This window comes from Microbacterium sp. AG238 (assembly GCF_003610405.1).
Taxonomy (GTDB): Bacteria; Actinomycetota; Actinomycetes; order Actinomycetales; family Microbacteriaceae; genus Microbacterium.
In genome coordinates, this window is sequence record NZ_RAQC01000002.1 from 56,649 (window position 1) to 114,319 (window position 57,671).

At 70.9% G+C, this 57,671-nt stretch carries 49 protein-coding genes and 1 tRNA gene (2 of these 50 cut by a window edge); 35 read left to right on the forward strand and 15 right to left on the reverse strand.

Annotation, left to right across the window (positions count from 1 at the left end):
* From DEU36_RS11890 to DEU36_RS16025, 4 genes are all read right to left on the reverse strand, one after another.
* Positions 1-486: the 5' end (the start) of a P-loop NTPase fold protein gene (locus DEU36_RS11890; protein ID WP_120264568.1), read on the reverse strand. The gene continues 1,638 nt to the left of window position 1, outside the view; 486 of the gene's 2,124 nt are visible here — the first part of the coding sequence; it begins with the start codon at positions 484-486; its stop codon lies off the left edge, out of view.
* Positions 487-763: 277 nt separating this feature from the next.
* Positions 764-836 (reverse strand) — tRNA-Met (locus tag DEU36_RS16155).
* 63 nt (positions 837-899) lie between these two features.
* Positions 900-1,328 carry a hypothetical protein gene (locus DEU36_RS11895; RefSeq protein WP_120264569.1) on the reverse strand — a complete coding sequence of 143 codons (429 nt, stop codon included), beginning with the start codon at positions 1,326-1,328 and terminating at the stop codon, positions 900-902.
* Positions 1,321-2,817, reverse strand: coding sequence for a PspC domain-containing protein (locus DEU36_RS16025; protein ID WP_183045388.1), 1,497 nt, complete (start codon positions 2,815-2,817; stop codon positions 1,321-1,323). Before DEU36_RS16025 ends, DEU36_RS11895 begins: the two co-directional genes overlap by 8 nt.
* Positions 2,818-2,931: 114 nt before the next feature.
* Here DEU36_RS16025 and DEU36_RS16030 point away from each other — a divergent pair, with 114 nt between their 5' ends.
* From DEU36_RS16030 to ligD, 5 genes are all read left to right on the forward strand, one after another.
* The gene (locus DEU36_RS16030; protein ID WP_147374406.1) at positions 2,932-4,173 is read left to right on the forward strand and encodes an ATP-binding protein; all 1,242 of its coding nucleotides are present in this window, start codon (positions 2,932-2,934) and stop codon (positions 4,171-4,173) included.
* The gene (locus DEU36_RS11905) at positions 4,166-4,825 is read left to right on the forward strand and encodes a response regulator transcription factor (RefSeq protein WP_120264571.1); all 660 of its coding nucleotides are present in this window, start codon (positions 4,166-4,168) and stop codon (positions 4,823-4,825) included. Before DEU36_RS16030 ends, DEU36_RS11905 begins: the two co-directional genes overlap by 8 nt.
* Positions 4,826-4,893: 68 nt before the next feature.
* Positions 4,894-7,362 carry an ATP-dependent helicase gene (locus DEU36_RS11910; protein WP_120264572.1) on the forward strand — a complete coding sequence of 823 codons (2,469 nt, stop codon included), beginning with the start codon at positions 4,894-4,896 and terminating at the stop codon, positions 7,360-7,362.
* Between the two features lie 46 nt (positions 7,363-7,408).
* On the forward strand, positions 7,409-8,509 hold the full coding sequence (locus tag DEU36_RS11915) for an SseB family protein (protein WP_120264573.1): 1,101 nt from the start codon (positions 7,409-7,411) through the stop codon (positions 8,507-8,509).
* A gap of 103 nt (positions 8,510-8,612) precedes the next feature.
* The gene (gene ligD / locus DEU36_RS11920; protein WP_120264574.1) at positions 8,613-9,644 is read left to right on the forward strand and encodes a non-homologous end-joining DNA ligase; all 1,032 of its coding nucleotides are present in this window, start codon (positions 8,613-8,615) and stop codon (positions 9,642-9,644) included.
* Between the two features lie 40 nt (positions 9,645-9,684).
* On the opposite strand, the gene DEU36_RS11925 is transcribed toward ligD, so the two are convergent.
* From DEU36_RS11925 to DEU36_RS11940, 4 genes are all read right to left on the reverse strand, one after another.
* Complete coding sequence (locus tag DEU36_RS11925) at positions 9,685-10,983, reverse strand: threonine/serine exporter ThrE family protein (protein WP_120264575.1); 1,299 nt, start codon at positions 10,981-10,983, stop codon at positions 9,685-9,687.
* A gap of 71 nt (positions 10,984-11,054) precedes the next feature.
* Entirely contained in the window at positions 11,055-13,079 is a 2,025-nt protein-coding gene (locus DEU36_RS11930) for a phosphatase PAP2 family protein (RefSeq protein ID WP_120264576.1), read from the reverse strand.
* A gap of 201 nt (positions 13,080-13,280) precedes the next feature.
* Positions 13,281-14,324, reverse strand: coding sequence for an ATP-dependent DNA ligase (locus DEU36_RS11935; RefSeq protein ID WP_120264577.1), 1,044 nt, complete (start codon positions 14,322-14,324; stop codon positions 13,281-13,283).
* A 9-nt stretch (positions 14,325-14,333) separates the two neighbouring features.
* Positions 14,334-15,491 (reverse strand): AI-2E family transporter, encoded by a 1,158-nt coding sequence (locus DEU36_RS11940; RefSeq protein WP_120265146.1) that lies wholly within the window; start codon positions 15,489-15,491, stop codon positions 14,334-14,336.
* Positions 15,492-15,708: 217 nt separating this feature from the next.
* Here DEU36_RS11940 and DEU36_RS11945 point away from each other — a divergent pair, with 217 nt between their 5' ends.
* Together DEU36_RS11945 and DEU36_RS11950 are read left to right on the forward strand one after the other, a co-directional pair.
* Positions 15,709-17,580 carry an alkaline phosphatase gene (locus DEU36_RS11945; protein WP_120264578.1) on the forward strand — a complete coding sequence of 624 codons (1,872 nt, stop codon included), beginning with the start codon at positions 15,709-15,711 and terminating at the stop codon, positions 17,578-17,580.
* 77 nt (positions 17,581-17,657) lie between these two features.
* Complete coding sequence (locus tag DEU36_RS11950; RefSeq protein WP_120264579.1) at positions 17,658-18,647, forward strand: hypothetical protein; 990 nt, start codon at positions 17,658-17,660, stop codon at positions 18,645-18,647.
* On the opposite strand, the gene DEU36_RS11955 is transcribed toward DEU36_RS11950, so the two are convergent.
* Together DEU36_RS11955 and DEU36_RS11960 are read right to left on the reverse strand one after the other, a co-directional pair.
* Positions 18,640-19,887: an acyl-CoA dehydrogenase family protein gene (locus DEU36_RS11955; protein ID WP_120264580.1), complete on the reverse strand. Its 1,248-nt coding sequence runs from the start codon at positions 19,885-19,887 to the stop codon at positions 18,640-18,642. The two genes, DEU36_RS11950 and DEU36_RS11955, sit on opposite strands and share 8 nt — an antisense overlap.
* A 55-nt stretch (positions 19,888-19,942) precedes the next feature.
* Positions 19,943-20,608, reverse strand: coding sequence for a TetR/AcrR family transcriptional regulator (locus DEU36_RS11960; RefSeq protein ID WP_120265147.1), 666 nt, complete (start codon positions 20,606-20,608; stop codon positions 19,943-19,945).
* A gap of 61 nt (positions 20,609-20,669) precedes the next feature.
* Here DEU36_RS11960 and DEU36_RS11965 point away from each other — a divergent pair, with 61 nt between their 5' ends.
* Positions 20,670-22,196 (forward strand): FAD-dependent oxidoreductase, encoded by a 1,527-nt coding sequence (locus DEU36_RS11965; RefSeq protein WP_120264581.1) that lies wholly within the window; start codon positions 20,670-20,672, stop codon positions 22,194-22,196.
* Positions 22,197-22,201: 5 nt separating this feature from the next.
* Here the strand turns inward: DEU36_RS11965 and DEU36_RS11970 are convergent, their stop codons facing one another.
* Together DEU36_RS11970 and DEU36_RS11975 are read right to left on the reverse strand one after the other, a co-directional pair.
* Positions 22,202-23,896: a long-chain-fatty-acid--CoA ligase gene (locus DEU36_RS11970; protein WP_120264582.1), complete on the reverse strand. Its 1,695-nt coding sequence runs from the start codon at positions 23,894-23,896 to the stop codon at positions 22,202-22,204.
* 62 nt (positions 23,897-23,958) lie between these two features.
* Complete coding sequence (locus tag DEU36_RS11975; protein ID WP_120264583.1) at positions 23,959-24,459, reverse strand: small multidrug efflux protein; 501 nt, start codon at positions 24,457-24,459, stop codon at positions 23,959-23,961.
* Positions 24,460-24,570: 111 nt separating this feature from the next.
* On the opposite strand from DEU36_RS11975, the gene DEU36_RS11980 reads away from it, so the two are divergent.
* The 4 genes from DEU36_RS11980 to sucD all read left to right on the forward strand — a co-directional run bounded on the left by DEU36_RS11980 (position 24,571) and on the right by sucD (position 28,655).
* Positions 24,571-25,827, forward strand: a complete 1,257-nt coding sequence (locus DEU36_RS11980) for a sensor histidine kinase (protein WP_259455364.1) — start codon at positions 24,571-24,573, stop codon at positions 25,825-25,827.
* A complete protein-coding gene (locus DEU36_RS11985) occupies positions 25,824-26,426 on the forward strand; it encodes a DNA-binding response regulator (RefSeq protein WP_120264584.1) in 603 nt (200 codons plus the stop codon). The genes DEU36_RS11980 and DEU36_RS11985 overlap by 4 nt, the downstream gene beginning before the upstream one ends.
* Before the next feature lie 132 nt (positions 26,427-26,558).
* Positions 26,559-27,725, forward strand: a complete 1,167-nt coding sequence (sucC, locus tag DEU36_RS11990) for an ADP-forming succinate--CoA ligase subunit beta (protein ID WP_120264585.1) — start codon at positions 26,559-26,561, stop codon at positions 27,723-27,725.
* A gap of 27 nt (positions 27,726-27,752) precedes the next feature.
* The gene (gene sucD / locus DEU36_RS11995; RefSeq protein WP_120264586.1) at positions 27,753-28,655 is read left to right on the forward strand and encodes a succinate--CoA ligase subunit alpha; all 903 of its coding nucleotides are present in this window, start codon (positions 27,753-27,755) and stop codon (positions 28,653-28,655) included.
* Between the two features lie 78 nt (positions 28,656-28,733).
* On the opposite strand, the gene DEU36_RS12000 is transcribed toward sucD, so the two are convergent.
* Positions 28,734-30,170: an NCS2 family permease gene (locus DEU36_RS12000; RefSeq protein ID WP_120264587.1), complete on the reverse strand. Its 1,437-nt coding sequence runs from the start codon at positions 30,168-30,170 to the stop codon at positions 28,734-28,736.
* Positions 30,171-30,250: 80 nt separating this feature from the next.
* On the opposite strand from DEU36_RS12000, the gene DEU36_RS12005 reads away from it, so the two are divergent.
* The 7 genes from DEU36_RS12005 (at position 30,251) to DEU36_RS12035 (ending at position 40,954) form a co-directional block, all read left to right on the forward strand.
* Positions 30,251-31,537, forward strand: coding sequence for a DUF6350 family protein (locus DEU36_RS12005; RefSeq protein ID WP_183045389.1), 1,287 nt, complete (start codon positions 30,251-30,253; stop codon positions 31,535-31,537).
* Positions 31,538-31,541: 4 nt separating this feature from the next.
* Complete coding sequence (gene purN / locus DEU36_RS12010; RefSeq protein ID WP_120264588.1) at positions 31,542-32,156, forward strand: phosphoribosylglycinamide formyltransferase; 615 nt, start codon at positions 31,542-31,544, stop codon at positions 32,154-32,156.
* Positions 32,157-32,195: 39 nt separating this feature from the next.
* Positions 32,196-33,800, forward strand: a complete 1,605-nt coding sequence (gene purH / locus DEU36_RS12015) for a bifunctional phosphoribosylaminoimidazolecarboxamide formyltransferase/IMP cyclohydrolase (RefSeq protein ID WP_120264589.1) — start codon at positions 32,196-32,198, stop codon at positions 33,798-33,800.
* A 113-nt stretch (positions 33,801-33,913) separates the two neighbouring features.
* Entirely contained in the window at positions 33,914-35,419 is a 1,506-nt protein-coding gene (locus DEU36_RS12020; RefSeq protein ID WP_147374407.1) for an RDD family protein, read from the forward strand.
* A 42-nt stretch (positions 35,420-35,461) separates the two neighbouring features.
* Positions 35,462-40,039 carry an FtsK/SpoIIIE domain-containing protein gene (locus DEU36_RS12025; RefSeq protein WP_120264591.1) on the forward strand — a complete coding sequence of 1,526 codons (4,578 nt, stop codon included), beginning with the start codon at positions 35,462-35,464 and terminating at the stop codon, positions 40,037-40,039.
* 80 nt (positions 40,040-40,119) lie between these two features.
* Positions 40,120-40,485, forward strand: coding sequence for a hypothetical protein (locus DEU36_RS12030; protein ID WP_120264592.1), 366 nt, complete (start codon positions 40,120-40,122; stop codon positions 40,483-40,485).
* 256 nt (positions 40,486-40,741) lie between these two features.
* A complete protein-coding gene (locus tag DEU36_RS12035; protein WP_147374408.1) occupies positions 40,742-40,954 on the forward strand; it encodes a hypothetical protein in 213 nt (70 codons plus the stop codon).
* A 738-nt stretch (positions 40,955-41,692) separates the two neighbouring features.
* Here the strand turns inward: DEU36_RS12035 and DEU36_RS12045 are convergent.
* The gene (locus tag DEU36_RS12045; protein WP_120264595.1) at positions 41,693-43,087 is read right to left on the reverse strand and encodes an HNH endonuclease signature motif containing protein; all 1,395 of its coding nucleotides are present in this window, start codon (positions 43,085-43,087) and stop codon (positions 41,693-41,695) included.
* Positions 43,088-43,197: 110 nt separating this feature from the next.
* On the opposite strand from DEU36_RS12045, the gene DEU36_RS12050 reads away from it, so the two are divergent.
* The 9 genes from DEU36_RS12050 (at position 43,198) to DEU36_RS12090 (ending at position 48,894) form a co-directional block, all read left to right on the forward strand.
* Entirely contained in the window at positions 43,198-43,491 is a 294-nt protein-coding gene (locus tag DEU36_RS12050) for a hypothetical protein (RefSeq protein ID WP_120264596.1), read from the forward strand.
* Positions 43,492-43,707: 216 nt separating this feature from the next.
* Entirely contained in the window at positions 43,708-43,995 is a 288-nt protein-coding gene (locus tag DEU36_RS12055; RefSeq protein WP_112617469.1) for a WXG100 family type VII secretion target, read from the forward strand.
* A gap of 64 nt (positions 43,996-44,059) precedes the next feature.
* Positions 44,060-44,362: a hypothetical protein gene (locus DEU36_RS12060; RefSeq protein ID WP_023955668.1), complete on the forward strand. Its 303-nt coding sequence runs from the start codon at positions 44,060-44,062 to the stop codon at positions 44,360-44,362.
* Positions 44,359-45,486, forward strand: a complete 1,128-nt coding sequence (locus DEU36_RS12065) for a hypothetical protein (protein ID WP_120264597.1) — start codon at positions 44,359-44,361, stop codon at positions 45,484-45,486. The genes DEU36_RS12060 and DEU36_RS12065 overlap by 4 nt, the downstream gene beginning before the upstream one ends.
* Positions 45,486-46,127 (forward strand): hypothetical protein, encoded by a 642-nt coding sequence (locus DEU36_RS12070; RefSeq protein ID WP_120264598.1) that lies wholly within the window; start codon positions 45,486-45,488, stop codon positions 46,125-46,127. Before DEU36_RS12065 ends, DEU36_RS12070 begins: the two co-directional genes overlap by 1 nt.
* A gap of 10 nt (positions 46,128-46,137) precedes the next feature.
* The gene (locus tag DEU36_RS12075) at positions 46,138-46,812 is read left to right on the forward strand and encodes a hypothetical protein (protein ID WP_120264599.1); all 675 of its coding nucleotides are present in this window, start codon (positions 46,138-46,140) and stop codon (positions 46,810-46,812) included.
* A 32-nt stretch (positions 46,813-46,844) separates the two neighbouring features.
* Positions 46,845-47,330 (forward strand): hypothetical protein, encoded by a 486-nt coding sequence (locus tag DEU36_RS12080; protein ID WP_147374409.1) that lies wholly within the window; start codon positions 46,845-46,847, stop codon positions 47,328-47,330.
* 107 nt (positions 47,331-47,437) lie between these two features.
* Positions 47,438-48,088, forward strand: a complete 651-nt coding sequence (locus tag DEU36_RS12085) for a hypothetical protein (RefSeq protein ID WP_147374410.1) — start codon at positions 47,438-47,440, stop codon at positions 48,086-48,088.
* Positions 48,085-48,894, forward strand: a complete 810-nt coding sequence (locus DEU36_RS12090) for a hypothetical protein (protein ID WP_120264602.1) — start codon at positions 48,085-48,087, stop codon at positions 48,892-48,894. The genes DEU36_RS12085 and DEU36_RS12090 overlap by 4 nt, the downstream gene beginning before the upstream one ends.
* A gap of 27 nt (positions 48,895-48,921) precedes the next feature.
* On the opposite strand, the gene DEU36_RS12095 is transcribed toward DEU36_RS12090, so the two are convergent.
* Positions 48,922-50,349 carry an NAD(P)/FAD-dependent oxidoreductase gene (locus DEU36_RS12095; RefSeq protein WP_120264603.1) on the reverse strand — a complete coding sequence of 476 codons (1,428 nt, stop codon included), beginning with the start codon at positions 50,347-50,349 and terminating at the stop codon, positions 48,922-48,924.
* A gap of 513 nt (positions 50,350-50,862) precedes the next feature.
* Between DEU36_RS12095 and DEU36_RS12100 the strand changes: the two genes are divergently transcribed.
* From DEU36_RS12100 to DEU36_RS12135, 7 genes are all read left to right on the forward strand, one after another.
* The gene (locus tag DEU36_RS12100) at positions 50,863-51,156 is read left to right on the forward strand and encodes a hypothetical protein (protein ID WP_120264604.1); all 294 of its coding nucleotides are present in this window, start codon (positions 50,863-50,865) and stop codon (positions 51,154-51,156) included.
* On the forward strand, positions 51,153-52,844 hold the full coding sequence (locus tag DEU36_RS12105; RefSeq protein ID WP_120264605.1) for an alpha/beta hydrolase: 1,692 nt from the start codon (positions 51,153-51,155) through the stop codon (positions 52,842-52,844). Before DEU36_RS12100 ends, DEU36_RS12105 begins: the two co-directional genes overlap by 4 nt.
* 27 nt (positions 52,845-52,871) lie before the next feature.
* On the forward strand, positions 52,872-53,546 hold the full coding sequence (locus tag DEU36_RS12115) for a hypothetical protein (protein ID WP_147374411.1): 675 nt from the start codon (positions 52,872-52,874) through the stop codon (positions 53,544-53,546).
* A 28-nt stretch (positions 53,547-53,574) separates the two neighbouring features.
* Positions 53,575-54,192 carry a hypothetical protein gene (locus tag DEU36_RS12120; RefSeq protein WP_147374412.1) on the forward strand — a complete coding sequence of 206 codons (618 nt, stop codon included), beginning with the start codon at positions 53,575-53,577 and terminating at the stop codon, positions 54,190-54,192.
* 141 nt (positions 54,193-54,333) lie between these two features.
* On the forward strand, positions 54,334-55,848 hold the full coding sequence (locus tag DEU36_RS12125) for a DNA-3-methyladenine glycosylase 2 family protein (protein WP_120264609.1): 1,515 nt from the start codon (positions 54,334-54,336) through the stop codon (positions 55,846-55,848).
* Complete coding sequence (locus DEU36_RS12130) at positions 55,845-56,390, forward strand: methylated-DNA--[protein]-cysteine S-methyltransferase (RefSeq protein WP_120264610.1); 546 nt, start codon at positions 55,845-55,847, stop codon at positions 56,388-56,390. Before DEU36_RS12125 ends, DEU36_RS12130 begins: the two co-directional genes overlap by 4 nt.
* Positions 56,391-56,699: 309 nt before the next feature.
* On the forward strand, positions 56,700-57,671 hold the 5' portion of the coding sequence (locus DEU36_RS12135) for an ABC transporter ATP-binding protein (RefSeq protein ID WP_120264611.1). 849 nt of this gene lie beyond the right edge of the window; 972 of the gene's 1,821 nt are visible here — the first part of the coding sequence; it begins with the start codon at positions 56,700-56,702; its stop codon lies off the right edge, out of view.

The following is a 57,671-nucleotide window of genomic DNA, read 5'->3' on the forward strand; positions in this document are numbered from 1 at the left end:
CAACTTGGCGCGAGCGGCCCCAGTGCTTTCATCGCCGGCAACCAGTCCGGAGGCAGCCTCGACGGCCTTGCTTAGATCGACTCCGACGAGCGATGCGATAGATGCGAAAGGAGCCACAGTTCGGCCGAACGCCGCGAATCGTGCTCGGGCCGTGTCCAACGTGGAATGTGCGCCGAAAGCTGCTGCCAATTCTGCGAAGAATCCGGATTGAAGAGACGCGGCATCCTGGTAGTCCCACGGGTTGAACGCCACCGTCAGCCAGGTGGGCCCGCGGCCGTCGCTAACGGCTTTGGCGCTCAGCCATTCGAGTATCGAGCTCTTTCCAGAACCCCAAGGGCCCACGAGGCCGAAAACAGTTGAGGAGCCCGTCGCGTGAGTTTGACGAATGACTTCCCACACGCGATCGACAAAGCTCGCACGCCCGAGTGTCGGCGCGAGTTCGGCTTGTGCATCATCGGAGAACCACGAGTCGCTCGTTTCAACCATCGCTACTCCCAACGCAACGCGCCGCCGATTGGCCGGCAGCAAGGTCGAGTATCTCGCCAACCCTGCCGTGGCCCTAGGTGGCGCACCGCTCCACAAACGGCGGCAACTCGAAGCATCGATCCACAGGGAGCTTCAGCACGGATCTCGACGTGTCTGTCGATGGGAACTTGCTCCGACATTCAAAAGTGTGGGCAAAATGTGGGCAAAACGCGTTTCGCCGAGAATGAGAGGTCCCAAGATCCGCGTAAATACAAGGATCTACGACCCTTCACAGTAGACGCGACGGCGGGAGTCGAACCCGCAACGCGATCGGTTATGAGCCGATGCCCGGGACCACCCGGATCGCCGCGATGCCATCACGCTACGTCGGACCGTCGGCGACGGCCAGCGCTGTGAAGGCGGGAGTCGTCGTGCTACGTCGTGTGACGCTCGGGGCGCTCCAGGGGTGACGGCGTCGCTGCGGACGCCGCGCGTCTGGCGGGCAGGCGCCGCTGACCTCGGCTCAGCATCCCGGCGACCCCCGCGATGAGGATCAGTACTCCCACCGTCAGCAGGGCCGCGGCGACCAAGGCGGGAACCGAAGGGGCAGCCACCCACTCGACCAGCGTGGCGTAGGCGTTCGGCGACTGCGTGAGGACGACGCCGGCGGTCGCTGCCGCAGCGATCGCGACGCCCCACACGATCCCCGCCCAGCGGACCCGGGGCCGATCCGCAGGAGCGGTGAAGGGGGCCCGTTCGATCTCCGTCTTGTGCATCACGGTGTCGTTCATCACGGTGTCGTCCATCGGGGTGGTCTCGCTCTCGTCGTTGCCGTCGGCTCGGGCCGCGCTCGGATCACTCATGGGTCCGCTTCGTTCCCAGGAGGCGGATCTCGATGTAGCCGCTCTCCTGGTCGACCGTCAGCACCTGCTGCGTGGTGGTCGGGCCCACGGAGGCGATCGTCGTCTCGATGGCGGTCCGGTCCTGCCCGTCGGATCTCGCGTCGGGCCCGTCGGTGAGGAGGGCCCAGTCATCGTCCTGCGAGAGCACGAACGACGCGTCGTCGCCGACAGAGGCACGCAGCACGACCTCGACACCCGGGTCGACGGTCACCAGGGTCGTCCCCGCTCCCTTCTCGATGCTCACCGGCTGCGCATCCGGGGCGTCGACGAGGGTGACGTGGAGGTCGCCGAAGGTTTGCCGGAACGGGGCCGTCCCCACATCGGACGAGACGTTCGAGATCGCATACGTGCCGATGTGCAGCTCGGTGGCGACCGTCAGGGCGACCGCGCCGCCGCCGCCCGTCAGCAGGCACACGGATAGGAAGGCGAGGAAGCCGCTCCGTCGGCGGCTGGCGCCCGCGACGATCATCGCGAGGGCCGTGACCAGGGCGGCGACGAAGATCCCGAGCGCGACGGACAGGCTGCCGGGAGCGGCCAGCCCGACGATCGTGCCGGCGATGACGGCGACCCCGGCGCTCACGGCGACGAAGGCGATGCTCGTGCGGGGGCGCTCAGCGCGTCGTGCGCGGCGGCGCTCCGCCGCCTCCCGCGCGAACGCGGCCGCCGTGGCGCGACGCTCTTCCCGTGCGGCGGCGCGAGCCGCGCGATCAGCGTCATCCTGCTCCCGCCGCCAGGCGCGATCGCGCTCCTTCCAGGCCGCGTGCTGCGCGCGCCACGCAGCCAGGTCGGCGGGGCCGGCGTCGTTGCTCAGGGGCGCGGGCGGCACGGGGGCGACGGCGTCACCTTCCGTTCCGCCCGCGCCGGCATCCGCGACAGAGCCGTCGGCGGATGCGGCCGGGACCGTTTCGGACGCTGCGGAAGCCCGACGCAACTCGTCCTCGTCGGTGCCCGGGGTTCGACGCGCTGCTCGGACCAGCAGCGCGATCACGGCGGCTGCGAGAACGGCCCCGCCCATGAGGGCGAGTGCCACGAGGACGGCCGTGACCGCCCCCGCGCTCGAACTCGTCGCGAGGCCGGCGAGCGTGATCAGCAGACCGAGGATCTGAACGGCGCCGACGATCGCGACGGCGAGGATCGCGCCTTGCGTGTAGGTGAACCGGCCGCGTTCCAGATCGGCGGCGTGCGTCCGTCCCGAAGCGTCGGGCAGGACGGCCCACGCCAGGGCGTAGGCGACGACCGCGGGGAGGCCGATGATGGTGGCGACGACGGCGATGCCGCGCACGATGACGGGGTCGATGCCCCACCGTGCAGCCACTCCCGCGCACACGCCACCGACCCACCCGTCCCGGCGGGCCAGGCCGAGGCCCTCGACCCAACGGAAGAACCCGCCGTCCGTCGTAGACGTGGGGTCGGATCCTGGCGGGGCGGCGAGAGGCGGCGCGGAATTCATGATCCGATCCTCCGCGGTCGGCGGCAGCGGCCGATATGGGGGATCGCCCTGACGCTTCCCTGATCCTGCGCCGGCGCCGGTGTGCGGCCGAGGCCGGAATGATTGGATGTGGCCATGTCCTCCGCTCTCGCGACCCCCGCCGTCCATCCGGGACCGCCGCCGCCGCGACCTGTCGCCGGGCCTCGCACGCGGCCACCGCTGCAGCGCGCTCGCGACAGCGTGGTCTCGGGCGTCAGCGCGGGGCTCGCGCGGCACATCGGCGTCGGCGTGGGCAGCATCCGGGCGCTGTTCATCGTCCTGACGCTCGTCGCAGGAGCCGGTCCGCTCCTGTATCTCTGGCTCTGGGCCATGGTGCCCCGCCGAGCCGGGACGACGTCGCCGACCCGACAGGCGCCGGTCGCCTGGATCCTGGCCGCGGGGGCGATCGCCGCGCTGCCGATTCTGTTCGCGGTTCTCGCCGTCGAGGCCCGCGACGCCTGGATGTCGCGTTCGTTCTCGCCGGTGCTTATCGCGGTCGTCGGGTTCGCGAGCGTTCTCGCCGCGACTGCAGGGTGCTGGGCCGAGCTCGTCGATCGTCGCGACATCGACCGCGGCGGCCGGCATACCGTCATCGTGCGGGCGGTCGCCGCCGGCATCCTGCTCGTGGCGGTCTTCGCGATGCTGCCGCGTGTCGACTCCGATGGCCTCGTGGCGCTTCCGGCACTCGCCTTCCCCGTCGCAGGGCTGCTCGCCCTCGTCGGGGCCGTACTCGCCAGCCGATGGCGCGACCTGTCGGGTGAGCGCGTGCGCCGCATCCGCGAGGAGCAGCGGAGCGCCATGGCGGCGCATCTGCACGACTCGGTCCTGCAGACCCTCGCCCTCATCCAGAACACGGCGGGACCCTCGAGCGAGGCCGCCCGCATCGCCCGGGCCCAGGAGCGCGAGCTGCGCGCCTGGCTCTTCGACGGCGAGCCGCACGCCGACAGCGACCTCGCGACCGACCTGCGCGACTACGCCGCCGCCCTCGAACTCGACTACGCGGTGCGGATCGATGTGGTCTCGGCGGGGCTGTCGGCCGAGCGGGCGAGCGGTGAGCTCGCCGCTGCGGCTCGAGAGGCGATGCTCAACGCCGCGCGGCACGCCGGCGGCGACGTCTCGGTCTACATCGAGGGCGGATCCCGCGGAGTCGACGTCTACGTGCGCGACCGCGGGCCCGGATTCGAGGTGGCGGCGATCCCGGATGACCGGCTCGGCGTCCGCGAGTCGGTCATCGGCCGCATGCGGCGCGCCGGCGGATCCGCGTCCGTCCGGGCGGCGGCGTCGGGCGGCACCGAGGTCCACCTCCACGTCGGTGGCCAGGGGGACGCACGTGGCTGACGCGCTGCGCGTCGTCATCGTCGACGACCACTCCATCTTCCGGTCGGGGCTCCGGGCCGATCTGTCTTCGGGCATCGCCGTCGTCGGGGAGGCTGCGGACGTCGAGTCCGCCGTCGAGATCGTCATGCGAACGGAACCCGACGTCGTGCTGCTCGACGTGCATCTGCCCGGCGGATCGGGCGAGGAGCGCGCCGGCGGAGCCGAGGTGATCGCCCGGGCCGTCCCGACATCGGCTCGTTTCCTGGCGCTGAGCGTGTCGGATGCCGCAGACGACGTCGTCCGCGTCATCCGCGCCGGCGCTCGCGGCTACATCACGAAGGGTTCCTCGGGTGAGGAGGTGAGCCGCGCGGTCGTGGCGGTCGCGGGCGGCGACGCCGTCTTCTCGCCCCGGCTCGCGGGCTTCGTCCTCGATGCATTCGGCGCGGTGGCCGGCGAGACGGCGACCGCGGTCGACGAGCTCGACCGCCTGTCGTCGCGCGAGCAGGAGGTCATGCGTCTCATCGCGCGGGGATACGCCTATAAGGAGGTCGCCGCCGAGCTGTTCATCTCGGTCAAGACCGTCGAGACCCACGTGTCGGCCGTGCTGCGCAAACTCCAGCTCTCGTCGCGGCACGAGCTGACCGCCTGGGCGACCGCGCGGCGCCTGCTCTGAGCCTCGCGTCGGCCGGCGATCGCGCGGACCCGACCGGTGTCGGTGGCCGAACGTAGAATCGAGGGGTCATGCCAGAGCCCATCAAGCCCGTCATCGTCGGCTCCGCCGCATCCGCGCGCCCCGGCGCCTCCTCCGGCGAGCGTCCCGACGCCGACCTCCTCGAGGGGCTGAACCCACCCCAGCGCGAAGCGGTGACCTACCGCGGCCCCGCGTTGCTGATCGTCGCGGGCGCCGGGTCGGGCAAGACCCGCGTGCTCACGCACCGCATCGCGTCGCTCCTGCGTGGCCGCGAGGCGTGGCCGAGCCAGATCCTCGCGATCACCTTCACCAACAAGGCCGCCGGCGAGATGCGCGAGCGTGTGCAGCAGCTGATCGGTGACAGCGCGCAGGGCATGTGGATCTCGACCTTCCACTCGGCGTGCGTGCGGATCCTGCGCCGCGAGGCGCAGCAGTTCGGGTTCACCAAGAACTTCACGATCTACGACTCGGGAGACTCGCGCGCGCTCATCAAGCGTCTCGTGAAAGAGCACGAGGCCGATGCCTTCGGGCTCACCCCGGCGGGTGTGCAGAGTCGCATCTCCAAGCTCAAGAACGAGCTCGCCGACGCCGACTCCTATGCGCGCCAGGCAAACATGTCCGACCCCGCAGAGCGCGTGTTCGTCGAGCTCTTCGGCGCCTACCAGTCCGCGCTCCAGCGGGCCAACGCCTTCGACTTCGACGACCTCATCGCCCAGACGGTCTACCTTTTCCGAGCGTTCCCGCACGTCGCCGACGTCTACCGCAAGCGGTTCCGGCACATCCTCGTCGACGAGTACCAAGACACCAACCACGCCCAGTACGCGCTGATCCACGAGCTGACCCGTCCCGTCCAGGGGCAGGGCGGAGACGCGTTCTCGTCGGGCGGCATGATGATCTTCGAACCCGAGTCGGCGCCCGAAGTCGAGGCAGCGTCGCTGACCGTCGTCGGCGACTCCGACCAGTCGATCTACGCCTTCCGCGGCGCCGACATCCGCAACATCACCGAGTTCGAGCGCGACTATCCCGGTGCGAAGGTCGTGCTGCTCGAGCAGAACTACCGCTCGACGCAGAACATCCTCTCGGCCGCGAACGCCGTCATCTCGAACAACTTCGACCGCAAAGACAAGAAGCTCTGGACGGATGTCGGAGCGGGCGACGCGATCGTCGGCTTCACCGGCTACTCGCAGCACGATGAGGCCCAGTTCGTGGCCGACGAGATCGAGGCGCTGCACCGTTCAGCCGTGCCCTACTCGCAGATGGCGGTGTTCTACCGGACGAACTCGCAGTCGCGTGCGCTCGAAGAGATCTTCATCCGCGCGGCGATCCCGTACAAGATCATGGGCGGCACCAAGTTCTACGACCGTGCCGAGATCAAGGATGCCCTGGCATACGTCGTCGCCGTGGCGAACCCCGCCGACGAGCTCGCGGTGCGCCGCATCCTGAACCGGCCGCGGCGCGGCATCGGCGACGTCACCGAGACGTCCATCGCCCGGTACGCCGCCGAGCAGCAGATCACCTTCCGCGACGCGCTCGCCAACGCTTCGGCGCTGGGCGTGGGCCCGAAGATCCAGGCCGCGATCGCGCAGCTCGACGCCGTGCTCGCCGAGGCGTCCGAGATCATGCTGCCGAGCTCGGGCGAGATCGCCCCGCCGACGGCCGTGACCGAGGGCCTGACCGTGCTGCTGAACAAGTCCGGCTACATGGATGCGCTGCGCGCGAGCCGTGACCCGCAGGACGAAGCGCGCCTCGAGAACCTCGACGAGCTGATCGCCGTGACGCGCGAGTTCGCGCGGAACAACCCCGAGGGCACCATCCTCGACTTCCTCACCGAGGTCGCTCTCGTCGCCGACGCGGACGACCTCGACGACGCGTCCGGAACCGTCTCGCTGATGACGATGCACACGGCGAAGGGGCTCGAGTACGACGCCGTGTTCGTCACCGGTGTGGAGGAAGACCTGATCCCGCACCGCATCTCGGCGAACGAGCCCGGTGGGCCGCAGGAGGAGAGGCGATTGTTCTACGTCGCCCTCACCCGTGCCCGCAAACGCCTGCACCTCTCGCTCGCCATGACCCGCGCACAGTTCGGCGAGGTCTCGGCCGCGATGCCGAGTCGGTTCCTGCAGGAGATCCCGCATGACCTGATCGACTGGCGCCAGTCGCCGGGTGACGTGAACTCGCGTGGGGGCATGCAGTCGCGTGCGCTCAACGGGCGGCGGTCGGGCACTTCCGGCGGTGGGTTCGGCGGCTCGGGCAAGCGCTACGGCGACGACCTCGTGCCGCTGCCCCGGCGCGAGAAGAGCAGCGACATCGCGAAGTTCGCCAACCGCATCCCGGCGAAGGTGCGCGACAACGGCGACCTCGAACTCGGGCCCGGCGACCGCATCAAACACGACGACTTCGGCGAAGGGCGGGTCGACGCCGTCACGGGCGAGGGAGCCAAACGCGTCGCACATGTGCGTTTCGATTCGGCCGGCCCGAAGAAGCTGCTCATCAAGATCGCGCCGATCGTCAAGCTGTAACGCAAGCCCCCCGCGCCTCGAGAAGGCGCGGGTTAGGCTCGGAGGCATGGCGATCTTCAAGCGCTCCGCGCGAGACACCACGAGCCAGCCCGCGAACGACGATGAGGTCGGCGCCGCGACCGACGGCGACGTCGCCGCGCAGCCCGTCGACGAGGCCCCGGCTGAGGCCGTGCCCCACGTGGGCATCTCGATGTCGACGTTCGGCGCGCCCGCACCATCCGCCGCTCCGGCTCAGCCCCAGCGGACCGTCACCCGCCCGCCTGCGGAGGCTCCTCTCCGCACCGAGACGGTGACGGGAATGCCCGACAACACCCTGGTGCAGGCGGCGCTCGCGTCGTTGCCGGAGAAGCCGGGCAACGTCGACGTCATGAACGTCATGCGTCAGAGCATGCAGGGCACGATGTACGTCCGCGTGCGCGGCGACGCTCGGGCGCTCACCGCCGAGGGCAAGCCGATCACACTCGCCGTCTCGCAGATCGACGGAGCACGGTTCCTCCTCGCCTTCACGGGCGGCGCGTCGCTGCGCGCGAGCGTCGAGGCCGACGGCGACCGCGACACTTCGGCGTTGGGGCTTCCCGTGGCGAACGTCTTCCGTAACGCGATCGAGGGCCCGTACGAGGGGCTCATCATCGATCACGCCGTGGCCGGCTCGCGCATCGTGCTGCCCGTGCAGCTCATCACCAAGGCGTTCGAAGAGGGTGACCCCGCCTTCACGATCAAGAATCTGCTCGCCGGACCGCGAGGCCCCGAGACCGCCGCCGCCGTCGGCGAAGCTCTCGCGCAGGCGCCGCTGTGGGTGGCCGCCGGGCCTGCGGGCGACGGCGGTCAGCTCGGCCTTGCCGAGTCGCGCACCGCCTCGGGTGAGCGGCGCCTCGAGGTGTACTCGCACCCGCTCGAGGTCCTCGTGCTGCAGCGCGGCGACCGTCCCGTGCCGGTCACCGCGCCGCAGCTCGCTCGCGCGCTCCAGTCCAACCCCGCGCTCAGCGGCGTCATCGTCGACCCGGGCGGCCCTTGGATCCACGTCGACCGGGCCGACCTCGGCCCCGTGCTCGCCCGCGCCGACGAGCCCGACCCCGAGCCTGCCGGCGCCCCGGCAGCACCCGCGGCCTCGGAGCCCTCGGAGCCGTCGGAGCCTTCGGAATCCTGACGCCGTGGCTCTGCTGCAGCCGTCGGCGCTGCGCGCGCCGAGCCGCGCCGGTGGACTTGTCCAGGGGGTAGGTCATCGCGCGCCGACGCCCTAGGGTCGGGCCATGGCGAGCGAGCGCATCACCCTGACCGTGCCCGGCCCCGAGGGCGATCGCGAGGTGGGGCTGTCGAGTCCCAACCGCGTGCTGTGGCCCGAGCTCGGCATCACGAAGCACGAGTACGCCGAGTACGCGATCGCGGTCGCCGAGCCGTTCCTGCGCGCGAACGGTCATCGGCCCGTCTCGCTCGAACGCTTCCCCGACACGGTCGACGGGGAGCGGTTCTTCTCGAAGAACCCGCCGAAGGGGGCGCCCGACTACGTCGACCAGGTCGTCTGCACATACAACAGCGGGCGACGGCATCCGCAGGTCGTGCTCAACGAAGCCGCCGCGGTCGTCTGGGCCGTGCAGATGAACACCGTCGTGTTCCACCCGTGGGCGTCGCTCGCCGCCGACACGGACGACCCTGTCGAGCTGCGGATCGACCTCGACCCGCAGCCGGGCACGGACTTCGGGGATGCCGCGGCTGTCGCCCCCGCGCTGCGCGAGGTTCTCGCCGAGGCCGGGCTGACGGCGTTCCTCAAGACCAGCGGCAACCGCGGGCTGCATGTGTTCTGCCCCATCGAGCCGGAGCACGAGTTCCTCGACGTCCGGCATGCGGTCATCGCCGCCGCCCGTGAGCTGGAGCGTCGGATGCCCGACCGTGTGACGACGAACTGGTGGAAGGAGGAACGGGGCGAGCGGGTCTTCGTCGACTTCAACCAGGCCAATCGCGATCGCACGATGGCCGGCGCCTACAGTGCGCGCGCTCTGCCGACGGCGACGGTCGCCACCCCGATCACCTGGGACGAGCTGGAGGCCGGCGTCGAGCCGGCGGCCTTCACGGTGCGTACGGTGCCGCAGCGGCTCGCTGACATCGGCGACCCCTGGGCCGAGCTGCAGGCCGCGCCCGGCCGTATCGACACGCTGCTGGAATGGTGGCGGCGCGACCTCGACGCCGGGCTGGGCGAGCTGCCATTCCCGCCGGAGTTCCCCAAGATGCCCGGGGAACCGCCGCGCGTGCAGCCGAGCCGTGCTCGAGTTCCCGAGGCCGACTAGCCGATCAGCCGACCAGCCGACCCGCCGGCCCCATCGCCGGTCACGGGGCGGAGGGGCGCTGCCATTCGCGCTCGGTGACCACACGGGCGACGGTCAGGCCGACGGCCAGCGCGACGACGACGAACACCGCGGTGACTCCGTACTGCACCGCGCTGAGGGTGTCTGACTCGATCGTGCCGACGATGGCGCGGTAGGCGGATGCTCCCGGCACCATGATCAGCACGGCGGGAACGGTCAGCGTGATGCGCGGCGCCCGCACGAAGCGTGAGACGGCGAAGGCCCCGAAGCCGACGGCGACGCCGGCGGCCGCGGCCGCGACCGGCTGCATGGTGCCGTGATCGATCATGAGCAGACGGCCCACATTGGCGACCGTGCCGATCGCCGCCGCCGCCAGCGCGATGCGCCACGGAGTCGAGAACAGCAGGGCGAAGCCCATCACACCGATGAACCCCGCGACGAGGCGTCCGAGCGAAAGCAGCGGCTCGGTCAGTTCCGGCGCGGCGACGGCGACGGCGCTCGTCTGGAACACCGCGGCCACGGCCCACACGGCGCATCCCGTCGACAGCAGGACCAGGCATGCGTACACGACGCGGTTCACTCCGGCGTTGAGGTCGAGTCGGGCCAGGTCGAGCGCACCCGTGACGAGGGGGAAACCGGGGACGAGGTACAGCACGGCGCTGGTCAGAGCCGCGCCGTACTGGGGCGATGGCGCGCCGAGCAGCTCGATCAGGTGCGAGACGCCGAGGAAGGCGAGGAGCGCGGCCGAAGCCGACAGGAATACGAGGAGGAACTCGTTGACCTGCAGTCGCGCGCCGCGGATGCGGACGTACTGGCCGAGCGCGACGGCCAGTGCCACGCTCAGGCACTCCGCCCAGCCGCCGTTGTTCAGGAAGGCGAATGCCGTGCAGGCGGCCGCGGCGGCGAGCACCCGCACCGCGGTCGGGTAGCGCGGCGGCATCCGTTCGATCCGGTCGAGCTCACGCTGCAGCTCGTCGGCAGTCACGCCCGCGGCGACGCGATGAGACAGGTGCATGACCTCGGCGATCCGTTCGGAGTTGACCACCGGATGCCGCACCTCGGCCACGCGCGTGCGGAAGAGCTGTCCACGCTGGGCGGTGATGACGATGTCGGTCATGCCGACGCGGGACTCCAGACGCTCGAGGCCGAGACCGCGGGCGGTGCGGTCCATCGTGTCGCGCACCCGCGCCGACGACGCCCCCGCCCCGAGCATGAGCGTGCCGAGGCGCAGCACCGCGTCGGTCCGGGCGATGAACCTCAGGGGCTCGAGGTGCAGTTCGGCGGTGCCGTCGGGGACGTCGTCGCGCTGGTCATCCCGCATGGTTCGATCCTCCCACCCGGGACGTGCGCCCGGGTGGGAGGATCTGCCGGACCAATCCGCTCGGGCTGCCGTCAGCGCCGCGCCGGGCGCCGGTGGCGCGAGAGCAGCACGGTGCCGCCGGCCGCGGCCAGCACGACGCCGCCGATCATCATGCCGACCGGTGCTCCCTCACCGCCGGTCCGCGCGATCCGCTCGGCGACGGGGCGCGCCGCGACGCCGGTGCCGGCAGGGGAGCCGTCGGTCCCGCTCCCGGTTCCGCTCCCTGCTCCGGGATCGGCGGGCACGGCAGTACCGGGCGTCTCACCGCCGCCTGCGGCAGCCTCGACGAGATAGACGCCGTCGGCTCGGTACTCCAGCGCAGCGTCGAAGCCTGCATCGGCGGCGAAGACCTCGACCGCGTCGAAGCGGGTGTCGGCGGCATGATCGCCGTACGAGATCACGCGTACCGGAGCGGCCGGGACGCCCCCGGGCAGGTCGACGCGCAGGGTTCCCCCGAGCGTGGCGGTGCCGGCGATCGTGAGCGCCGGTGCATCGTCGTCGACCGACAGCTCGAGCGTGGCGGCATCAGCCTGGGTGTAGTCGCCGCCGACCGCGAGCCCCGAGGTCGCCTCGATCAGCGAACCGCCGGCGATCGTCAGATCTCCCGCGCCGAGGGCGGCGGGCGCGGCGGCCCGAATGATGCCGTCGTCGACGACGGTGCCGCCGGTGTAGGTGTTCTCTCCCGACAGGACGAGCGTGCCCGAGCCGTCCTTGGTCAGCGAGCCCGCACCGTCGATGTCGTTGCGCCACTCGTCCGTCGCCGCGAAGCCGCCGGCAGCGGCATCCATCGTCACCGTCACATCGGTGTCGAAGGCTCCGTATCCGTTCGACGCCTCGAAGAGGTTCAGCCGGCCCCAGCCCTCCGGGTCGTCGAGCACCGCATGGCCCGAGTCGATCGCGGTCGAGTGGAGCACCCAGCGGCGCTGTTCGGCGTCGAGGTAGGGCAGCCGGTGCTCGAGCAGCACCTCGGCGCCTGCCGGCACCCGTGCGGCCTGGCCGGTGGCGCCCGTCGCCGGGAGCCCGTACGTCATGCGCTCGCGATACTCCTGCGCGCGGAGGTCGTAATCGTCGTCGGCGGGTGCGCTGCCGGATGCGGTGGTGGGGAGCGTCGCAAGCAGCTCCTGTGCCTGGCCCGACGCAGCGGCGCGCAGCTCGGCATGGGCGGGATCGTTCAGGCTCGCGGCGGCGAGGGCGGTCGCGAGCACACGACCGCCGATCACGTCGAGCGACGAATGCATCCCGGCGACGATCCGGCTGTCGCCGATCTCCGCGGCGTTCGCGATGAGGAGGCCCTGGTACTGCGGTGCCGCGTCGGCGAGGGCGAACGAGGCGAGGTAGGCGGCGTTGGTGTGACCGCTCGGGAAGCCGCCGTCGCTCACCGCCTCGCTGTCGGGCTTTCGTACCGGCATCAGCGCCGGGACGATGATCGAGTCATCCACCCAGCGGAAGGGGCGCTTGTAGCTGAAGAAGTTCTTCGACGGGTTCGACGAGGCGGAGGGGCCGCGCACCGTGTCGACGAGAGCGACGACCGAACCGAGGTCGGAGTCCGGGTCCGCCCAGCGGCCCGAGGCATTGCCGGCGTCGTCGTAGCGCACCGTCGTGGCATCGGCGGGAATCGTGTCGGGGATCGTGGTGCCGGCGTTCATCGCTGCGCGGAAGGCCGACGCGGCCGGGCCGAGGCCGTCGATGGCGCTGTAGCTCTGGTGGCGGCGATCGAAGACCCACGCGGCGGTCTCATCCGACGCGGTGCGCGACCGCGCGACCTCAACGTTGCGCGCGATGTTGGCGTCGAGCACGGGGGCCCCGGCATCCGTCGCCTGTCCCGTATCCCACGTCGCGCCCGGCTGCCAGAGGTCGAGCATGCCCGCGAGCACGCCGATCGCCGGGTTCGTCTCGGGCGTGGTGTTCGCGGAGCTGTTCGCGGTGTAGACGTCGACGAACGTGCCGTACGGTGCGGCGTGCGGCGCGATCGTGCTCTCGTCGAGCAAGCCGCGATCAGCCGCGTTGGCGGGCGCCGCTGAGCCGAGAGCGAGGGCCGTGATGGCGAACGCCGCCACGGACGCGGAGATGGCCGTCCGGTGCCGGCACGGACCGGGAGCAGGGGAAGTGAGGTGCGTGCAGCGTCCTTCGAATGCGGGGGGAGAATCGCGCCCCAGCCCGGGTGGGCGGGGTTGCGGGCGACTCTCGCACGCTAGGAAGCGGTGCGCAACGATCGGTGGCCGAGGCGTGAACGGCGGGTGTCGCACCCGCGTCCGCCGTCAGTCCAGGACGTCGGCCAGATCGTAGGCTGCGACCGTCTCGAGCTGGTCGAAGGTGCACGAACGGGCGTCCCGATCGTTGCGCCACCGCTCGAACTGGACGGTGTGTCGAAACCGCTGCCCCTCGAGCTGGTCGTAGCGCACCTCGAGCACCAGCTCGGGTCGCAGCCGTACGAACGACACGTCCTTCGACGCCGTGAACCGCGACCGGTCGGACTCGCCGGTGACAGCGGCCCCCGCGGCATCCCGCTCCACGAGCGGCGCGAGCTCGTCGATCAGTTCGCGCCGTCGCTTGTCGCTCCAGGCCGAGACGCCGCCGACCCCGTGCAGCTCGCCGTCGTCGCCGTAGAGGCCGACGAGCAGCGACCCGACACCGGTGCCGGACTTGTGGATGCGGTATCCGATCGCGACGACGTCTGCCGTGCGGGCGTGCTTGATCTTGAGCATCGTCCGCTTGCCGGGCGCGTAGGGCTGATCGTTGGGCTTGGCGACGACTCCGTCGAGGCCCGCACCCTCGAACTCCGCCAGCCAGCGTCGGGCGGTGTCGACGTCGTCGGTCGTCCGCGTGACGTGGATCGGATCGGACACGGCTCGCAGCAGTTCGACGAGCTCGCTGCGGCGCTGCGAGAACGGCTCGGCCTGCAGGCCGCGGTCGCCGCGGGCGAGAAGGTCGAACGCGATGAACATCGCCGGCGTCTGCTCGCTGAGCAGGGCGACGCGGGACGCTGCCGGGTGGATGCGCTGAGACAGCGCCTCCCACTGCAGCCGGCGGCCGCTCGCCGTGTCGGTGGCCACGACGATCTCGCCGTCGAGCAGACACGGCTCGGGAAGCAGGCGCGAGAAGGCGTCGACGAGCTCGGGGAAGTAGCGGGTGAGGGGTTTGGACCCGCGACTGCCGATCTCGACGTTCTCGCCGTCCCACGAGACGATCGCGCGGAACCCGTCCCACTTCGGCTCGAACGACAGCCCCGCGGCGTATCGGCTCGGATCCGGGATCGCGGCCACGGCCTTCGCCAGCATCGGTGCGGGGATGTCGTACGTCATCGGGTCGCCTCAGGCCTGCAGCTGCTCGCGGGGCTTCGGCCGGGCCCAGCGGGCCGGCAGGTCCGGTCCGTCCCACACCTGCACGATGCCCCACACGACGGCGGTGATCGGCACGGCGAGCAGCGTTCCCAGGATGCCTCCGATCGCGGTGCCGGCGGTCAGGGCGACGAGCACGACGAACGAGTGCAGCTTCATCGTGCGGCCCATGAGCACGGGCTGCAGGAAGTTGCCCTCGAGCTGGTTGACGAGCACCACCGCCCCGACGACGAGCACCGCGTTGAGCGGACCGTTCGCGACGAGCGCGACGAGGGCGGCCAGGATGCCGGCGAGCGTCGCACCCACGATCGGGATGAAGGCCAGGAGGAAGACGAGGACCGCGAGGGGGAGGGCCAGCGGCACCTGGAGCACGAGCAGGGCGATGAAGATGCCGGCTGCATCGACGAAAGCGACGGCGGCGGTGCCGCGGATGTACGAGCCGAGCACGACGACCGTCTTGTCGCCGATGCGACGAGCGCGCTGCTCGTTCGAGCCGCGGAACGGGCGCAGGAGGAACGCCCACATGCGGGGTCCGTCCTTGAGGAAGAAGAAGAGGATGACCACGAGCAGCACCGCACCCGTGATGAAGGTCGCCACGGCACTCACGCCCGCGATGGCGCCGGAGCCGAACTGGGCGCTCGTGACGAAGTCGCCGAGGGCACCCAGCCATTCGTCGATCTGCTTCTGGTCGATCGAGAAGGGGAGCGTCTGCGCCCACGCGATGAGCTGCTGGAAGCCCTCCTCGGCCTGCGAATACAGGTCGTCCCACTGGTCGCGGACGGCCCAGACGATCAGCCACGACAGACCGGTCAGCAGGACCACGATCGTGAGCAGGGTGATGATCGTCGCGAGCAGCGACGGCACGCCGTGGCGCCGCATCCAGCTCATGGCGGGAGCGAACGCGCACGCGAAGATGAGCGCGAGGATCAGCGGGATCGCGACGACGGACACCTGCCGCAGGACGTAGACGATGCCGATGGCGAGGATCACCAGGACGATGATCTGCACCCCGCGGATAGCGAGCCGGCCGAATCCGTCGGCCCACAGCCCCGTGGGCGGCCGTTCGGCATCGCGATCGATGGCATCCGCCAGCACGGTCTCGGGCCGTGGGCTCCGTCGGAACAGACTCATGACGACGACGGTAGCGGACGGCGACGACGATGACCCGGGGTTGCGTTCGTGGGGCACGTGCGACAGTGCCGGGCTGCGGCGGTCACCTCCGCGGCTGCTCCCGTTCACCGTCGCGTCGCCGGGAGGTCGCCGCGCGGCCACCCCCGCCGACGACCGTGGAGGTGCCGCCCGCAACGCGGCGGCTTTCGCACCCCCCCAGATACGAAAGAGGATCTCCATGCACCGGAGAGCGCACACGCGCGCCTGCACCCTGACCGCGGCGAGCGTCGTCGCCGGTCTCGTTCTCGCGTCGGCCCCGGCCGTCGTCGCGAGCGCAGCCGATGCCGACGCGGCATCCGTTCCGAAGAACGTCATCCTGATGATCTCGGATGGCGCGGGCTACAACCAGTTCGACGCCGCGAGTCTGTACGAGCATGGCACGAGCGCGCATCAGGTCACCGTCGATCCCGGGACCGGCGCGATCGCGCACGGGGCGGCAACGCCGGGTCAGGTCTACGAGACCTGGCCCGTCCAGGTCGCCCAGTCGCACTACTCGGCATCGGGCCGGGCGGAGTACGTCACCGAGAAGGCATGGGGAGACTTCGGCTGGGTCGCTTCTGGCGCCACCGACTCCGCCGCAGCGGGCACGGCGCTCGGAACCGGTGTGAAGACGAACAACGGGACCCTCGGCTTCGAGCCCGGCGGCGATCGCCTGCTCACCGTGGGCGAGCAGGCGCAGGAGGTGGGCAAGAAGGTCGGGCTCGTCACCTCCGTGCCCTTCAACCACGCCACTCCCGCGGGCTTCATCGCCCACAACGCCGACCGCAACGACTACCAGGGCCTCGCGACCGAGATGATCGACAGCGGCGTGGACGTCCTCATGGGTGGCGGTCACCCGATGTACACCGACGCCCACGAGCCTCGTCCGGCCGATTGGACATGGATCGCGCAGACCGACTACGAGCGCCTCTCGACCGGAGCGACGCCCTTCAGCTTCATCGACGACAAGGCCGACTTCGAAGCTCTCGCCGCCGGAACCGCCACTCCCGACAAGGTGTTCGGTCTCGCGCAGGTCGCCGAGACCCTGCAGTACAACCGCCCCGGACTGGCGAACGACGCCGCGCCGCCGTACACCGATCCGGCTAACGACGTGCCCGACCTCGACACCCTCGCCCGCGGGGCGCTGAACGTTCTCGACACGGGTGACGAGGGCTTCTTCCTCATGGTCGAGGGCGGCGCGGTCGACTGGGCCGGCCATGCGAACCAGACCACCCGCCTCATCGAGGAGCAGATCGCCTTCAACGACGCCGTCGAGGCCGTCGAGTCGTGGGTCGAGGAGAACAGCAGCTGGGACGAGACGCTCGTCGTCGTCACCGCCGACCATGAGACCGGCTATCTCGCCGGTGCAGGGTCCGGGCCGGAGACCGGGTGGACGCCGATGACGGGAACGGCGGGGCAGCTCCCCGACCTGACGTGGCACTCGGGCGGACACACGAACGCGCTCGTCCCGCTCTTCGCCAAGGGTGCCGGGGCTGAAGCGCTCGAAGCGCGGGCCGACCAGTGGGATGCCGTCCGCGGCGCCTATCTCGACAACACCGCGATCGGCGAGACCATCTTCGACTTCCTCGGGCACGGGGAACGGAGCTCGGCCGATGCCGTCGCACTCGAGGCCGCCATCTCGGGCCAGCCGGCGGACGGTGCGCTCAGCCTCAGCGTCGCCGGACACGGCGAGCGCGTCGCGTTCGGCGGCTCCGGGGCGAAGCTGGATGCGACGATGCCGCTCGTGACGGTCGCCGACACGCGCAACGAGGTCCGCGCCCAGGGACGCGGCTGGACACTCGCGGGATCGGCGACGGACTTCGTGGCCGGCAATCGCACGCTGGCGGCGGAGAACCTCGCGTGGGCGCCGCGCATCGTCCGATCCGAGTCGGGCGCCGCCGCGGGCGGCCGGGCGACGCTCGACTCGCCTGCGACGCTCGCCACCGCCGACCGGACGTCGCGTATGGGAACGACGGTGGTCGGCGCCGATCTGGATCTGACGGTGCCCGCGGACGCTGCCGGCGGCCGTTACGGCAGCGAGATCACGCTCACCCTGTTCGCGCAGGACTGACCGGTCCACGCGACATCGATGCATCGGCGGGGGGCGGGCTTCGGCCCGTCCCCCGCCCCCAGCTCACCGGAGACCTCATGCCCCGCGTCCTCCTCATCCGTGCCGTGCTACTGGCAGCAGGCGTGCTCGCCGCGCTCACGGCATCCGCATCGCTCACCGTCGTCCCGGCATCGGCCGCGGCGCCGGAGCCGCCCACGATCGAGTGGGGGGTCGTCCCCGCCGACGCCGCCGGCCCCGACGGCAGGGTGTCACTGCGCCACACGATCGACCCGGGCGGCGCGATCACCGATGCCATCGCGGTCACCAATCACTCGATAGAGCCCGCGGTGTTCACCGTCGCCGCCGGCGACGGTGTCGTGGGCGCCGACGGCGCGTACGACGTCCGTGCCGACGATCCGGCAGCCGGCGGAGCCTGGATCGACGTCGGTGGGGTCGACGGCGACGGCCTCGCGCTCGCCGCGGGCGAGACCCGGGTGCTCCCCGTCACGATCACGGTGCCGGCGGATGCGACGCCGGGGGATCACCCGGCCGGGATCGTCGTGGGCCTCAGCGCCGCGGAGTCGGGGGTCACGGTGACGCACCGTGTCGGCGTGCGCGTGCATCTGCAGGTCGCCGGCGAGATCGCTCCGATGCTCAGCGTCGACGCTGCCGCGGCGAGCTTCACGCCCTCGTGGATCCCCTTCGCTCCCGGCACCCTGACGGTCGAGTACCGCGTGACCAACACCGGCAACGTCCGGTTCGGGGCGAGCGTCGCCGCCGACGCTGCGGGCCCGCTGGGGCTCATGCCCGGGGGCGGGACCGCCGCGGCGTTCGAGGTGCTGCCCGGCGGCACGGCGACGCAGCGCATCGAGCTGCCGCTCGCGCCGCTGTTCTTCGCCGCCGGCGAGATCACCGTCACCCCGGTGTCGCTCGGCGACGATCGCGTGCCGCTGCCCGAAGCGGCATCCGCGGGGTTCTCGACGCCGGCCGTGGCGTGGTCGTCGATCGCCGTCGTCGCGCTGGGGGCGGGGATCATCGCGCTCGTGGTGAGTATCTTCGTGCGCCGACGCGCGCGGCGGGTCAGGTGAACGCGCCGACTCCGGTGATGTCGCGGCCCAGCAGGAGCGCCTGGACGCTCTCCGTGCCCTCGTAGGTGTGGATCGCCTCGATGTCGGCCATGTGCTGCATGACCCCGTTCTCGAGCAGGATGCCGTTGCCTCCGAGGAGGTCGCGCGCGGTCTGCGCGATCCGTCGCGCGGCCCGGGTGTTGTGGTACTTCGCCAGCGACGCCTGCGTCGGCCGCAGGCCGCCGGTCGTTTCGAGGTCGGCGAGCCGGCGGCAGTAGAGCTGCATCGCGGTGAGCTCGTCGAGCATCTGCGTGAGGCGTTCCTGCACCATCTGCGAGCGGGCGAGCGGCCGACCGAACTGGATGCGCTCGCCGGCATAGGTGACCGCCGCCTCGTAGCAGGCGGTCGCGTGTCCCAGCGCAGACCACGCGACGCCCGAACGGGTGGCGTAGAGGACGGTCGAGGCATCCCGGAACGATCGCGTGCCCGCGAGGACGGCGTCGGCCGGAAGCCGCACGTCGCGCAGCGCGACATGCGCCTGGTGGATGCCGCGCAGCGACGCCTTGCCCGCGATGACGGTGCCGGTGTAACCGGGGCGGTCCTGCTCGACGAGGAAGCAGCGCACGGAACCGTGCAGCTCATCGCCCTCGTCGTCGACGCGTGCCCAGACGAACGTGATGCCGCCCGACGCCCCATTGCCGATCCACTTCTTGGCTCCGCGGAGCACCCACTCGTCGCCCTCGCGGCGGGCGACGGTCTCGAGCGAGACCGAATCCGAGCCGTGGTCCGGCTCGGTGAGCGCGAAACTACCCAGAACCTCGCCCCTGGCGAGCGGCCGCAGCCAGCGCTCCTGCTGGTCAGGAGACCCGAACAGGGCCAGGGTGCGCAGCGCGAGCCCGCCTTGGACGGCCTGCGCCGTGCCGAGCGAGCCGTCGCCGCGCGAGATCTCCATATTCACCAGGCCGGCGCCCAGCGGGGTGATGCGCGTGAGACCCGGGTGGTCGATCCCGTCGACGAAGAGGTCGAGCTCGCCCATGCGGCGGACGAGGTCGAGCGGGTAGGTCGCGGTGTCCCAGGCGCGCTGCATCCGGTCGCCGACCTCGTCGACGAACGTGCGGGCGCGGTCCCACGCGGCGCGGTCGGCGTCGTCGACGTCGGCGAAGACGCCGTAGTAGTCGGTGTCGCGGCGGCCCGTCAGGGCGTACGAGGCGACGCGCTCGCCGGGGAGTGCGTCGAGGTCACGGTCGGCTTCATCGCTCATGGCATCCAGTATCACCCCGAACGACACTGAGTGTCACGCCGGCGCCCAGGGTCGGTCAGGAGAGCTCGGACCGGATGCGGCGGGTGACCTCCGCGAGCGGCATCCGGCGAGGGAAGACGGCGACGACGACGTCCTCGTCGGCCGGAGGCTCGCCGTCCGGATGCACCCCGAACCGACGCAGCAGATCATCGAGCGCGGCGTGGACCGTGAGCCGGGTGACCGTGTCATCGCCGCGGAGCAAGCGGCGCAGGACGTGATTGTGGACGGCGGTCACGGCCGCGCTGAAGCCGACGAGCTCGGCGGCATCGAGCTCGGGCAGACGCGCACGCAGATGATCGCCGAACAGCCGTTCGTAGCGGAAGACCATGACGATCTCGCGGTCGCGCAGCGCCGGGACGCCGCGCACCACGCGGTATCGCCGCCGGGCGAGCTCGACGTCGGCGGCGAAGTGGTCGAAAGCTGCGAGCGCGGCATCGCACACCGCGCGCCACGGGGTCTCGTCCGTCGTCTCGAGCAGCTCGCGCAGCGCCGCGATAGCGACGTCGTGGTCGGCGAAGACCACATCGTCCTTGCCGCCGTATTGCCGGAAGAACGTCGATCGCGACAGACCGCCCGCCCGAGCGATGTCGTCGACCGAGGTGCGTTCATATCCCTGCTCGTCGAACAGGGCGACGGCCGCGGCCACGAGGGGGTCGCCGGGGGTGCGGGAGGCCTCGGTCATGGGCACCGAGCCTAGTGTCAAGTCGCTTGTCGCCGTCCGCTGCGCGGCGTTGACTGCGGGCATGACGCCGCTGTGGAAGACCGATGTGTCCGCGCCCACCGGAACGCCGTTCGAACCGGGGCGGCGTCACGATGTCGTCATCGTCGGGGCAGGGCTGACCGGGCTCGCGACCGCGCTCGAGCTTGTCCGCAGCGGCATGGATGTCGCGATCGTCGAGCGCGGCGGCATCGGCGAACTCGCGTCGGGCTCGAACACCGGAAAGATCTCGCTGCTGCAGGGCACGACGCTGTCGTCGTTGCGCCGGCATCACCCGGCATCCCTCGTCCGTGCCTACGCCGACGCGAACCGCGACGGCTTCGAGTGGATCACCCGTGCTGCCGACGAGCTCGGTGTCTCGACGACCGTCCGCACCGCGTACACCTACGCTCACGGTGCCGACGGCGTGGCGTCGGTGACGGAGGAGTACCGCGCGGCCCGTGAAGCGGGCCTCGCCGTGCGTCTCGCCGGTCCCGAGGAGCTCGCGGCCGGTCCCGTCCGCATGGTCAGCGCCGTCGCCCTGGACGATCAGCGCGCGATCGACCCGATGAGCCTGTTGACGGCACTGGCTACCGCGTTCGTCGCCGCCGGCGGCCGGCTGCATCTGAACACGGCGGTGCGGCGCGTGCGGGTCGTGCCGCGGCCCCGGGTCGACACCGAGGCCGGCACGCTGTTCGCCGCGAAGATCGTGCTGGCCACGGGGGCGCCCCTCACCGATCGCGGACTGTACTTCGCGAAGGTGAGCGGGATGCGGTCGGCGTGCGTCTCGTTCGACCTCGAGGGCGAGGTACCCGACGGCATGTACCTCTCGGCCGACAGCCCGACCCGGTCGGTGCGCACCGTGACGGCCGCCGACGGCGCGGGCGGCGGAACGGATGCGGCGCCGCAGCTGATCGTCGGCGGCGCCGGTCACCCGGTCGGCCGAGTCGAGAGCGAGCTGGCGATGCTCGAGGAGCTCGTCACGTGGGCGCGGGAGACGTTCCCCGTGGGGACGGAGACCCACCGCTGGTCGGCGCAGGACTACACCTCGCACAACCTCGTGCCGTTCATCGGGGTGATGCCCCGCTCGCTCGGGCGCGTGCGGTTCGCGACCGGCTACGCCAAGTGGGGGTTGACCAACGCACCCGCTGCCGCGTTGCGCATCGCCAGCGAGCTGCGCGGCGAGAAGATGCGCGAGCGCCCGACATGGATGACGGTCATCGGCACGCGCCTCACGGTTCCTGCCGACCTCGCTCGCGGCGCGACGGAGAACGCGAAGGTCGGGGCCGCCGCTGCGCGCGGCTGGGTCGGCGCGGCGACGCGATCCACGCCGGTCGAGCAGCCGGCAGAGGGCCAGGGCACCGTAGCGCAGCATCATGCCCGGCCTGTGGGCGTCTCGACGGTCGACGGTCAGACGCGGGCGGTCAGCGCGATCTGCCCGCACCTCGGCGGCGTGCTCGAGTGGAACGACCTCGAGTGCACGTGGGACTGCCCTCTGCACGCATCACGGTTCACCCCCGACGGCGAGCGCATCGAGGGCCCCGCCTCGACGGGCCTGCGGCGGCTGGGCTGAGAGGCTCAGTCGCGAGCGAGAAGCTCTTCGCGCACCTGGCGCCGGAGCACCTTGCCGATGAGCGACCGGGGCAGATCGTCGACGGCGATGATCCGGCGCGGCACCTTGTACGCCGCCAGCCGCGTGCGGCAGAAGTCGCGCAGACCCTCGACATCGAGCGTGGCGCCGTCGCGCAGCACGACCGCGGCGACGACCTCCTCACCGCCCGATGAGCGCGGGGCGGCGACGACGGCCGCGGCCTCGACATCCGGGTGGGCGTGCAGGGTGTCTTCGACCTCGCTGGGCGAGACGTTGAACCCGCCCGTGATGATGAGCTCCTTGAGACGGTCGACGATCGAGACGAAGCCGTCGGGCGACACGACGGCGATGTCGCCGGTGCGCAGCCAGCCGCCGGGCAGAAGCGCATCGGCGGTCTCGGCGGGGCGTCGCCAGTAGCCCGAGAACACCTGTGGTCCGCGCAGGAGAAGCTCGCCCTCTTCGCCCGGCTCACGGTCGACGGAGGGGTCGTCGGGGTCGACGATGCGGATGTCCGTGCTCGGGAACGGGACACCCACGGTGCCGGGACGGCGCGAGGGGCCCATCGGATTGCCGAGCGCGACGGGGGAGGACTCGGTCATCCCGTATCCCTCGACGAGCAGGCCCCCGGTGGTGTCCTCCCAGCGGCGGACCGTGGCGACCGGCAGGCTCATCGCCCCCGAGATCGCGAACCGTACGCGCGAGAGGTCGATCGCGCCGCGGGATGCCGCACGCGCGAGCTGGTCGTAGATCGGCGGCACAGCGGGGAGGAACGTCGGCGGGCTCTTCTTCGCGGCATCCGCCATGAGGCCCACGTCGAACTTCGGGAACAGCACGAGCTTCGCCCCGATGCTCATCGCGAACGTCAGGCAGAGCGTCATGCCGTAGGCGTGGAAGAGCGGCAGAACGCCGTAGAACGTCTCGTTGCCCTCGACGAGTCCCGGCACCCACGCGCGACCCTGCATCGCGTTCGCCCGGAGGTTGCGGTGCGACAGCACGGCGCCCTTGGGGATGCCCGTGGTGCCGCTGGTGTACTGCAGCAGCGCGGTGTCGTCGAGGCTCGGCCCCGCCACACGCCGCGACACCGCGCGGCGGTGGAGGAGCCGCGACCAGGGCAGCGCGTCCTTCGTGCGCGGCTTCGCCGTCAGCTGCGCCCGCGACTCCCGTGCCTTCGCGACGGGCAGCCGCAGGAGCATCCGCTTGCCGCGGGGGAGAGCCTCCGTGACATCGACGCTGATGATGCGCTCGACGCGCAGATCGGTCGGGAAGTCGGCGATGGTGTCGACGGTCTTGTCCCACACGATCGCGAACCGCGCGCCGTGGTCCTCGAACTGGTGCCGCAGCTCGCGCGCCGTGTAGAGCGGGTTGTGCTCGACCACGATCGCGCCCAGGCGGAGCGCCGCGTAGAACGCGATGACATGCTGCGGGCAGTTCGGCAGCACGATCGCCACCCGATCTCCGGCGGTCACGCCGAGCCGGCGCAGCCCCTCGGCGGCCCGGTCGACGCTGGCCCCGAGCTCGCGATAGGTCATCGAGGCGCCGAAGAACTCCAGCGCGGTCCGGTTGCCGTGCCGTGCGACGGTCGCGGCCAGCATCTCCGGCAGGGTCTGCGTGACCTCGTCGATCTCGGCGGGGACGCCGTCGGCGTAGGCCGACAGCCACGGGCGGGACTCCAGGGCGGTCATGTCACCATCCTGCATTCCAGGGCATGCCGGCCGCTGAATACGGCCTGGGGGTTGCGGGAGTGTCAGGTGGCCACGTAGAGCACGCCGGTGATGAAGAGGGTGATGATCGTGGTCCACATCACGATCGCGGCTCCCTGCCACAGGAGGACGATGCGCGGGGGCACCCCGGTGGCGGTCAGGGCGGCGGCGGTGAACTGCGTGGGCAGCAGGAGCGGGCCGAGCAGGCTCACGCCCGGGGTGCCGTAGCGGTGGTACGCCTTCTGGAACTTCTCGCTGCGGGCCGACTTCGGTTTCTCGGGTGCGCCGCCCCGCGTGGTGACGGCGGTGCGCACGCGCGCGGCGACGAGCACGACGACGGCGACACAGACGAAGTTGCCGATCGCGCCAGAGAGCGCGGCGACGACGGGGTGGATGCCGCCGATGATGCCGATGCCGGCGGCGCCCTCGCCCTCGATGAACGGCACCGCACCCGCGAGGGCGACGATGACGGGCTGGAGGATGTCGGGCATTCGGGCCACGAGGTCCTGGAAGCCGAGGATGAGGTCTGCAAGGGGATTGGTCATGGATCCATCCCAGCCGCGCCCGATCGCAGGTGGGAGTGTCGGGGCGTCACCCGCGACCGGGAGGTTCGGCGGCCTCGGCCATGACAAACGTCATGGTCGTACTCTGGCCTCGTGAACGACCGCGACCCTCGACCGGCATCCGCGCCGCGCAGCACGACGCTGGCCCGCGAGGTCGTGGCCACCTCGTGGTACATCGCCGCATCCATCGTCTTCTTCATGATCTCGGCGCTCGGCATCTGGAGCCTGTGGGCGCTGCTGGTCCGCACCCGCCTGGAGGATCCGGCAGTGATCGTCGGGTATGCGGCCGGCTCGGTCGCCGTCCTGGTCTCGACCGTCGTGCTGCTGTCGCGCTACCGCACCGACGGCGACGTGGGTGAGGCCGACCGGCCGCCCCGGCTGCGGCGGTTTTTGTCGTGGCCCGTCCTGGTGGGGGTGGCCGGATCGCTGCTCGTCGGCGTGACGACGATGACGGTGCTGTTCGCCGCCGCCGTCCTGGCCACGATCCTGTGCCTGGTGCGTTGGGGGCCCGGCATCCGGTGGCGCGGCGTGATCCTCGTCGAGGCCGCGCTCGTCGCGCTGTGGTTCGCGGAGCGGGCGCGCATCGAAGGCGCGCTCGAGGGCACGGGATCATTCGCCTTCGCCCTTCTCGTCTTCGCCGTCGCCCTCCCGGCCTCCATCGCGCTGTCGCTGTGGTCGTGGGACGTCGTGCTCGAGCTCGACCGCGCCCGCGCGACCGAGTCGCGTCTGGCGGCGACGCAGGAGCGTCTGCGCCTGGCGGGCGAGTTGCACGACCTGCAAGGACACCACCTGCAGGTGATCGCACTGCAGCTCGAGCTCGCCGAGCGGATGCTGGAGCGCGATCCGGATGCCGCGGGCGAGCAGATCCGTCTGGCTCGGGCATCCGTCGATGCGGCGCGGACCGGAACGCGCGAGCTCGCCGGGCGCTTCCGCGGTGTGCCGCTCCCCGACGAACTGGCCAACGCCGCCGATCTGCTGCGGGCCGCGGGGCTCGCGGTGCGGCTCGACGTCGCGGCCGACGCCGTTCTCGCCCCCGCCGACATCCTCGGTCCCGTCATCCGGGAATGTACGACGAACGTCCTCAAGCACGGCGGCGGTCGCTGGGCGGAGCTGAGGCTCGACCGCGACGGTGCGTACTGGCGTGTCGCCTTCGCCAACGATCCGGGTGCCGGGTCGGCTCTCGGTTCCGGCTCGGGCCTCGACGGCATCTCGCACCGGGTCGGGGTCGCCGGCGGCGACCTGCGCACCCGTCGCGACGACGATCGGTTCGAGGTCGTCGTCTCGATCCCCGCGGCTTCAGCTGCCGGGGCGGGGCGCCGGGAGCCGGCCGGGGAGGGGCTGCCGCAATGATCCGGGTGCTCATCGCCGACGACGAGGACATGATCCGCTCCGCCCTCGCCGCGCTGCTGCGCCTGGAGGACGATCTCGAGGTCATCGCGGAGTGCCGCGACGGCGAGAGCGCGGTCGAGCGTGCGCTCGAGCTCCGGCCCGACGTCTGCCTGCTCGACCTCGAGATGCCCGGCATCGACGGGGTCGAGGCGGCGGCCCGCATCCGCCGGCACGTCCCGGCTCGCTGCGTCGTGGTGACCCGGCACGCACGGCCCGGCGTCCTCCGGCGCGCCTTGAGCGCAGGAGTCGACGGATTCGTGCCGAAATCGCGTCGCGCCGACGATGTCGCCGCCGTCATCCGCGAGGTCGCCGCCGGGCGCCGGTACGTCGATCCCGAAGTCGCCGCCGACGCCCTCAGCGACGAGCGGAGCCCCCTGACCGACCGCGAACTCGACGTGCTGCGAGCGGGTGCGCGCGGCGAGACCATCGCCGAGATCGCGGCGACACTTCACCTGTCGGCGGGCACGGTCCGCAACCACGTCTCGTCCGTGCTCGGCAAGCTGCATCTCGCGACCCGTCAGCAGGCGGCGATCATGGCGCGCGAGCGCGGCTGGATCTGACTCGGCCCCCTTCGTTCGGCGGGGATCGGGCAGGGGCCGTCAGGCGCGGGTAGTAGGCTTTCCGATCGGGCGATATCTCGACATCGAGATTCTTCACGCCCATCACCCACCGTCGCCCAGCGAAGGATTGCAGTGGACCTTTACGAGTACCAGGCCCGAGACCTGTTCGAGAAGTACGAGGTGCCGGTGCTCGCCGGCATCATCGCCGACACCCCTGAGGAGGCGAAGGCGGCGGCCGAGAAGATCGGCGGCGTCGTGGTCGTCAAGGCTCAGGTCAAGACCGGAGGTCGCGGCAAGGCCGGCGGCGTCAAGGTCGCCAAGACCCCCGACGAGGCGTACGCCGCGGCCGAGGCCATCCTGGGCCTCGACATCAAGGGCCACGTGGTCCAGCGCGTCATGATCGCGCAGGGCGCCGACATCGCCGAGGAGTTCTACTTCTCGGTGCTGCTCGACCGCGCCAACCGCTCGTACCTGAGCCTGTGCTCGGTCGAGGGCGGCATGGAGATCGAGGAGCTCGCCGTCGAGCGTCCCGAGGCGCTCGCGCGCATCGAGGTCGACCCGCTGCAGGGCATCGACAAGGCCAAGGCCGTCGAGATCGCACGCGCCGCGAACTTCCCCGACGACCTCGTCGAGAAGGTCTCGGACGTCTTCGTCAAGCTGTACGACGTCTACAAGGGCGAGGGCGCGACCCTCGTCGAGGTGAACCCGCTGGTGCGCACCGGCGCCGGTGACATCGTCGCCCTCGACGGCAAGGTCTCGCTCGACGAGAACGCCAGCGAGGTGCGTCACCCCGAGCACGAGGCGCTCGAGGACAAGGGCGCCGCGGACCCGCTCGAGGCCAAGGCCAAGGAGTCGGGCCTGAACTACGTCAAGCTCGACGGTCAGGTCGGCGTCATCGGCAACGGTGCGGGCCTGGTCATGTCGACCCTCGACGTCGTCGCCTACGCCGGCGAGAAGCACGGCGGCGTCAAGCCCGCCAACTTCCTCGACATCGGCGGCGGCGCCAACGCCCAGGTCATGGCCTCGGGGCTCGACGTCATCCTCGGCGACGAGCAGGTCAAGAGCGTCTTCGTCAACGTCTTCGGCGGCATCACCTCGTGCGTCGCCGTCGCCGAGGGCATCGTCAAGGCCCTCGAGATCCTGGGTGACTCGGCGACCAAGCCGCTCGTCGTGCGTCTCGACGGCAACCAGGTCGACGAGGGCCGTGCGATCCTCGCCGACGCGAACCACCCGCTCGTGACCCTCGCCGCCGGTATGGACGAGGGCGCCGACAAGGCCGCCGAGCTGGCGAACGCCTGAGCTCCGGACGCGAAAAGGACCAACGACATGTCTATCTACCTCAACAAGGACTCCAAGGTCATCGTCCAGGGCATCACGGGCGGTGAGGGCACCAAGCACACCGCTCTGATGCTCAAGGCGGGCACCAACATCGTCGGCGGCGTCAACGCCCGTAAGGCCGGCACCACCGTCTCGCACACCGACGCCGACGGCAACGCCGTCGAGCTGCCGGTGTTCGGCTCGGTCGCCGAGGCGATCGAGAAGACCGGCGCCGACGTCTCGGTCGCGTTCGTGCCCCCCGCGTTCACGAAGGACGCCATGGTCGAGGCCATCGACGCGGAGATCCCCCTGCTCGTCGTCATCACCGAGGGCGTGCCCGTCGGCGAGTCGGCCGAGGCCTGGGCCTACGCCAAGTCGAAGGGCAACAAGACCCGGATCATCGGGCCGAACTGCCCCGGCATCATCACCCCCGGCGAAGCTCTCGCGGGCATCACTCCCGCGAACATCACGGGCAAGGGCCCGATCGGTCTCGTGTCGAAGTCGGGCACCCTGACGTACCAGATGATGTTCGAGTTGCGCGATCTCGGCTTCTCGACCGCCATCGGCATCGGCGGCGACCCGATCATCGGCACGACGCACATCGACGCCCTCGCAGCGTTCGAGGCAGACCCCGACACGAAGGCCATCGTCATGATCGGCGAGATCGGCGGCGACGCCGAAGAGCGCGCGGCCGAGTACATCAAGGCCCACGTGACGAAGCCGGTCGTCGGCTACGTCGCGGGCTTCACCGCGCCCGAGGGCAAGACGATGGGCCACGCCGGCGCCATCGTCTCGGGCTCGGCGGGAACCGCGCAGGCGAAGAAGGAGGCCCTCGAGGCCGCCGGTGTCAAGGTCGGCAAGACGCCGTCCGAGACCGCCGCGCTCATGCGGGAGATCATCGAGAAGCTCTGACGCTTCCGGATACGACGAAGGGGCGGATGCTGCGGCATCCGCCCCTTCGCTGTTCTCCAGAAGCGCGTCTGGCGGCGATCAGACCCCGAGGAGCGCCTCGAGGGGGCCGCGGGCGAAGAAGATCACGAAGCCGCCGGCGACGACCCACAGCAGCGGGCTGATCTGCTTGACGCGGCCCGAGAGCGCGTTGACCAGCACCCACGAGATGAAGCCCGCGCCGATGCCGTTGGCGATCGAGTAGGTCAGCGGCATCACCGTGGCGGTGAGGAACACCGGCAGCAGGACGCGGAAGTCGCTCAGGTCGATGTGCGCGATCTGCGACAACATCATGGCTCCGACGATGACCAGTGCCGCGGCGGCGACCTCGGTGGGGACGATCGAGGTCAGCGGCGTGAAGAACATCGCGAGCAGGAAGACGAGGCCCGTCACGATGTTGGCGAGTCCCGTTCGTGCGCCCTCGCCGATGCCCGATCCCGACTCGACGAAGACCGTGGCCGACGACGAGCTCGTCGCGCCACCCGCGATCGCGCCGACGCCCTCGACGATCAGCGCCGACTTGATGCGGGGGAAGTCGCCCTTCGCGTCGGCGAGGTTCGCCTCCTTGGCCAGGCCCGTCATCGTGCCCATCGCGTCGAAGAAGTTCGAGAACACGAGCGTGAAGACGAGCATGACGAGGGTCACGATGCTGACCTTGCCGAGGTCGAAGCCGAAGTCGACCGCGCCGATGAGGCTCAGGTCCGGGACGCTGACCGGCGAGCCCGACAGTGCCGGGACGGTCAGCCCCCATCCGCCGGCGTTCTCGGTGGCCGGCCCGAGGTGCCAGATGGCCTCGACGACGATCGACAGGACGGTGCCCGTCACGATGCCGATCAGCATGCCGCCCTTGACCTTTCGGGCGACGAGGATGCCGGTGAGCAGAAGGGTGATGACGAACATCAGGGTCGGCACCGACGCGACGGATCCGCCGACGCCGAGCCCGACCGGGGGAGAGGCCTGGCCGGTCGAGGTCACGAAGCCGGAGTTGACGAACCCGATGAACGCGATGAACAGACCGATAGCCACCGTGATCGCGAGCTTGAGCTGCACGGGGACCGCATCGAAGATGAGCTTGCGCAGACCCGTGGCCGCCAACAGCACGATGATGACGCCGTTGATCATCACGAGCGCCATCGCCTCGGCCCAGGTGACCTCGCCCACCACGCCGAAGGCGACGAACGCGTTGATGCCCAGCCCGGCGGCGAAGGCGAACGGCAGCCGCGTGATGAGCCCGAACAGGATCGTCATGACGCCCGCGGTCAGCGCCGTCGCGGCGCTCACCGCGGCGAAGTCGAGGGTCGTTCCCGCCACATCGGGTTTGCCCGACAGGATGATCGGGTTCAGGATCACGATGTAGGCCATCGTGACGAATGTCACGAGGCCGCCACGGACCTCCGTGCCGATCGTCGAGCCGCGCCGGCTGATGTCGAAGAAGCGGTCGATGGCCCCCTGGGGCGCGCGCGATTGCGTAGTGTTCACAAAATCCTCCGAGAAGACGCTAGCGCGCCCGCGCGCGTCCGCCCGACACGCACAGACTCGCTGGGTAGGGTCGATCAGGCATGAATCGCCTCCTCGTCGCCCTCCTCTCCGCCTTCGACGCCCTCGTCGCGGTGGCCGTCGGCGTTGCCGCGGCCCTCGCGCCGCTGACCGTGCTCTGGGCGGTCGGCTTCGGCGGGGGAGCCGACTGGTCGTCGCTCTGGCCCGCGTCGGTGCGGCTGTGGCAGTTCGGAAACCTGGTGCCGCTGCAGGTCTCGCTGCCGCAGGAGTACACCGTGGCAGCCGGCATCGCCCCCGACGCGCTCACCTTCTCGCTCTCGCTGCCGCCCCTCGCGGTCGCGCTGCTGATCGCGCTGTTCGCCGCGCGGTCGGGGGCGCGCGCTGCCGGTGCCGGAGCCGGGTTCACCGGGGTGCTCGCCGGGACGGCGACCGTCGCCGTCGCCTCAGCCCTCGTGGCCGCCACGGCCTCGACCCCCTATGCCGTCGTCGAGACCTGGCAGGCCGTTCTGCTACCCACCCTCGTGTTCGCCGTCCCCGCCCTCCTCGGCTCGGTCGCCCGTGCGTGGCGCGACGGTGACGACGGGCCCGTCGACTCGCTGTTCGTGAGGCTCGACCGGAGCGGCTACGCAGCGGCCGTCTCGGCCGGCGCCCGCGGGCTCGCGATCGCCGTGGTCGGCTTCGCGGGTGTCGGTGCGCTGCTCGTCGGCGTCGCCGTGCTCGTCCGCGGGGGCGAGATCGTGTCGCTCTTCCAAGCAGCCAACGTCGATGCGATCGGTGCGACCGCCGTCACCATCGGGCAGGCCGCGTACCTGCCGACCTTCTTCGTGTGGGGTGGAGCTTTCGCCGCCGGGCCCGGGTTCTCGCTCGGTGCCGGCTCGACGGTCGCAGCATCCGGCACGCAGCTGGGCGTCGTTCCCGGCATCCCCGTGCTCGGGGCGATCCCGCCGGCGACGCCCCCCGTGCTGCTGCTCGTCGCGCTGCTCCTGGTCGCGCTCGGGTTCATCGCCGGCAGCGCAGCACGTCGCCGGATGCCCGCGCCGGCATCCGCGCTCGTCGCCGATCCCGTCCTTCCCCGCCTCGCCGCCGCGGCGATCGTGGCTGTCGGGGGCGGGCTCGCGGTCGCCGTCCTCTCGCTCCTGGCGTCGGGCGCCTTCGGCCCCGGCCGACTCGACCAGATCGGCCCGTCCGCGGGCGCCGTCGGTCTCGCCTTCGCGGTCGAGATCGGCGTCGGCGCGACGATCGCCTTGCTCGGCCCGCGCACCGTCCGCCACGCGGACGCGGCCGCCGAACGCTCCACCGCGGGGGATGACGATCAGGCGCGGCTCGCCGGAACGGCGCGGGTAGAGTAAGACGGTGCTGACGGTCGCGGTCCTCATCTCCGGTGGCGGGTCGAATCTGCGGGCCCTCCTCGATGCCGCGGCCGAGCCCGGATTCCCGGCCCGCGTCGTGGTCGTCGGCGCCGATCGCGCCGCCGACGGTCTCGCCCACGCCGACGCCTTCAACATCCCCACCTTCGCGGTTCCGTTCCGGGAGTACGCGACGCGCGAGGAGTGGGGCGACGAGCTCCTGCGCCAGCTCGAGGCCTGGGCTCCCGATCTCATCGTGCTCAGCGGTCTCATGCGGCTGCTGCCCGCCGCCGTCGTCGACGCGTGGGCACCCTGCATCATCAACACCCACCCGGCATACCTGCCCGAGTTCCCGGGAGCGCACGGCGTGCGAGACGCGCTGGCCGCGGGCACCGACCGGACGGGGGCGAGCGTCATCGTCGTCGATGCCGGCGTCGACACCGGGCCGATCCTGGCGCAGGAGCGGGTTCCCGTTCTGCCCGGTGACGACGAGACGACCCTGCACGAGCGCATCAAGCCCGTCGAACGCCGCCTGCTGATCGACGTCGTGCGGCGCATCGCGACCGGCGACATCGACCTCGCCGCGCCCGCTTCCCCGAACCCGACCGCTCCGACCGCCTGACGCACCGCAGGCCCCACACCGCACCCGAGGAGAACCGCCATGGCCGGACCGAGCCACGACCCCGCCCTCTACCGCGCACGCGACCTCGTCGCCGTCCGCCGCGCGCTCATCTCGGTGAGCGACAAGACCGATCTCCTGCCCCTCGCGCAGGCGCTCGCCGACGCCGGCGTCGAGATCGTCTCGACCGGAGGGTCGGCCGCGCTCCTGCGCGACGCGGGCCTGACGGTGACGGATGTCGCCGAGGTCACCGGATTCCCGGAGTCGCTCGACGGTCGTGTGAAGACCCTGCACCCGAGCGTCCACGCGGGACTCCTCGCCGATCTGCGGCTCGAGAGCCACGAAGCCCAGCTCGGGGAGCTCGGCATCTCGGCGTTCGACCTGGTGGTCGTGAACCTGTACCCCTTCGTCGAGACCGTCGCGTCGGGCGCCGCGCCCGACGACGTCGTGGAGCAGATCGACATCGGCGGCCCGGCGATGGTGCGCGCGTCGGCGAAGAACTTCGCCAACGTCGCGATCGTCGTCTCGCCCTCGTCGTACCCGGCCATCATCGAGTCCGTCTCCGCCGGCGGCACGAGCCTCGCGCAGCGCCGCGACCTCGCCGCCCGTGCGTTCGCACACACGGCCGAGTACGACCGTGCCGTGGCGACGTGGTTCGCCGAGTCGACGCTCGAGGGCGACGAGCTGCCGCAGCACCTGACGATTCGCGCCGAGCGGCTGGCCACGCTCCGCTACGGCGAGAACTCCCACCAGCGCGCCGCCATCTACACCCGCGCGGGCGGCCACGGCATCGCCCAGGCCGAGCAGCTGCAGGGCAAGGAGATGTCGTACAACAACTACGTCGACGCCGATGCGGCCCTCCGCGCCGCGTTCGACATGGTCAAGCCCGCCGTCGCGATCATCAAGCACGCGAACCCGTGCGGCATCGCCGTCACCGCGCCGCAGGCGCTGGATCCCATCGCCTCCGCACACCTGCGGGCCCACGAGTGCGACCCCGTCTCGGCCTTCGGCGGCGTGATCGCCGCCAACCGCACGGTCACGCTCAAGATGGCCGAGAACCTGCGCGACATCTTCACCGAGGTGATCGTCGCCCCCGACTTCGAGCCCGAGGCGCTCGAGGTGTTCAAGCTGAAGAAGAACCTGCGGGTGCTCCGTCTTCCGGCCGACTGGCGCCAGGAGCGCATGGACGTCCGCCTCGTCTCCGGCGGACTGCTGCTGCAGGACGCCGACCGCTTCCCCGACGACATCGAGTCGGTCGCGAAGGACTGGCAGCTGGTCTCCGGCGAGCGCCCCGACCCCTCCGAGCTCGAGGGCATGATCTTCGCGTGGAAGGCGTGCCGCGCCGTCAAGTCGAACGCGATCGTGCTCGCACAGGGCTCCGCGACGGTCGGGATCGGCATGGGCCAGGTCAACCGCGTGGACTCGTGCCGACTCGCCGTCGAGCGCGCGGGCGAGCGCGCGGCCGGCTCGGTTGCGGCATCCGATGCCTTCTTCCCCTTCGCCGACGGTCCGCAGGTTCTCATCGACGCCGGGATCAAGACGATCATCCAGCCCGGCGGGTCGGTGCGCGACCAGGAGGTCGTCGACGCGGCCCAGGCTGCCGGCGTGACGATGTTCTTCACGGGTGAGCGCCACTTCTTCCACTGACGTTCCGGCCTCTCCGCCGGCGTCGTGCGGGCCCGTCGAGTCAATAGTCGATCGCCGGGCCCGCGACGGACGATAGGGTCGCTTCGGGTGTGAACCGTTTCGGGGAGGAACGAGTGATCTGGGAGATCGATGAGCGCGCTCGGACGATCGAGGGGCTCGATGCCGACGGTCGGCCGAGACCGGAGTACGCCGCGTCGCTCGGGCTGCGTCCAGCACCGTTCGGCCGGCGCGTGCTGGCGACGGTGCTCGAGGCCATCGTCCTGCTGCTCATCCAGTCGCCGATGCTCATCGTCGTCGTCCCGGCGCTGAGCACGGCCATCCTCGCGGCCGATCCCGTCGAGGCGCTGACCGCTCGTGACGATCTGGTGCTGCTAATCATCCTCGCCGCCGTCAGCTCGGGGCTGTCGACCGCCTTCCTCCTGGTCCAGCTCATCCTGCTCGGTCGCCGCGGTGTCACCCTCGGCAAGGCGCTCACCGGCCTGCGGGCCGTGAACGTGCGCACCCTCGAGCGGCCGGGGTTCTGGCGCGGGGCCGTCGTGCGCTATCTCGTGCTCTGCGCGAGCATGATCGTTCCGCTGCTCGGTCCATTGCTCGTCATCGCGCTCTCGCCCCTGTTCGATCCCGCCCGGCGGGGCCGCGGCTGGCCGGACATGGCCGCCGCCGTCTGGCTCGTCGACGTCAAGCACGGGCTCAACCCCTACGACGACAAGCGGATGCGCATCGCGCGTAAGACCGTCGCGACCGATCTGCTCGACGTGAAGGCCGAGCTCCCCTCGCTCGCGACCCCGGTGGCCACCGGCGCGGCCGGTGCCTATGTCCCGCTCGCGCGTAACAAGGGGGGCGTGCTCGGCGCGGTGCGCTCCGCTCCCGGCAGCGGGATCATCGGCGAGACGGATGCCGCCGACGACGAGGTCCGCCCCGGCATCCCCACGACCGTCGCGCCGGCACCGTTCGTCGCGCCCGCTCCGGGAATGCCCGCTGCGTCACCGTCGCCCGGTGCGCCGGAAGCACCCGCCGGCGGCGGCAGCCTGGCGTCGCCCCCGGCGACCCCGGGCGTGTCTGCCTCCGCGCCGATGCCTGCCGCTGTCGCCCCCGGCGCGATCGTCGCTCCGGGCGCGGGCTCGGCATCGTGGACACCGCCCTCGCTGCTCGAAGATCCGGCACCGGCGCCGGCCCCGGCGGCACCCCCGGTTGCTCACGCGGCACCCGCCGCTGCTCCTCCGGCTCCCGCCGCTCCTCCCGCGCCCACCGCTCCCGAGAACGAGCCGGAGCCGGCATCCGCGTCGTCCGCGGTCGTCGAGCTGACCCTCGACTCAGGTGACACCATCGCCGTTCCCGGCGGCGGCGTCGTCCTCGGGCGCGCGCCCGCGACCGGCCCCGACGACGTGGACGTGCTGCCCGTGCCCGTGATCGACCACACCCGGTCGATCTCGAAGACGCACTGGGCGCTGCTGCGCGTCGACGGCCGGGTCGTGGCGATCGAACGCGGTTCGACCAACGGCAGCGTGCTCGTGCGAGGTGCGCGCGAGCAAGCTCTCGCGCCCGGGCATCCCGTCGACCTGCGCGACGGCGACACCATCCGCTTCGGCGACCGCTCCGCGGTCGTCGCCATCCGCTGACCTCCCCGCCGACCGACGTCGCACGGCTGACAGGAATCCTCGATGAGACTCAAGCTGACTCTCCAGCGCCGTGATCACACCGGCACCGACATCGTCGTCACGTCGGATTCGACGGCCACCGTGCACGACGTCGCCCGCCGGATCGTCGACAGCGATCCGCGACGGGAGGTCGCGGCAGGCGAGGCGGATGTCCTGACACTCACGGTCGCGCCGCCGACCTCACCCGACTTCGTCATGCTCGACCCGCACATGCTCGTCAGCGACGCGCCCATCGGGTCGGGGTTCGTCGCGTCGGTGACCAACCTGGGCGCGGATTACGTCGCCACGCGCGGAGCGGGCGGCCCCGTCGCCGCCATTCTCCACGTCGTCGGCGGCCCCCTCGCGGGACGCGAGTTCTCGCTGCCGCAGGGTCATTTCACGATCGGCCGGGCGCAAGGCAACGACATCGTCCTCGACGACCGGCTCGTCTCCAAGCGCCACGCTCGCATCGAGATCGGGGCATCCGTCGAGCTGGTCGACCTGAACTCGGCCAACGGCATCGTGATCGACGGCGGTCTCGTTCAGCGTCTCCGCGTCATCCCCGGTCAGCGCTTCCAGCTCGGCGACACCGAGCTCGTGGTCTCGATGGCCGAGACGTTCGCTCCGGTCGAGCAGGATCCGGTCCTCGAACGCGGCGGCAGCCTGCTGTTCAACCGCAGCCCCCGGGTCGAGGCGCGCTACGTCGGGGAGGAGCTCGAAGAGCCGCGGCTGCCCAAGGACCCGGTCTCGCGCCTCTTCCCCTGGCCGATGCTCATCGCTCCGCTCATCCTCGGCATCGCGATGTTCTCCATCACCAATCAGCCGCGCACGCTGCTGATCGTGTTCATGACGCCGATGATGCTGCTCGGCAACTTCGTCTCGCAGCGCACGCAGCTCGGCCAGCGCCAGCGCAAAGAGGTCGAGATCTTCGAGCGCACCTTCGAGGAGCTCGAAGAGAAGCTGTACCGGCTGCGTCCGCGCGAGCGCGAGGTGCGCAACGCCGAAGTCCCGCCGGTGGCAGTCGTCTTCGAGCAGTCCATGCAGCTCGGCCCCATGCTCTGGACCCGCCGGCCCGAGCATTGGAACTTCCTCTCGGTGCGCATGGGCACCTCGGAGGCTCCCTCGCGCACGAGCGTCAAGCGCGCGGAGAACCCCGACGCGCTGCAGGAGTACGTCGAACGCGTCGACCGCTTGCGCGAGCGCTACCGTCTGATCGACGGCGTCCCGGTTCTCGAATCGCTTCAGAGCGTCGGCGTCATCGGCGTCGCCGGCGGTGCCCGCGAGGCCGCCGACGCTCTTCGCGGTCTGGCCGTGCAACTATTCGGCCTGCATTCTCCGAACGATCTCGCGGCCGTCGCGCTGACCGAGCCCGAGTGGGCGAAGGAGCTCGAATGGCTCAAGTGGCTGCCGCACACCTCGAGTGAGCGCAGCCCGTTCCGTGACATGCCGCTGTCGGATTCCGCCTCCACGGGGGCCGCGCTGCTGTCGGGTCTCGAAGAGCTCGTGATGCGTCGGTCGAAGGCGGCGGCCGCGCCGCGTCTGCCGTTCGACGACGACTGGGACCCGATGCGCTACGGCACCGACGTCCGGCGCGCCGCTGAAGAGGCGACCTTCCCGGGGCAGACCGCGGTGCTCGTCATCGTGACCGCCGACGCGCCCGTCGACCGCGCGCGTCTGATCCAGGTGCTCGAGCGCGGCGCCGACGTCGGGGTCTACGGCATCTTCGTCGCACCCGTCGTCGATGCGCTGCCCGCCGTGTGCCGCTCGTTCGTCGACGTGTCGGCCGGTCTCGGCGCGGCGCGCGTCGGTACGGTGCGCAGCGGCGTGGAGTACCCCGTCACCGAGGTCGAGGGCGTCTCGAACGAGCTCATGACCGTGCTCGCGAAGCGTCTCGCGCCGGTCACCGACGCGAGCACGATCATCGAGGACTCCTCCGACATCCCGAACTCGGTGATGTTCCTCTCATTGGTCGGCTCGGAGCTCGCGTCCGACCCCACCTTCGCGGTCGAGCGCTGGCGTGAGAACAACACGATCCTCGATCGCTCGGGCGCTGCGCTGCCCCGCCTCAAGAAGGCGGGCAACCTCCGCGCGATCGTGGGCCAGGGCGCCACCGACGCCATGACGCTCGACCTGCGCACACAGGGCCCCCACGCCCTCGTCGGCGGTACCACGGGTGCCGGCAAGTCGGAGTTCCTGCAGGCCTGGGTGCTCGGCATGGCGGCCGCCCACAGCCCCGACCGCGTCACCTTCCTCTTCGTCGACTACAAGGGCGGGTCGGCCTTCGCCGACTGCGTCGAGCTGCCGCACACCGTCGGCCTGGTGACCGACCTGAGCCCGCACCTGGTCCGCCGCGCCCTGACGAGCCTCCGGGCCGAGCTGCATCACCGCGAACACCTGTTCAACCGCAAGAAGGCGAAGGACCTCCTCGAGCTCGAGAAGCGTCGTGACCCCGAGACCCCGCCCGCTCTCGTGCTGGTGATCGACGAATTCGCCGCTCTCGCCGGCGAGGTGCCCGAGTTCGTCGACGGAGTCGTCGACATCGCTCAGCGCGGCCGTTCGCTCGGTATCCACCTCATCATGGCGACGCAGCGTCCCGCCGGCGTCATCAAGGACAACCTCCGCGCCAACACGAACCTGCGCGTCGCGCTGCGCATGGCCGACGAGTCCGACTCGAAGGACGTCGTCGACGATCCCGTGGCGGCACGCTTCGACCCCAGCATCCCCGGCCGCGGTATCGCGAAGACCGGCCCGGGCCGGCTCGTGCCCTTCCAGTCCGCCTATGCCGGCGGCTGGAGCACCGATGAGGTCGTCGCCGCCGATGTGAGCGTCGCCGAGCTCCGCTTCGGCTCGGTGCAGCGCTGGGAGGTCGACGAGAAGCCCGAAGACCCCGCTGCCGAGGTCGACCCCGGGCCCAACGACCAGAAGCGCATCGTCGCGACCCTCGTCGCTGCGGCCAACCGGGCGGCCATCCCTGCGCCGCGGCGGCCGTGGCTCGACGATCTGGAGACGACCGTCGACATCCGCTCGTTGCCCGCGGGCAGAGCCGGGTCGATCCTCATCGGCAAGAGCGACATCCCCGAACGCCAGCTGCAGGAAGCGGTCTACTTCGATCCCGACCGCGACGGCTCGATGCTCGTGTACGGCACGAGCGGCTCGGGCAAGTCGACGGTCCTCCGCACGATCGCCATCGCCGCCGCGACCACGGGCCGCCGCGCCGAGAACATCGAGGTCTACGGCCTCGACTTCGGATCGGGATCGCTCAAGAGCCTCGAGATCCTGCCACACGTCGGATCGGTGATCCCCGGTGACGACGCCGAGCGTGTGCAGCGCATCATGCGTTCGCTCGGCAAGGTCCTCGACGATCGCGGCAAGCGCTTCAGCGCCGCCAACGCGTCGACGATCGCCGAGTACCGCGAGCTCACCGGCCGTGACGAGGCGCGCATCGTGCTGCTGCTCGACGGGCTGCCGCAGTTCCGGGCCGAGTGGGAGTCGACGACGGCGCGGATGCCGTTCTACCAGGCGTTCATGCGGATCCTCGGCGAGGGCCGCCCGCTCGGCGTCCACGTCGTGGCGACCGCCGACCGCTCCGGGTCGGTGCCGACGGCCGTCAGCTCGAACATCTCGCGTCGCGTCGTCCTGCGCCTCTCCGACGAGAATGCCTACGCGCTACTGAACGCGCCGAAGGATGTCCTCGACGAGCGATCTGCGCCGGGTCGGGCGATCGTCGACGGGTTCGAGACCCAGATCGCGGTGCTCGGCGGCACGCCGAACGTCGCTGAGCAGACGAAGCTGCTCGGTCAGCTCGCCGACGAGCTGCGTTCGCGCGGCGTGCGCGAGGTCGCCGAGATCGGCTCGCTGCCGACGCGTCTGGCACTCGCCGACCTGCCCGACCGCATCGGGGAGTTCCCCGTACTCGGGGTCGCCGAAGACACGCTGGCGGCGCGCGACTTCGACCCCGTCGGCACCTTCGTCGTCGCCGGCCCGCCGATGGCGGGCAAGACCACGGCGATGAAGGCGCTCATCACCTCGATGACGCGCCTCGACCCCGAGGTGACGCTGTTCCACTTCGGCGGGCGCCGGTCGCAGCTGCGCGATTTCGCGCCGTGGGTGCGCAGCGCCACGACGCCCGACGACGCGAAGGAGCTCGCCACCGAGCTCGCGGAGCTCGTCGCGGATGAGACGCTGGGGCGCCGCATCCTCATCGTCGTCGAGGACGTGCCGCAGTTCGCCGACTCGCCCGCGGAGCGCCCCCTGAAGGCGCTGTTCCAGGCGGTGAACCGCAGCGATCACCTGCTCATCGGCGATGCCGACGTCACGCAGGTGACCAGCGGGTTCGGCCTCGTCGGCGACTTCAAGGGCGGCCGCAAGGGCATCATCCTCAAACCGGATGCCTTCGACGGCGACGCCGTGTTCAAGGTGCCGTTCCCGAAGGTCAAGCGCAGCGACTTCCCTGAAGGCCGCGGAATCTTCGTGCAGGCCGGTCGCGCCGTCACGGTGCAGATGCCGCTCGTGGAGTCCGAGACCGTCGCGGCGCCCGGTCCTGTGGCGGCCAGCGCCGCGGAGGTCGTGTCGACGGACACCGTCACCGAGACCATTCGCTGAGTCGGATGTCGTCGGGGCGGGTCCGCGCGTCGCCAGCCACTGCGGGCGGGCGGTGGTGGGCGTGGATCGCGGGCGCCGGGATGACGTCCGCGGTCGTCTCGGCTGCCGTGATGTATCCACCGCTCCGGCGTATCCGGCTCGACCCCGGCCTCGCCCTTCCGATCATGGTGACGGCATCCGTCGTCGCGGTTCTCGCTCTCGGCGCGGCGGCCGTCGTCCGGCCTGCGGCAAGGCGAACGGATGCCGCGATCATCGCCACGATCGTCGCGGTGGCAATGGTCGCGGCGATCGGATACCGCGCTGGGGTGGGAACGTCTGCGGGCACGTCGTTCTCGGAAGCGCAACTGCGGCTGTGGTTCGCACTCGCCGTGGCGCAGGTCGTGCTCCTCGTCATCATCGCGGTGCGATCGCCCCGCCCCCGGCGCGCCGATGAGGTGCGGCGGTGAGCATGCGGAGAAGTCTGTTCGGTGCGACGGCGGCCGCGTTCGCGGTCACCGTTCTGACGGGATGTGGGGCGACGGTGGCAGAACCGACAGGTGAGGAACTGTTCGAGCGGGCGGAGAGCCTGTATCTGGATTTCCGGGAGACGACGAACGGAGTGCTTGCGGCGGTCCACGACGGGCCCTGGGAGGTGGGGCGTACGGGATGCTGCCGTCGGGAGTCGGGTGCGGCGACGGGTGGAAGTTCGATCTGACCCGGACGGTGAGCATCGATCCGGCGGAGATCCCGGACAAACGGGAGGCGGTGTCTCAGCATCTGGTCGAGGCGGGTTTCGAGGTCGAGGGTATGGATCTCGCGTCCGGGACGGTGTCGTCGGGTGATGTGATCGTGCGCAAGCAGGGGGTGTACTCGCTGTTGACGGTGACGTTGATCGACAACGGCAACGTGGTGCTGACCGCGACCTCGCCCTGCTAGCCCGGCGACATCGAGGAATTGGACCGGATGATCTATGGTGACGATCCGATTCCGGATTGGCCGGCCCCAGAGCAGGAGGCGCCCTCCGACCCGATCTTCTTCGGCATCGCCGATGGTGAGCCGCGGCTGCCCTCTTCCCCGCCGCCCGCAGACTGAGCGGGCCGCGGAGAGTTGACCGGGGTTGTGGATCACACTCACCCCTGGGAGTGGCGGCGTCGTTCTCCGGCACCGCGGTGCTCGTGCCACCCCGCCACGAGCGCAACCGGGGTCCGGTCGTCGCCATGGCCGTCTTCGTGGGGGCCGCGCGCTCTGGCGTACGGGACTGTACGGTGCGGTTGCCGCGCCGGGACCTCGTCCGACGGTGTCGTCGTTGTCCGCCTGGGCTGGCGCCGTGCCGCAGCCGACCGCCTCACCACGCCGAGCGCACTCCGCGAGCCGAACGCTCTATGTGGTGATCACCGTCGTCTCACGCACTCGTTGCATACCTCATCGGGTCGCTCGTGCTGTCGGGTGGCCAAGTGAGCGCACCGATGGACACGAAGCGGGACGCCGTCATCCCCTCACCGCTCTTCCTCGTGCCGACGGCGATCCTGGTCGGCCTCGCTGCGGCTCTCCGGGGTTCTCGCGCGATCCTGAGCGCGGAGACGCGGTTCAGTCGCCTCGAAACGGTCGCTTTCCAGCGGCATTCCGAGATCTTTCATACCCTGGCGCTGCGCGTCGGGACGGCGGAGATGCGCGTCAGAACGGTGGTGGTACGTCGGGTGGTGGCCCAGCCGTGCCGGGTGGTTCTGGGATCGTGAAGGTGACCAGTGGTGGTGGTGCGTCTTCGCGATAGACCCGCCCGGTCGGTGAGGTCCAGACGAGGGTTCCACCCGCGAGTTGTGCCACGTGCCATCTGGTGTGGTGTTTGACGTCGTGGTGGCGTTTGCAGAGGTCGGCGAGGTTGCACACGTGTGTCTTGCCGCCGTCGGATGCGGCGATGGTGTGGTCGAGTTCGCATCGGATGGCGGGTTGTCGGCATCCGGGGAAACGGCAGTGCCGGTCCCGGGCTCGCAGCAACCGGATCATTGCCGCGGTGGGCCGGTACGCGTCGCATTCCAGGACGGTTCCGGTGACGGGGTGGGTGAGGAGCCGGTCCCACGAGGTGGCGTTGCCCGCCAGCTCGCGGGCGGTGGCGGCGTCGATGGGGGAGCGTCCGGCGAGATCAGCCGGCTCCTCATCGTTGCCCATCAGGGTCAAAGCCGACACCGCGACCTGTACGTGCGCGCGGATCGCTCCGAGGGTGCCGTTGCCGTCACCGGTCGCGGTGGGGTCGAGGGCCGGTGTTCCGGCCAGCAGGAGGTCGGAGAACACGTCGGCTCGAACCTGGTCGATGCTCCGGCCGTCGTCGATGAACGACGACCCGACATCAAGCGTCGTTTCGGCGTCGGGTGCGCCGCCATTCGCGTCGGCTCGCGTGTCGGCTCGCTCGTCAGGAACGCCCGCGGCGTCGCGCGCAGGTCGTGCGTTGATGATCTCCCGCGCCTGTCGCGTAAGTCGGTCGACGATTCCGTCGGCGATCACGGTCGGCAGCGTCGCGATCAAATCCGACATCCCGTCCGGGCCGGGCTTAACCGAGACGCACCTCCCCGCCGCGACCTCCTCGTGGCGTTCCGCGAACGATCGCGGGTGCACCCGTTCGGCGACCATCTGGAGCGCGTCGCGCACCCGGTTCGGGGCGTCGCGTTCGCACTTCTCGATCGCGAGGCGTTCGAACTCCGCACGGTCACCCGCCGGGATGACGCATCCGACGTCCTGGATGACCCGCACGTGCCCGCGGACGATCCGCCCGGCCTCCCATGCCGCCATCGTCAACGGGTAGTTGTCGACGAGGTCTCGGGCTTCGTCGATGCGACGCTGCAACGTCCGGTCGGTCGCGACGAACACCCCGGCAAGCTCGGCGGCGATCCCACGCAGTGCCATCTCCCGCGCCTTCACCCGCTCGGACGCGCCCGCCGACTGCTGCTCAGCCAGCACCCCCGCCGCCGCCAGAACCCGCACCTCCCGGACCTGCCCGGCCCGCACCACATCCGCAGCCGCCTCGGCATCCGCGACCAGCGCCGCGAGCGCGGCGACGTCGGCGTCGCTGCCCATCCCGCTGCCGGATGCGTGGTTCGAATGCACGTTCTAATCATGGCGCCGACCTCCGACATTCACCCGAACTGTCCACAGGCTGCGGCATCCGCGCGATCGACCGTCGGAACATGCCGCAGCACAGCCGTCCGAACCTGACGCGTCACGCACGTTTGGACCGCGGTGGAGCCTCCCGAGCGCCTGGGTTCCGCTCATCATCATCGCCGTCGTCAACATCGCCCCCGCCGCGATCGTTCTGGCTGGCCGCGGCCGCGGCTCACATCGCCCTGCACGTCTTCCTCTCGCGCGTCGTCCGATTCCGCGGGGGGTGGTCCGATGTCGAGAAGCTCGAGATGACGATGGCGCCGGAGGTCATGTCGCCTCGCACGAAGGCCGCGCTCGCGGGTGTCGGCCACCTCACCTGAGCTCACCGACGGGCGGGATGGAAAAGACCGCGGTATCACGGCGCGTCCTCTCGGCATGAAGGGCGGAACTGCGCCACGGGCTACCGGAGGAAAGCGATTGCCTAGCACATTCCGAGATGGGGAGTTCTCCCCATCGACCTGATGTGATCGGTGCCGATAGGTTTTGGGTGTCGGCTCCGGAGGGGGGTCGGGACATCTACTTTCAGGAGGGCCGTCATGGCTGATTTCGGTGCGTCTTATGGCGAGATGGAGCAGGTTGCGAGTTCGCTGGCGCAGGCTCGTGATGACATTCAGGGTCAGCTGGACACCCTGAAGTCGCAGGTGGACACGCTGCTGGGCGACGACTTCAAGACGCAGCACGCGTCGGGCAAGTTCGGTGAGGGCTACTCGGAGCTGACGACGGGTCTGAAGAACGCGGTCGATGGCATCAACGACATGTCCGAGTCGCTGCTGGGCATGATGCGCGCGATCCAGGACCTCGACCAGCAGCTCGCCGGCAGCTGATCTCGTCTTCTCGGAGCCGAGGCGTCCTGGGCGCCTCGGCTCCGCTCGATTCTCGGAGGTGACCATGGTCGACGTGCGGATCGACTACGGCGCGATGCGCGCCAGCCGCAACGCTTACGCGAACATGCGGGATGTTCTCGACGGGGCGACACGGGCGATGTCGAACGTCTCGGGCGCGGCCGTGCCCCAAGACGTGCTGCGGCGGCGTCTCGAGGATCTCCACGACTCGTGGGGTGGCGGTATCGACAAACTCGCCCGCTATGCCGAAGACGCGGGCACGGGACTCGAGGGCATTCTCGAGGCATTCCAGCAGCTCGACACCGAGCTCGGCAACAGCATGGTTCCGCAGGAAGGATCGGCGTCGTGACCGACTTCTCCGCTCTCGGCTTCGACCCCGCCCCGGGAGACGTCGCGACGCTCTCCGGATATGTGGATGCGCTCACCACCAGTTGCGACGGCGTCGATGACGCGCTCTCGATGATGGACGGCTCCGACGACGCCGCCTGGATCGGGAAGTCGGCGACGGCCTTCCGCGCCGCACTCAGCGAGGACTTCCGACCGCACCTCAGCGACACCGGCGAGGCGTTGCGCACATCGCGGACCGCCCTCGCAACCTGGACCGATCAGCTCACCAACTACCAGCGGCGTGCCGCAGCGCTCGCGGAGGAGGCCTCAGCGGCATCCGCGAGCGTCGCCTCATCGGAATCGGCGCATGCGCAAGCGCAGGCGAACAAAGACGCCGAGGATGCCGACCCGGATGCCGTGTCGAACGCGTCGACGGCGCTGGCGAACGCGCAGGGCGAGCTGGAGTCGATCCGCGCGCGCGCTCGTCAGCTCAAGGACGAGGTCGACGCCGACGCGGCCGCCGCGGCGGGAGCGCTCCTGTCGGCGAGCGACACGCTCGACTCCTACGCGGGCAACAAGTTCACCAACTTCATGGGCTCGGCCGGCGACTGGCTCGCCGACGCAGGCAACTGGCTCATGGACAACGTGGTGCCGATCCTGGAGGACATCCTCCGGGCGGCGCTGCCGATCATCGCGATCCTCTCGCTCTTCATCCCCGTCCTCGGCACGGTGGCGCTCATCATGTCCATCGCGCTCGTCGCGATCGACGGCCTGCAGTGGGCGACCGGTCGCGGAACGTTCGCCGAGTTCGCCACCGGCGCCCTCGGGCTGCTCGCGGGTGGCGCGCTCGGGCAGGCGGCAAAGGCGCTGATCGGACCCGGCGGACAGGTGCTCATCCCGTCGATCCAGGGCATGACGCCGGCCATGGCCGGCGGTGGAGCCGCGGCGGGAAGCGTCGCCGTGGCGCTCAACGTCAATCTGCCCAACATGGTCGCGAACACCTACTGGACCGTGAACAGTGCGATGGACGCCCACAGCAAGGGGACGGACTTCGTCGACAGTCTGACCGGGCCGTGGCAGAACCTCTCCGAGCGGTTCAACAACACCCTGCGCGGCAACGGTCCGCGCACCGACGAGGAGGTCTGATGGCCGAGCAGGAGGCGACGCTCGACCCGATCGCGGCTGAGGGTGCGCCGCTGCGGGTCTGGCAGCGGGTGCCCCAGGGGTGGATCGAGTTCCGCTCGTTCGGCGATCGTTCGCCGCAGGAGTGGCTCGACTGGTACCTCGTGAGTGCCGAGGGCTGGCTCCCGGATGCCGCGCGCGACGCGATCGTCGACGGCTTCCGTGCCGGCGTCGAGCTGTTCGCCGACACCGCCTTCGCCTTCGCCGGTGTCTCGCTGACGCTGGGCGAGCGCCCGGCGGCATTCTTCCTCTGCACGAACGTGGTGCCGGGGGCGGCCGCGACCGACGCCGCCGCGACGGCCTTCCACCGGCTGCTCCCGCTTGCGCGGTTCGGCGAGGGCGGGCGCAGCGAGAGCTTCACTACCCCGGACGGTCGCGTCGGCACGATCACCCTCGGTGCGTCGATGGACGGCGGGATGCCGCACCTCACCGCGGTCGGCGAGATCCGTCTTCCCGGCGACGCGGGCACAGCCGTCGTCATGGGGTTGTGCTCCGACCCGCAGCAGTCGGCCGAGCTGGCGCTGCACGTCGCGTTCGCGCTCACGACCACGCAGGCTCTGCCCGAGGGCGTCGAGCCCGCAGACCCCGTCTCAGCCACCCCGTAGCATTCTGTTCATGGCGTTCGCGTTGATCCAGGCCGCATCCCGCCCGTTCCTCGGGACGGGTGAGACCGTGGATCCGTACGCGCCCCCGACGGCCGCCGAAGCTGATCGTGCCGCCGCCGTACTGCGTTCGGACTACGAGCGATGGTCGCGCTGGGCTCTCGGCGTCGTCGCCTTCGTCGTCGCCGCCGGGGGAGGCTTCATCGCAGCGGGAATGGTCGCGTCACTCAGCACCCCCGGGCGCGTAGACGCTGTCGATGTGATCGTGACCCTGATCGCCGTCGTGATCGCGCTGGCAGGTTCCACATTGCTCGTCGCCCTGTGGTGGACCGGCCGCGCGCTCACCCGGGCGGCGTCGTACTGGCTGCGCGCGCCGTACGTGAACGGCCAGCGCGCGCCGCGAGCCGCCGGGTGGGTGCAGGCGCGAACAGTGAACCTCGAGCCCCGCATCCTCGTCCGCCTGCTCACTGTAGCGCTCGCGTTGCTGGTCGCTGTGGGTGGCGTCGCAGTGTTCATACGCGACCTCGGCGCCGGCGTCTCGATCTTCACGGTGCCGGCCCTGCTCGTCGGCATCTGCGGCGCCCTCAGTGGAATCGGGCAGGGCGGCGGCGTCTTGCGTATCGTCAACGGCCTGAGTGCGGGCGACCCGCTGTGGTCGTGGCTCACACGCTCGGTGCGCGCTCGCTGACACGCGCTCCATCTGCCGCATACGCTGACACCGTGGTCCCGCCGTCGTCGCCGCCGAGCCGCGGGCACGCGTTCGCCACGCGTGCCTCTGCGATCGTCGGCGTGGTTCCTCCCGCTGCGCTGATCGTATTCCTCGTGGGGTCGCTGATCCTCTCGGGCGGGCAGGTCAGCGAGTCCACAAGGGCCAAGTGGGCCGTCGCGGCGCCGTATCCGCTCTTCGTCATACCCGCCGGAGTCCTGATCGCGCTAGCCGGTGCATCCGTGGTCTTGGCCGTCGTCTCGGTGGCGACCGCTCGTCGCGACGATGTGCCGGGTCTGCGCGGACTTATCGGGCCTGGCATCGCCGCCGCGATCGCTGCGGTCCTGTTCGCCGGTATGACGCCGGAGCACGGCGTGCGAACGGGGGACATGGTCTGGGATGCGCAATGGGCCGCGGCCCCGATCTCGGCTCTCGCGGTCGTCATCCTGGTCGTGGGCATCGCCATGCTCTCCCGACGTTCCTCGATTGGTGAGCGATGACGGCGGGCCGGCTGGGGCACTCGCGGAGCAGCTCATACCGCCTCCGCGCGACAGGGCGAGCGCGACGCACGTTTGCCATGGCGCTGGCCACGGGAATGGTAGTGATCATGACGGGATGCAGTTCCGCAGCCGAAGCACCGACGGGAGATGCGCTCTACCGCGACGGCGAGGATCGATACCTCTCGTACGCGACGACCATGCATTCGGTGATCATGGCGATCCACGATGGTGAGTGGAAGGTGGATCAGGGGTCGTGGGGAGCCTCGCCTATCCCGTGCCGGAGAGAGGGCGGCTCCGACGGGTACGCCTTTTCGTGGGCGCGACTGCTGGAGCAGGACGCGCCGGATGTCGACTCGATCGTGGCGGCATCATCCGCTGCCTTCGAGGCCGCAGACATGACGGCGACCACCACGACCTACGGCGAGGGAGACCGCCAGGAAGTCAACGTGATCACGACGGGTGGTCCCGTCGGTCGTGGCGTCGTGACCATACGCCCTGCGCGGGGCACGATCCGAGTGACCGCGGAACCCGGGTGCTTCCCCGGTGACGCCGCGAAGCTGTATGACATGGTCTTCGCCGGCATCTCCTACCCCGGACTCGCCCTGCGCGTGCCGGCCTTCGAGGGGCCCGATTGGCAACCCCGGTTCTATTTCCCCGAGGACGGCAGCCCGGTGTACTGGAACGAGGACGGAACGCCGATCGAACCTCCGCCCGCGTCCACCGAGTCTCCCGTCGCCCCCTACGGCGGTGGCTCATGAGCTTCCTCCGCACCACGGCACGCGGCTGGGCGGAGGACCACTCGCTCGCCGCCGACGTCCGATTCGCGCAGCTCGAGGCTGTCGCCTACCAGCGGCATCCGGAGATCTTCCAGCACTTCGGCGCCGACGGCGCCGCGATGGCGCAACGCCTGCACGCGAACGCGAAGAGGTCATCGTTACATCGCATCCTCGACGTCGTGCTGTGGGCCCTCGTGATCGGCGCGTTCTTCGCACCGATCACGGGCCTCGCCGTGCTCATGGGCGACCGCTTCGACTTCCACCGCATCGAGGCCCAGCGGGCGATGCCGATCGCGGGCGCGATGTTCACCGTCGCGGCGGTCAGCCAGGCCACCCTCCTGGTCATCTGGCTGCTCCGGGGCGCCCGGTTCTCGTGGCCGGAGTTCTCCATCCACCTCGTGGCGGCGGCGATGGCACTTCTCGCGCTGGGCACGATGCCCGGCGTCGCCGAGCTCGACGACTACACGGGGTGGCAGCAGTGGCGGGTTCCGGTCCTCATCGCGCTCGGCGTCGCCGGGCTGGCAGCCCTCGTGATGCTGGTGCGCTTCCGCGTCCGCGAGCCCGATGGCGACGGCGAGGGCGCGCCCGAGACAGGCCTCAGCGTCGGCGACATCCGCGCCCGCATCGCGGCGCTGCCGGCGGGTGAGCGTCAGGCCATCGTCGACGACCGCAACGCCGCGCTCGCCGTGCTGCACGAGCGCGGCTTGATCGACGCCGGCACCCTGGAGCAGGCCCTCGGGTGCGAGCCGGGAACGCTGTTCCTCCTCGACGCCGAGCGGCGCGCGTGAGCCGGTGGCTGCGGCGGGCCGACCGGCTCAGACGTTCGGGCGGCCGTAGGTCTCGAGGAAGCGCAGCCACACCTCGCTGAGCGTCGGGTACGCCGGCACGGCGTGCCACAGCCGCGCGAGCGGAACCTCGCCGACGACCGCGATCGTCGCAGCCTGCAGCAGCTCACCGACATCCGCCCCGACGAACGTCGCCCCGATGAGAACGCCGCGGTCCTCGTCGACGATCGCGCGCGCCTGACCGGTGTACGCGTCCGAACGCGTCGACGCGCCCGCGATCCACGAGAGGTCGTAGTCGAGCACGCGGATGTTGCGACCCGCGGCGCGCGCGGACGCCTCGGTCTCGCCGATCGAAGCGACCTCGGGGTCGGTGAAGGTCACCTGCGGCACGGCGGCATGGTCGGCGGTCGCGACATGGGCGCCCCACGGAGCGTCGTCGACCGTGCCGCCGGTCGCCCGGGCGACGATGACATCGCCCGCCGCGCGGGCCTGGTACTTGCCCTGATGGGTGAGGAGAGCGCGGCGGTTGACGTCACCGACCGCGTAGAGCCAATCGGATCCGCGGACGAGCATGGTGTCGTCGACATCCATCCAGGAATCGGGCTCGAGGCCGACGGCATCCAGTCCGAGATCCCCGGTACGAGGGACACGACCGGTCGCGACGAGCACCTCGTCGGCGCGGACGCGCGTGCCGTTCGACAGCTCGAGCTCGACCTGGCCGTCCTCGACGCGCTGGGCGGAGACGAGGTCGGTGTGGAGCAGCACGCGCGCGCCGCGGTCGGTCAGCGACTGGGCGACGAGGTCGCCCGCGAAGGGCTCCATCGGTCCGAGCAGCCGGCTGCGCGCGATGAGTGTGACGTCGCTGCCGAGGTCAACGAACGCCGTGGCCATCTCCGCGGCGACGACACCGCCGCCGACGATGGCGAGCGAACCCGGAACCTCTTGCACGGCGGTCGCTTCGCGGCTCGTCCACGGCGAGACATCGGCGAGGCCGGGGACATCGGGGAGGAGGGCCGCCGAACCCGTGCACACCGCGACGGCGTGGCGCGCGACGAGCGTGGTGACGGAACCGTCGGGTTCGGTGACCTCGACGCGCTTCTCGCCCGCCAGCCGGCCGTGGCCGCGGACGAGATCGACTCCCGCCCCCTGCAGCCACTCGACCTGGGACGAGTCGTTCCAGTCGGACGTGAGCGAGTCGCGACGGCGCAGCACACCGGCGACGTCGACATCGCCTGTCACGGCCTGCTTCGCGCCGTCGACTGCGCGGGCCGCGCGCAGCGCCGCGCCGGCCCGAAGCAGTCCCTTCGACGGCATGCACGCCCAATACGAGCACTCGCCGCCGACGAGTTCGCTCTCGACGATGGCGACGCTCAGGCCGCCTTGTACGGCACGGTCGGCGACGTTCTCGCCGACGGGGCCTGCTCCGATGACGACGAGGTCGTAGGTGCGTTCGCTCATGCCGCGACGCTAACCCCGTCGCGGGCTGCACGCCAGCGCTTGCGCTCGGAAGCGTCGCGGGGGTCACGTCATCGGGCGGTCCGGGGCGGGTCGCTCGCGCCCCGGTCGCTCGTCCGCGTGTGCCGTCAACAGGCTGAGCGGTTCAACCCGACCGATGAACGGAGATCGCGTGGGGTTGAGCCTGCGCACGGCACGCTCGCTCGGCCGCGCATCGGCGCGCGGCGCAGGCTCGACCCGCCCGCCCCTCCGGGCCGACGAAGACACCGGTGGCACCGCTGCGCGCCTCGGGGCGTGCCGAGAACAGGCTGCGTCGACGTATCCCGCGTGTGCTCGGAGGTTGGGGCCGGGTGAGCCTGTTTGCGGCACGGCGAGCCGGTCGCGCCGCGGATGAACCGGCGGATGCCGCGGCCGCAGCGCGCGGGGTGCGGCAGGGGAGTCCTCCCCATCGACGCGGCAGCGGGCCTGTCGATAGCGTGTCAGCGTCGGCCGAACCGAGTCGGCGGAGGGGGCCCGATGTCAGACGTCGAGATCTACTATCACGCGCTCACGAGCGCGGCGGATGCGATCCAGACGCGGGTCTCGAGCGCGGTGGTGGACAACGCCGACATCCAGGGGGACGACACCGGCGTCGAGAACCCCGCACACCGGGTCGCGCTCCGTCTCGAGATGAACCGGCGGCTGAGCTCACTGAATCTCGCCGTGCTCGACCGGACGACCGCGGCGTCCGAGGTCGCCGCCTTGCTGACCGCGATCGCGACGCGCTACTCCGACCTCGACGTCGAGCTCACCGGGCAGGAGCAGCCGTGACCCTCACGTCGCCGAACCGCGGCTACCCGCTCGAGCGCCTCGAGGGCAATCCCGGGTCGATGAGCTGGTGGAGTGGTGCGTTCAGCCGCGTCGCGGGCTCGCTCGGAGACCTCCGCACGACCGTCCAGTCCGCGACCGACCTCGACGGCGTCGGCGCATCGATCCGGTCGGCGCGCTCCAAAGCGCAAGAGGTCGCCAGCGGACTCGCCGCGGAGATCGCCGAGGCGGAGCTGCTCGCGGGGGTGCTTCAGCGCTACGCCGACGCGTTCTCATCGTCGGCCGAGGCGGCCAACCGGCTCATCGACGACATCGAGTCCGCCCACGCCGCGTTGTCGTCGGCATCGGCCACGGCGAACGAAGCGGGGCTCAACGCGCTGTGGACCTCGCGCTCGGGAGAGCCTGCCGACGTCCGGCGCGCGAACGACGAGGCACAGGATGCCGTCGCCGCCCGGGATGCCGCGGCCGGCGATCTCGCCGATCTGTGGGAGCAGTTCGAGAGCCACTACTCCGCCTGGGACGCGGCCTACGACGCGGCGCTCGCCGAGCTCGCCGGCGGGGCGGGGCCGGCGATGACGTCGCAGGCGCAGAACCTGCTCGACCAGCTGCTCGCGGCGGACACCCCGCAGGCGGTGCTCGAGCTGTGGCTCGCCCATCCCGAGCTGCAGGATGAGATCGCCCGGGCGCATCCCGACATCATCGGCAATCTCGACGGCATCCCCTACGACGTCCGCGGTCGCATCAACCGCGAGCGCCTCGAGGCGCTGCGCGCCACGAACCCCGGGGGTGCCCTCGGCGACGACGTCGCGGCGCTGTGGGAAGAGCTGACGGATGGCCCGCCCTTCCCGCTCCTGATCTCGTTCGATCCCGACGGTTCGGCGCAGACCACCGCGGCACTGGCCTACGGCGATCTCGCTTCCGCGACGGACATCAACGTGCTGGTTCCCGGTATGAACTCGTCTGTGGCGGGCATCGGTGAGTGGGGAGACTCGGCTCGCGCGCTCAACAACGCCGGACCGGGCCTCGCGACGATCGCGTGGTTCGGCTACGACTCTCCCAACGAGATCGAAGAGCCCGGCATGGACCGGGCGCGTGACGGCGCGGCAGCGCTCCGCTCGTTCCTGCTGGGTCTCGACGCGGTGCATCCGACGGCGGAGAAGGCCGTCATCGCACACTCCTACGGCAGTACGACCGCTGCCCTCGCGATCGGTTCGCGCCCGGGCGCACTCGGCGTCGACCAGTTCATCGCCGTGGGCTCCGCCGGTTTCCCGAGCGATCCTCAGGTGCTCTCGAATCTTCAGAACGCCGACGACCTGCGCATGTACGCGACGCTGTCGGAGAACGATGCGTGGGCGCGGATCGGCCGTGACACGAGTTGGGGTGGCGCGCACGGCACGGTGCCCGAGACGCTCCCGGGCGTGACCGAGTTCGGTAGTGACGGCGGTTACGCGGGCGACCAGCACCTCGCGCCCACCCCGGGGCACGGCGCCCACGAAGGCGGCAACGGCCCACTTCCATCGGGCGACGGCGAGGGGTACCTCGTGCAAGGATCGGAATCGTTCTACAACATCCAGCAGATCATCCTGACCGGTGAACCCGGGACGGAGATTGACGGTGAGGGCAGCGAGCGCGGCTTCTGGGATCTGCCCGATTGGCTGCGATGGCTGCCCGTTGACCCCTACCGGACGTGACTGATGAGACCGACCTCGCGGATGACGATGACGGCTTTCACCGTCGGATTGGTGTTGATGATGAGTTCGTGTGCGGCGACGCCGAGTGACGAACAGCCGGCCGCGGACGTGTACACCCAGGCGCGCGAGCAGTTCACGGCGATGGCCGACGAGCTGCATACGGTGATCATGGCGATCGAGCCGACCGACTGGCGGGTCGACCAGGGACAGTACGGAGCCCGCCCGAGCGGATGTCAGCTGGGGGTCAGCTCCGACACGGGGTACTCGTTCACCGCGGTGCGCGCGCTCGAGCTGCCGGGGCGGGATGCTGCGGACATCGCGGCTGCGGCATCCGAGGGTTTCGCCGAGCTCGGGATAGACGCGGAGGCCGTGGAGCGCGGTTCGGGGGACGCGCGGGAGGTGACCGTCGTGGGGGAGAGCGACGCCGCCCGCACCGTGGTCGTCATCCGCCCCGTCGACGGCCGTGTGCTCGTCTCCAGCGAGACCGCCTGCACCGCCGGATCGAGCTCCGACATCCTCACGACGATGTTCGGTGAGGAGCTGTACCCCGATGACGTCTGGCGTCGCCTTCCCGCGACGGAAGGTCCGTCGTCGGTGCCCCTGTTCTTCTTCCCGCCCGACGGTCCCGTGTACTACAGCGAGGACGGCACGCCGGTCGAGCCGCAGCCACTCGTGACGGACGCCCCGGTTCCGCCTCGATGATGACCTGACACGCTCGCAGATGTTCCGGGTGAGAAGTGTGAGCCGTGCCGGCGTCGGCGCACTCGTGCTGCTCTCGGTGCTGCTGGTGAGCGGATGCGGAGGCTCCGGCGGCGTCGGTGACAGCGAGACGTACGCGCAGGCGCGGGACCGGTTCTTCGCGTTGGCGACGGGCGTTCACACGGTGATCATGGCGATCGAGCCGGCCGAGTGGAGCGTCGTGGACGGTGCGTACGGCGCACATCCGACAGGATGCCAGCGCGGGCTCAGCGAGGACGGGGGATACCGTCTCGTGGCCGTACGCGGTCTGGAGCTGCCCGGACGCGACGCCTGGGAGGTAGCCGACGCAGCGGTCGAGGCTCTCGCCTCACAGGGGATCGACAGCGACACGAGCGACCGGGGGCAGGGGGACGCGCGCGAAGTGACAGTCGTCGCCGAGGGGGTCATCGCCGAGCGGACGGTCGTCACGATCCACGCGGCAACGGGCCGGGTGAGGGTGTCGGCCGAGACGGAATGCGCCCCCGGGTCGGCACATGCCCTCGCGACAGGGGTTTTCGCCGAGGAGCGCCTGCCCGCGGACGTCTGGCGCCGGCTTCCCGCGACGGAAGGTCCCTCCTCGGTCCCGCAGTTCTCCTTCCCGCCTCGCTGACCTCCCGTCGACTCGCCAGAAAGCGCGGATCCGGGAGGGGCGGGATCCGCATCCCGTGGCGAGTCGACCGTGCCGAGCCCCGGGAACGGTCGTGTCCGATTTCCGCGAGCCGGTGTCGGCGGGGCGTGTCAGGCTGGGGGCATGACGAGTGACGGGATGACCTTCGACGAGCGGTATCGCGCCATCGACGCGCGCGACCGCCGCTTCGACGGCCAGTTCGTCACGGCCGTTCGCTCGACGGGCATCTACTGCCGCCCGAGCTGCCCCGCCCGCACCCCGCAGCCCGCCAACGTGACCTTCTATCCGACGAGCGCCGCGGCACACGAGGCCGGCTACCGCGCGTGCAAGCGGTGCCTGCCCGAGGCGACTCCGGGCTCGCCGCAGTGGAACCTGCGCGGCGATCTCGCCGCGCGTGCGATGCGTCTCATCGCCGACGGCGTCGTCGATCGCGAGGGCGTCCCGGGGCTGGCATCCCGCCTCGGCTACTCCTCGCGGCACCTCACCCGGCTGCTGACATCGGAGCTCGGAGCCGGTCCGCTCGCGCTCGCCCGCGCGCACCGCGCCCACACGGCGCGGGCGTTGCTGGTCGACACCGACCTGCCCATCGCCGACGTGGCCTTCGCCGCGGGATTCGCGAGCGTGCGGCAGTTCAACGAAACGGTGGGCGAGGTGTTCGCGATGCCTCCCGGCCAGCTGCGGGCGCGCCGGCAGGCGGGGGAGCGGATGCCGGGCCGCATCGACCTCGTCCTTCCGGTGCGGGAACCGTTCGACGCCGCCGGCCTGTTCGGGTGGATGCGGGCGCACGCCATCCCCGGTGTCGAGTCGGGTGACGAGCGCTCGTTCGCCCGGGTCGTCCGGCTCGCGGGCGGTCCGGCCTGGTTCGAGGTGCGCCAGGATGACGCGGGCCGCGTGCGTCTGCGCGCCGAGCTCGCCTCGCTGACCGACCTGTCCACCCTCATCGCGCGCGTCCGACGGCTGTTCGATCTCGACGCCGATCCGACCGCCGTCGACGAAGCCCTGGCGCGGCATCCCGAGCTGGCGCCCCTCGTCGCACGGATTCCGGGAGTGCGCCTGCCCGCAGCCATCGACCCCGACGAGATGCTCATCCGGGCCATGATCGGCCAGCAGATCAGCGTCGCCTCGGCGCGCACCGTGCAGGGGCGGCTGGCCGCCGAGCTCGGCGAACCGGTCGAGACCGCCGCCGGCCCGGCGATCCTCTTCCCGACGATGTCGGCGATCGCCGAGCACGGCGCCGACGTCCTGCGCGGGCCCGGCGCCCGCATCCGTGCCATCGTCGGCGCCGCCACCGCGCTCGCCGACGGCTCGTTGCGCCTGTCTCCCGGCGACGACACGCACGAACAGCGCTCCGCTCTGCTCGCCCTCCCGGGCATCGGCCCCTGGACGGCCGACTACGTGCGCATGCGGGTGCTCGGAGACCCCGACATCCTCCTGCCCGGCGATGTCGCGGCCCGAGCAGGGGCCGCCGCAGCAGGCATCCCCGCCGGCCCGTCCGAGCTCGTCGCCTGGTCCGAGCGCGTCGCGCCCTGGCGCAGCTACCTCATGGCGCACCTCTGGTACGCCGCCCCCGTCACCCAGGCTTGGCGCGAGAGCGCGACCGAGCCCACCCTCTCGCCGTCCCGAAAGGCCCGAGCATGACCGCCACCACCGACGCCTCCGCCCCGACCGAGACCACCCTGGTCGAGACGGCCCGGCTCCAGACCGTCGCGACGCCCGACGGGCCTTTCACGATCCTCGAGGCGGGCGGTGAGGTGCTCGCCTCCGGGTGGACCAGCGATCCCGATGCGATCCTCAACCGACTCCGCCCCGTCGCGCGTCCCGCGCAGATCCTCGACGGTCCGACGGATGCCGCGGCCGCCGTGGCCGCCTACTACGGTGGCGACCTCACCGCCATCGACGCGGTGCCGGTGCGTCAGCCCGGCACCACTCTGCAGAGCGCGGGGTGGCAGGCGCTCCGGCGCATCGCTCCCGGTGAGCCGCTGACCTACGCGGGCTTCGCGGCGGCGCTCGGCTCACCCGGAGCCGTGCGTGCCGCGGCATCCGTCTGCGCCCGCAATGCAGCGGCGTTGTTCGTCCCGTGCCATCGCGTTCTCCGCACGGGTGGGGCGCTCGGGGGATTCGCGTGGGGCGTCGAGGTCAAACAACGTCTCCTCGAGCGCGAGGCGCGGCTTCGCGCCTGAATCGCTGCCAGGTTTTCCTTGCACTCAGCGAATACACAGATATATCCTGGAGGGCTCCCGTGTGCGTAGCGGGTGCCCCGTCCGCTCGACCCCAGGAGGAAGCCATGTCATCGGCCATCGTCATCACGAAGTCCGTCGCCTTCCTCGTCACGGCCGACGGGCGTCCCGCACGCGGAGGAATCGTCCGGTAGCTCCGGGAAGCGCTTCAGCGCTTCAGACGTTCCTTCCCTCGGGGTCCGTGCCCCGATTCGCCGCGCTCGCGCGCGCCCCTCGCCGTCACCGGCATCCCGCTCGACACACCTCAGGATCATGACCTCCTCGACGCCCCCTCGTCTGTCCACGCCGCGCGCGCTCGCGCGTCTGCTTCCGTTCGCCAAACCGGTGCTGCCGCGACTGAGCCTCGGCTTCGCCAGCGCGCTCGTCGCGAGCCTGCTCGCTCTCGGCATCCCGCTCGTCCTCGAGGTGATCGTCGGCCCCGAGGGGCCGATCTCCTCGGGCGACCCATGGCTCATCGTCCTCGGCGCCGGCGCCATCCTCGCACTCGGCCTGCTCGAGGCGCTCATGGTCTGGGCGCGCCGTTGGTTCGTGCTCGCCCCTGCCACGAAGGTCGAGTACGAGCTGCGCACCGACTTCTTCGCGCGGCTCCAGCGCCTGCCGGTCGCCTTCCACGATCGCTGGCAGTCGGGCCAGCTGCTGAGCCGGATGATGCAGGACATCAGCCTCATCCGCCGCTGGCTCGCCTTCGGCATCGTCCTGCTCGTCGTGAACATGGTGACGATCGTCGTCGGCTCGATCATCCTGTTCCGGTGGCACTGGCTGCTGGGCACGATCTTCGTTGTCGTCTCCGCGCCCCTGTGGATCGCGGGCTTCGTGTTCGAGAACCGCTACGGGCTGCTCTCGCGCCAGAGCCAGGACCAGGCCGGTGATCTCGCGACGGCCGTCGAGGAGTCGGTGCACGGCATCCGCGTGCTGAAGGCGTTCGGCCGCGGCGGTCACGCCCTGCAGAAGTTCACGCGGCAGGCCGAGACCCTGCGCGAGACCGAGGTCAAGAAGGCCAAAGCGGTCGGCTGGATCTGGTTCTGGCTCGTTCTGCTGCCCGACATCGCCTTCGCACTGTGCCTCGGCGCCGGCATCTACCTCGTGCAGGCGGATGAGCTCGGAGTCGACTCGCTCATCGCGTTCTTCGCGATGGCGACGATCCTGCGCTGGCCCGTCGAGTCGATCGGGTTCCTCTTCTCGTTCCTCGTCGACGCCCGCACGGCGACCGACCGCATCTTCGAG

Bases quoted from the DNA above. Each gene is read 5' to 3' on its own strand.
- DEU36_RS11895 (WP_120264569.1), bottom strand. From the start codon at position 1,328: ATGAGTGATCCGAGCGCGGCCCGAGCCGACGGCAACGACGAGAGCGAG.
- DEU36_RS16025 (WP_183045388.1), bottom strand. From the start codon at position 2,817: ATGAATTCCGCGCCGCCTCTCGCCGCCCCGCCAGGATCCGACCCCACG.
- DEU36_RS16030 (WP_147374406.1), top strand. From the start codon at position 2,932: ATGTCCTCCGCTCTCGCGACCCCCGCCGTCCATCCGGGACCGCCGCCG.
- DEU36_RS11910 (WP_120264572.1), top strand. From the start codon at position 4,894: ATGCCAGAGCCCATCAAGCCCGTCATCGTCGGCTCCGCCGCATCCGCG.
- DEU36_RS11915 (WP_120264573.1), top strand. From the start codon at position 7,409: ATGGCGATCTTCAAGCGCTCCGCGCGAGACACCACGAGCCAGCCCGCG.
- ligD (WP_120264574.1), top strand. From the start codon at position 8,613: ATGGCGAGCGAGCGCATCACCCTGACCGTGCCCGGCCCCGAGGGCGAT.
- DEU36_RS11925 (WP_120264575.1), bottom strand. From the start codon at position 10,983: ATGCGGGATGACCAGCGCGACGACGTCCCCGACGGCACCGCCGAACTG.
- DEU36_RS11935 (WP_120264577.1), bottom strand. From the start codon at position 14,324: ATGACGTACGACATCCCCGCACCGATGCTGGCGAAGGCCGTGGCCGCG.
- DEU36_RS11940 (WP_120265146.1), bottom strand. From the start codon at position 15,491: ATGAGTCTGTTCCGACGGAGCCCACGGCCCGAGACCGTGCTGGCGGAT.
- DEU36_RS11945 (WP_120264578.1), top strand. From the start codon at position 15,709: ATGCACCGGAGAGCGCACACGCGCGCCTGCACCCTGACCGCGGCGAGC.
- DEU36_RS11950 (WP_120264579.1), top strand. From the start codon at position 17,658: ATGCCCCGCGTCCTCCTCATCCGTGCCGTGCTACTGGCAGCAGGCGTG.
- DEU36_RS11955 (WP_120264580.1), bottom strand. From the start codon at position 19,887: ATGAGCGATGAAGCCGACCGTGACCTCGACGCACTCCCCGGCGAGCGC.
- DEU36_RS11960 (WP_120265147.1), bottom strand. From the start codon at position 20,608: ATGACCGAGGCCTCCCGCACCCCCGGCGACCCCCTCGTGGCCGCGGCC.
- DEU36_RS11965 (WP_120264581.1), top strand. From the start codon at position 20,670: ATGACGCCGCTGTGGAAGACCGATGTGTCCGCGCCCACCGGAACGCCG.
- DEU36_RS11970 (WP_120264582.1), bottom strand. From the start codon at position 23,896: ATGACCGCCCTGGAGTCCCGCCCGTGGCTGTCGGCCTACGCCGACGGC.
- DEU36_RS11975 (WP_120264583.1), bottom strand. From the start codon at position 24,459: ATGACCAATCCCCTTGCAGACCTCATCCTCGGCTTCCAGGACCTCGTG.
- DEU36_RS11985 (WP_120264584.1), top strand. From the start codon at position 25,824: ATGATCCGGGTGCTCATCGCCGACGACGAGGACATGATCCGCTCCGCC.
- sucD (WP_120264586.1), top strand. From the start codon at position 27,753: ATGTCTATCTACCTCAACAAGGACTCCAAGGTCATCGTCCAGGGCATC.
- DEU36_RS12005 (WP_183045389.1), top strand. From the start codon at position 30,251: ATGAATCGCCTCCTCGTCGCCCTCCTCTCCGCCTTCGACGCCCTCGTC.
- purH (WP_120264589.1), top strand. From the start codon at position 32,196: ATGGCCGGACCGAGCCACGACCCCGCCCTCTACCGCGCACGCGACCTC.
- DEU36_RS12025 (WP_120264591.1), top strand. From the start codon at position 35,462: ATGAGACTCAAGCTGACTCTCCAGCGCCGTGATCACACCGGCACCGAC.
- DEU36_RS12030 (WP_120264592.1), top strand. From the start codon at position 40,120: ATGACGTCCGCGGTCGTCTCGGCTGCCGTGATGTATCCACCGCTCCGG.
- DEU36_RS12045 (WP_120264595.1), bottom strand. From the start codon at position 43,087: ATGGGCAGCGACGCCGACGTCGCCGCGCTCGCGGCGCTGGTCGCGGAT.
- DEU36_RS12050 (WP_120264596.1), top strand. From the start codon at position 43,198: ATGCCGCAGCACAGCCGTCCGAACCTGACGCGTCACGCACGTTTGGAC.
- DEU36_RS12055 (WP_112617469.1), top strand. From the start codon at position 43,708: ATGGCTGATTTCGGTGCGTCTTATGGCGAGATGGAGCAGGTTGCGAGT.
- DEU36_RS12060 (WP_023955668.1), top strand. From the start codon at position 44,060: ATGGTCGACGTGCGGATCGACTACGGCGCGATGCGCGCCAGCCGCAAC.
- DEU36_RS12070 (WP_120264598.1), top strand. From the start codon at position 45,486: ATGGCCGAGCAGGAGGCGACGCTCGACCCGATCGCGGCTGAGGGTGCG.
- DEU36_RS12075 (WP_120264599.1), top strand. From the start codon at position 46,138: ATGGCGTTCGCGTTGATCCAGGCCGCATCCCGCCCGTTCCTCGGGACG.
- DEU36_RS12085 (WP_147374410.1), top strand. From the start codon at position 47,438: ATGACGGGATGCAGTTCCGCAGCCGAAGCACCGACGGGAGATGCGCTC.
- DEU36_RS12090 (WP_120264602.1), top strand. From the start codon at position 48,085: ATGAGCTTCCTCCGCACCACGGCACGCGGCTGGGCGGAGGACCACTCG.
- DEU36_RS12095 (WP_120264603.1), bottom strand. From the start codon at position 50,349: ATGAGCGAACGCACCTACGACCTCGTCGTCATCGGAGCAGGCCCCGTC.
- DEU36_RS12100 (WP_120264604.1), top strand. From the start codon at position 50,863: ATGTCAGACGTCGAGATCTACTATCACGCGCTCACGAGCGCGGCGGAT.
- DEU36_RS12115 (WP_147374411.1), top strand. From the start codon at position 52,872: ATGACGGCTTTCACCGTCGGATTGGTGTTGATGATGAGTTCGTGTGCG.
- DEU36_RS12125 (WP_120264609.1), top strand. From the start codon at position 54,334: ATGACGAGTGACGGGATGACCTTCGACGAGCGGTATCGCGCCATCGAC.
- DEU36_RS12130 (WP_120264610.1), top strand. From the start codon at position 55,845: ATGACCGCCACCACCGACGCCTCCGCCCCGACCGAGACCACCCTGGTC.